The sequence below is a fragment of the Streptomyces sp. NC-S4 genome, assembly GCF_054353315.1.
On the sequence record NZ_CM135937.1, the window covers coordinates 3,333,381 to 3,389,171 of the forward strand.

Annotated in this window: 54 protein-coding genes, 3 tRNA genes and 1 riboswitch (1 of these 58 cut by a window edge); of the genes, 14 read left to right on the forward strand and 43 right to left on the reverse strand. The window is 71.6% G+C overall.

The window, feature by feature from the left end:
* Both ACXNSR_RS14580 and ACXNSR_RS14585 read left to right on the forward strand, forming a co-directional pair.
* A protein-coding gene (locus ACXNSR_RS14580) for a putative bifunctional diguanylate cyclase/phosphodiesterase (RefSeq protein ID WP_458642461.1) crosses the window boundary here: on the forward strand, positions 1–398 show its final stretch. Its footprint begins 1,477 nt before the window's first position; the window shows 398 of its 1,875 coding nt (coding positions 1,478–1,875); its start codon lies beyond the left edge, outside the window; it ends in the stop codon at positions 396–398.
* Positions 399–541: 143 nt separating this feature from the next.
* Entirely contained in the window at positions 542–1,123 is a 582-nt protein-coding gene (locus ACXNSR_RS14585; RefSeq protein WP_458642462.1) for an ALF repeat-containing protein, read from the forward strand.
* Positions 1,124–1,198: 75 nt separating this feature from the next.
* Here ACXNSR_RS14585 and ACXNSR_RS14590 read toward each other — a convergent pair whose 3' ends face one another.
* The 4 genes from ACXNSR_RS14590 to ACXNSR_RS14605 all read right to left on the reverse strand — a co-directional run bounded on the left by ACXNSR_RS14590 (position 1,199) and on the right by ACXNSR_RS14605 (position 5,524).
* A complete protein-coding gene (locus ACXNSR_RS14590; RefSeq protein WP_458642463.1) occupies positions 1,199–1,459 on the reverse strand; it encodes a DUF397 domain-containing protein in 261 nt (86 codons plus the stop codon).
* Positions 1,419–2,267 carry a helix-turn-helix domain-containing protein gene (locus ACXNSR_RS14595; RefSeq protein ID WP_458642464.1) on the reverse strand — a complete coding sequence of 283 codons (849 nt, stop codon included), beginning with the start codon at positions 2,265–2,267 and terminating at the stop codon, positions 1,419–1,421. Before ACXNSR_RS14595 ends, ACXNSR_RS14590 begins: the two co-directional genes overlap by 41 nt.
* Before the next feature lie 155 nt (positions 2,268–2,422).
* Positions 2,423–4,117, reverse strand: coding sequence for a glycosyl hydrolase family 18 protein (locus ACXNSR_RS14600; protein ID WP_458642465.1), 1,695 nt, complete (start codon positions 4,115–4,117; stop codon positions 2,423–2,425).
* A 255-nt stretch (positions 4,118–4,372) separates the two neighbouring features.
* Positions 4,373–5,524 carry an LLM class flavin-dependent oxidoreductase gene (locus tag ACXNSR_RS14605; protein ID WP_458642466.1) on the reverse strand — a complete coding sequence of 384 codons (1,152 nt, stop codon included), beginning with the start codon at positions 5,522–5,524 and terminating at the stop codon, positions 4,373–4,375.
* Between the two features lie 252 nt (positions 5,525–5,776).
* Between ACXNSR_RS14605 and ACXNSR_RS14610 the strand changes: the two genes are divergently transcribed.
* Positions 5,777–6,535: an IclR family transcriptional regulator gene (locus ACXNSR_RS14610; RefSeq protein WP_458642467.1), complete on the forward strand. Its 759-nt coding sequence runs from the start codon at positions 5,777–5,779 to the stop codon at positions 6,533–6,535.
* Positions 6,536–6,640: 105 nt separating this feature from the next.
* Here the strand turns inward: ACXNSR_RS14610 and ACXNSR_RS14615 are convergent.
* From ACXNSR_RS14615 to ACXNSR_RS14650, 8 genes are all read right to left on the reverse strand, one after another.
* Positions 6,641–6,714, reverse strand: a tRNA-Lys gene (locus ACXNSR_RS14615).
* A gap of 48 nt (positions 6,715–6,762) precedes the next feature.
* On the reverse strand, positions 6,763–7,419 hold the full coding sequence (locus ACXNSR_RS14620) for a response regulator (RefSeq protein WP_458642468.1): 657 nt from the start codon (positions 7,417–7,419) through the stop codon (positions 6,763–6,765).
* A complete protein-coding gene (locus ACXNSR_RS14625) occupies positions 7,401–8,687 on the reverse strand; it encodes a sensor histidine kinase (protein WP_458642469.1) in 1,287 nt (428 codons plus the stop codon). Before ACXNSR_RS14625 ends, ACXNSR_RS14620 begins: the two co-directional genes overlap by 19 nt.
* A 101-nt stretch (positions 8,688–8,788) precedes the next feature.
* Positions 8,789–9,355: a DUF4291 domain-containing protein gene (locus ACXNSR_RS14630; protein ID WP_458642470.1), complete on the reverse strand. Its 567-nt coding sequence runs from the start codon at positions 9,353–9,355 to the stop codon at positions 8,789–8,791.
* A gap of 104 nt (positions 9,356–9,459) precedes the next feature.
* Complete coding sequence (locus ACXNSR_RS14635) at positions 9,460–11,139, reverse strand: AMP-binding protein (RefSeq protein WP_458642471.1); 1,680 nt, start codon at positions 11,137–11,139, stop codon at positions 9,460–9,462.
* A 26-nt stretch (positions 11,140–11,165) separates the two neighbouring features.
* A complete protein-coding gene (locus ACXNSR_RS14640; protein ID WP_458643305.1) occupies positions 11,166–11,759 on the reverse strand; it encodes a lytic polysaccharide monooxygenase auxiliary activity family 9 protein in 594 nt (197 codons plus the stop codon).
* A gap of 193 nt (positions 11,760–11,952) precedes the next feature.
* Positions 11,953–14,040, reverse strand: a complete 2,088-nt coding sequence (locus ACXNSR_RS14645; RefSeq protein ID WP_458642472.1) for an SPFH domain-containing protein — start codon at positions 14,038–14,040, stop codon at positions 11,953–11,955.
* Positions 14,041–14,051: 11 nt separating this feature from the next.
* Complete coding sequence (locus tag ACXNSR_RS14650) at positions 14,052–15,428, reverse strand: peptidoglycan-binding protein (RefSeq protein ID WP_458643306.1); 1,377 nt, start codon at positions 15,426–15,428, stop codon at positions 14,052–14,054.
* 239 nt (positions 15,429–15,667) lie between these two features.
* On the opposite strand from ACXNSR_RS14650, the gene ACXNSR_RS14655 reads away from it, so the two are divergent.
* A tRNA-Lys gene (locus ACXNSR_RS14655) sits at positions 15,668–15,741 on the forward strand.
* An 87-nt stretch (positions 15,742–15,828) separates the two neighbouring features.
* Here the strand turns inward: ACXNSR_RS14655 and ACXNSR_RS14660 are convergent.
* The 13 genes from ACXNSR_RS14660 to ACXNSR_RS14720 all read right to left on the reverse strand — a co-directional run bounded on the left by ACXNSR_RS14660 (position 15,829) and on the right by ACXNSR_RS14720 (position 29,325).
* A complete protein-coding gene (locus ACXNSR_RS14660) occupies positions 15,829–16,497 on the reverse strand; it encodes a class F sortase (protein WP_458642473.1) in 669 nt (222 codons plus the stop codon).
* Positions 16,498–16,570: 73 nt separating this feature from the next.
* Entirely contained in the window at positions 16,571–17,170 is a 600-nt protein-coding gene (locus tag ACXNSR_RS14665; RefSeq protein WP_458642474.1) for a hypothetical protein, read from the reverse strand.
* Positions 17,171–17,337: 167 nt separating this feature from the next.
* Positions 17,338–18,117 carry an HAD-IIA family hydrolase gene (locus tag ACXNSR_RS14670; RefSeq protein WP_030016791.1) on the reverse strand — a complete coding sequence of 260 codons (780 nt, stop codon included), beginning with the start codon at positions 18,115–18,117 and terminating at the stop codon, positions 17,338–17,340.
* 137 nt (positions 18,118–18,254) lie between these two features.
* Positions 18,255–19,778 carry an alkaline phosphatase family protein gene (locus tag ACXNSR_RS14675; protein ID WP_458642475.1) on the reverse strand — a complete coding sequence of 508 codons (1,524 nt, stop codon included), beginning with the start codon at positions 19,776–19,778 and terminating at the stop codon, positions 18,255–18,257.
* A gap of 186 nt (positions 19,779–19,964) precedes the next feature.
* Positions 19,965–21,041, reverse strand: coding sequence for a 2-aminoethylphosphonate ABC transporter substrate-binding protein (locus ACXNSR_RS14680; protein WP_458642476.1), 1,077 nt, complete (start codon positions 21,039–21,041; stop codon positions 19,965–19,967).
* Positions 21,042–21,105: 64 nt separating this feature from the next.
* Positions 21,106–21,903 carry an ABC transporter permease gene (locus ACXNSR_RS14685; protein ID WP_458642477.1) on the reverse strand — a complete coding sequence of 266 codons (798 nt, stop codon included), beginning with the start codon at positions 21,901–21,903 and terminating at the stop codon, positions 21,106–21,108.
* Positions 21,890–22,810 (reverse strand): 2-aminoethylphosphonate ABC transporter permease subunit, encoded by a 921-nt coding sequence (locus ACXNSR_RS14690; protein WP_458642478.1) that lies wholly within the window; start codon positions 22,808–22,810, stop codon positions 21,890–21,892. The genes ACXNSR_RS14685 and ACXNSR_RS14690 overlap by 14 nt, the downstream gene beginning before the upstream one ends.
* Entirely contained in the window at positions 22,803–23,870 is a 1,068-nt protein-coding gene (locus tag ACXNSR_RS14695; RefSeq protein WP_458642479.1) for an ABC transporter ATP-binding protein, read from the reverse strand. Before ACXNSR_RS14695 ends, ACXNSR_RS14690 begins: the two co-directional genes overlap by 8 nt.
* Positions 23,867–24,604 (reverse strand): phosphonatase-like hydrolase, encoded by a 738-nt coding sequence (locus ACXNSR_RS14700; protein ID WP_458642480.1) that lies wholly within the window; start codon positions 24,602–24,604, stop codon positions 23,867–23,869. Before ACXNSR_RS14700 ends, ACXNSR_RS14695 begins: the two co-directional genes overlap by 4 nt.
* Before the next feature lie 5 nt (positions 24,605–24,609).
* Positions 24,610–25,806 (reverse strand): TIGR03364 family FAD-dependent oxidoreductase, encoded by a 1,197-nt coding sequence (locus ACXNSR_RS14705; RefSeq protein WP_458642481.1) that lies wholly within the window; start codon positions 25,804–25,806, stop codon positions 24,610–24,612.
* Between the two features lie 147 nt (positions 25,807–25,953).
* The gene (locus ACXNSR_RS14710; protein WP_458642482.1) at positions 25,954–26,718 is read right to left on the reverse strand and encodes a GntR family transcriptional regulator; all 765 of its coding nucleotides are present in this window, start codon (positions 26,716–26,718) and stop codon (positions 25,954–25,956) included.
* A gap of 322 nt (positions 26,719–27,040) precedes the next feature.
* On the reverse strand, positions 27,041–27,784 hold the full coding sequence (locus tag ACXNSR_RS14715; protein ID WP_458642483.1) for a hypothetical protein: 744 nt from the start codon (positions 27,782–27,784) through the stop codon (positions 27,041–27,043).
* Positions 27,785–28,131: 347 nt separating this feature from the next.
* Complete coding sequence (locus ACXNSR_RS14720; protein ID WP_458642484.1) at positions 28,132–29,325, reverse strand: ROK family transcriptional regulator; 1,194 nt, start codon at positions 29,323–29,325, stop codon at positions 28,132–28,134.
* Positions 29,326–29,381: 56 nt separating this feature from the next.
* Between ACXNSR_RS14720 and ACXNSR_RS14725 the strand changes: the two genes are divergently transcribed.
* Positions 29,382–30,500, forward strand: a complete 1,119-nt coding sequence (locus ACXNSR_RS14725) for a Gfo/Idh/MocA family protein (RefSeq protein ID WP_458642485.1) — start codon at positions 29,382–29,384, stop codon at positions 30,498–30,500.
* Positions 30,501–30,641: 141 nt separating this feature from the next.
* Here ACXNSR_RS14725 and ACXNSR_RS14730 read toward each other — a convergent pair whose 3' ends face one another.
* The 4 genes from ACXNSR_RS14730 to ACXNSR_RS14745 all read right to left on the reverse strand — a co-directional run bounded on the left by ACXNSR_RS14730 (position 30,642) and on the right by ACXNSR_RS14745 (position 33,737).
* Positions 30,642–31,499: a fumarylacetoacetate hydrolase family protein gene (locus tag ACXNSR_RS14730; protein WP_458642486.1), complete on the reverse strand. Its 858-nt coding sequence runs from the start codon at positions 31,497–31,499 to the stop codon at positions 30,642–30,644.
* A gap of 123 nt (positions 31,500–31,622) precedes the next feature.
* Positions 31,623–32,357 (reverse strand): YidC/Oxa1 family membrane protein insertase, encoded by a 735-nt coding sequence (locus ACXNSR_RS14735; RefSeq protein ID WP_458642487.1) that lies wholly within the window; start codon positions 32,355–32,357, stop codon positions 31,623–31,625.
* A 114-nt stretch (positions 32,358–32,471) separates the two neighbouring features.
* Complete coding sequence (locus tag ACXNSR_RS14740) at positions 32,472–32,822, reverse strand: DUF6412 domain-containing protein (RefSeq protein ID WP_458642488.1); 351 nt, start codon at positions 32,820–32,822, stop codon at positions 32,472–32,474.
* A gap of 96 nt (positions 32,823–32,918) precedes the next feature.
* Entirely contained in the window at positions 32,919–33,737 is an 819-nt protein-coding gene (locus tag ACXNSR_RS14745; protein WP_458642489.1) for a class E sortase, read from the reverse strand.
* 56 nt (positions 33,738–33,793) lie between these two features.
* Between ACXNSR_RS14745 and ACXNSR_RS14750 the strand changes: the two genes are divergently transcribed.
* Positions 33,794–34,795, forward strand: a complete 1,002-nt coding sequence (locus ACXNSR_RS14750; RefSeq protein ID WP_458642490.1) for an SEC-C metal-binding domain-containing protein — start codon at positions 33,794–33,796, stop codon at positions 34,793–34,795.
* Positions 34,796–34,921: 126 nt separating this feature from the next.
* Positions 34,922–38,065, forward strand: coding sequence for a DUF3427 domain-containing protein (locus ACXNSR_RS14755; RefSeq protein ID WP_458642491.1), 3,144 nt, complete (start codon positions 34,922–34,924; stop codon positions 38,063–38,065).
* A 168-nt stretch (positions 38,066–38,233) separates the two neighbouring features.
* Here the strand turns inward: ACXNSR_RS14755 and ACXNSR_RS14760 are convergent, their stop codons facing one another.
* Positions 38,234–38,530 carry a hypothetical protein gene (locus ACXNSR_RS14760; protein WP_458642492.1) on the reverse strand — a complete coding sequence of 99 codons (297 nt, stop codon included), beginning with the start codon at positions 38,528–38,530 and terminating at the stop codon, positions 38,234–38,236.
* 41 nt (positions 38,531–38,571) lie between these two features.
* Positions 38,572–38,763: a hypothetical protein gene (locus ACXNSR_RS14765; protein WP_458642493.1), complete on the reverse strand. Its 192-nt coding sequence runs from the start codon at positions 38,761–38,763 to the stop codon at positions 38,572–38,574.
* A gap of 186 nt (positions 38,764–38,949) precedes the next feature.
* On the opposite strand from ACXNSR_RS14765, the gene ACXNSR_RS14770 reads away from it, so the two are divergent.
* Together ACXNSR_RS14770 and ACXNSR_RS14775 are read left to right on the forward strand one after the other, a co-directional pair.
* Positions 38,950–39,486 (forward strand): GNAT family N-acetyltransferase, encoded by a 537-nt coding sequence (locus ACXNSR_RS14770; RefSeq protein WP_458642494.1) that lies wholly within the window; start codon positions 38,950–38,952, stop codon positions 39,484–39,486.
* Positions 39,487–39,520: 34 nt separating this feature from the next.
* On the forward strand, positions 39,521–40,558 hold the full coding sequence (locus tag ACXNSR_RS14775; protein WP_458642495.1) for a hypothetical protein: 1,038 nt from the start codon (positions 39,521–39,523) through the stop codon (positions 40,556–40,558).
* On the opposite strand, the gene ACXNSR_RS14780 is transcribed toward ACXNSR_RS14775, so the two are convergent.
* From ACXNSR_RS14780 to ACXNSR_RS14800, 5 genes are all read right to left on the reverse strand, one after another.
* Complete coding sequence (locus ACXNSR_RS14780; RefSeq protein WP_458643307.1) at positions 40,528–42,015, reverse strand: DUF445 domain-containing protein; 1,488 nt, start codon at positions 42,013–42,015, stop codon at positions 40,528–40,530. The genes ACXNSR_RS14775 and ACXNSR_RS14780 overlap by 31 nt on opposite strands.
* A gap of 669 nt (positions 42,016–42,684) precedes the next feature.
* Positions 42,685–43,344: a DUF1707 SHOCT-like domain-containing protein gene (locus tag ACXNSR_RS14785; RefSeq protein ID WP_458642496.1), complete on the reverse strand. Its 660-nt coding sequence runs from the start codon at positions 43,342–43,344 to the stop codon at positions 42,685–42,687.
* A gap of 97 nt (positions 43,345–43,441) precedes the next feature.
* Positions 43,442–44,410, reverse strand: a complete 969-nt coding sequence (locus ACXNSR_RS14790; RefSeq protein WP_327385221.1) for an ABC transporter ATP-binding protein — start codon at positions 44,408–44,410, stop codon at positions 43,442–43,444.
* 4 nt (positions 44,411–44,414) lie between these two features.
* Positions 44,415–45,245 carry an ABC transporter permease gene (locus ACXNSR_RS14795; RefSeq protein ID WP_458642497.1) on the reverse strand — a complete coding sequence of 277 codons (831 nt, stop codon included), beginning with the start codon at positions 45,243–45,245 and terminating at the stop codon, positions 44,415–44,417.
* Positions 45,246–45,384: 139 nt separating this feature from the next.
* On the reverse strand, positions 45,385–46,167 hold the full coding sequence (locus ACXNSR_RS14800) for an ABC transporter permease (RefSeq protein WP_458643308.1): 783 nt from the start codon (positions 46,165–46,167) through the stop codon (positions 45,385–45,387).
* Positions 46,168–46,398: 231 nt separating this feature from the next.
* On the opposite strand from ACXNSR_RS14800, the gene ACXNSR_RS14805 reads away from it, so the two are divergent.
* Complete coding sequence (locus tag ACXNSR_RS14805; RefSeq protein ID WP_458642498.1) at positions 46,399–48,849, forward strand: transglycosylase domain-containing protein; 2,451 nt, start codon at positions 46,399–46,401, stop codon at positions 48,847–48,849.
* A gap of 47 nt (positions 48,850–48,896) precedes the next feature.
* Here the strand turns inward: ACXNSR_RS14805 and ACXNSR_RS14810 are convergent, their stop codons facing one another.
* From ACXNSR_RS14810 to ACXNSR_RS14820, 3 genes are all read right to left on the reverse strand, one after another.
* Complete coding sequence (locus ACXNSR_RS14810; RefSeq protein ID WP_030158619.1) at positions 48,897–49,217, reverse strand: DMT family transporter; 321 nt, start codon at positions 49,215–49,217, stop codon at positions 48,897–48,899.
* A gap of 31 nt (positions 49,218–49,248) precedes the next feature.
* Positions 49,249–49,319, reverse strand: a riboswitch (guanidine-III (ykkC-III) riboswitch).
* 43 nt (positions 49,320–49,362) lie between these two features.
* On the reverse strand, positions 49,363–49,704 hold the full coding sequence (locus ACXNSR_RS14815; RefSeq protein ID WP_030009035.1) for a GroES family chaperonin: 342 nt from the start codon (positions 49,702–49,704) through the stop codon (positions 49,363–49,365).
* A gap of 43 nt (positions 49,705–49,747) precedes the next feature.
* Positions 49,748–50,068: a DUF3618 domain-containing protein gene (locus ACXNSR_RS14820; protein WP_458643309.1), complete on the reverse strand. Its 321-nt coding sequence runs from the start codon at positions 50,066–50,068 to the stop codon at positions 49,748–49,750.
* Positions 50,069–50,172: 104 nt separating this feature from the next.
* Between ACXNSR_RS14820 and bcp the strand changes: the two genes are divergently transcribed.
* The 3 genes from bcp (at position 50,173) to ACXNSR_RS14835 (ending at position 51,935) form a co-directional block, all read left to right on the forward strand.
* On the forward strand, positions 50,173–50,640 hold the full coding sequence (gene bcp / locus ACXNSR_RS14825; protein ID WP_458642499.1) for a thioredoxin-dependent thiol peroxidase: 468 nt from the start codon (positions 50,173–50,175) through the stop codon (positions 50,638–50,640).
* A gap of 152 nt (positions 50,641–50,792) precedes the next feature.
* Positions 50,793–51,803, forward strand: coding sequence for an HNH endonuclease signature motif containing protein (locus tag ACXNSR_RS14830; protein ID WP_458642500.1), 1,011 nt, complete (start codon positions 50,793–50,795; stop codon positions 51,801–51,803).
* A gap of 48 nt (positions 51,804–51,851) precedes the next feature.
* A tRNA-Leu gene (locus tag ACXNSR_RS14835) sits at positions 51,852–51,935 on the forward strand.
* Positions 51,936–52,025: 90 nt separating this feature from the next.
* Here ACXNSR_RS14835 and rdgB read toward each other — a convergent pair.
* From rdgB to ACXNSR_RS14855, 4 genes are all read right to left on the reverse strand, one after another.
* Positions 52,026–52,640: an RdgB/HAM1 family non-canonical purine NTP pyrophosphatase gene (gene rdgB / locus ACXNSR_RS14840; RefSeq protein ID WP_327385215.1), complete on the reverse strand. Its 615-nt coding sequence runs from the start codon at positions 52,638–52,640 to the stop codon at positions 52,026–52,028.
* A 16-nt stretch (positions 52,641–52,656) separates the two neighbouring features.
* Positions 52,657–53,037: a hypothetical protein gene (locus tag ACXNSR_RS14845; protein WP_458642501.1), complete on the reverse strand. Its 381-nt coding sequence runs from the start codon at positions 53,035–53,037 to the stop codon at positions 52,657–52,659.
* Positions 53,038–53,142: 105 nt separating this feature from the next.
* Positions 53,143–53,868, reverse strand: a complete 726-nt coding sequence (rph, locus tag ACXNSR_RS14850; protein WP_030009028.1) for a ribonuclease PH — start codon at positions 53,866–53,868, stop codon at positions 53,143–53,145.
* Between the two features lie 91 nt (positions 53,869–53,959).
* Entirely contained in the window at positions 53,960–54,283 is a 324-nt protein-coding gene (locus ACXNSR_RS14855; protein WP_458642502.1) for a glucose PTS transporter subunit EIIB, read from the reverse strand.
* 137 nt (positions 54,284–54,420) lie between these two features.
* Between ACXNSR_RS14855 and ACXNSR_RS14860 the strand changes: the two genes are divergently transcribed.
* Positions 54,421–55,722, forward strand: coding sequence for a PTS transporter subunit EIIC (locus ACXNSR_RS14860; RefSeq protein WP_458642503.1), 1,302 nt, complete (start codon positions 54,421–54,423; stop codon positions 55,720–55,722).
* The last annotated feature ends 69 nt before the right edge of the window (positions 55,723–55,791 follow it).

Below are 55,791 nucleotides of genomic sequence, written 5' to 3' on the forward strand. Positions count from 1 at the left end.
CGGCCGGACGCCCCCTCCAGGCCCTCCAGGCCCTCAGCGACATGGGCGTACGGATCGCGATCGACGACTTCGGCACCGGCTACTCGAACCTCGCCTACCTCAGCAGACTTCCCGTATCGGTTCTGAAACTCGACGGTTCGTTCGTGCGCGGATTCCGCTACGACGAGGGCGCGCACCCGAACCCGGCCGACGAGACCATCGTCGAGGCCCTGGTCCAGCTCGCCCACCGGCTCGGCCTGACGGTGACCGCGGAGTGCGTGGAGACCGCCGGGCAGGCGGCACGGCTGCGGCGCGTCGGCTGCGACACGGGCCAGGGCTGGCTCTACTCGCGGGCCGTGGGACCGGAGCGGATCGCCGAGATGATCGGCACCAGACCGGGCGCGGACCACCCCCGCTAGCCGTTCCACTTCGCCGTTTTCGGGCCTTCTAGGGCCCCTTTCGGCGTTGGACAGGCCCCGTCCCCCCTTGTAACGATCTTCGGGCAAGCGGTTCTTGACCAAGTTCCGTGATCCGTGATCCGTGATCCGTGGGGGACATCAGCATGAAGCTCACCCGTACCGCACTCGCCCTGACCGTCGGCGCCCTCGCCCCGGCCCTGCTGCTCGCCACCCCGGCCCTCGCCGCCGGCCAGACCGCCGCCGCGCCCGCCAAGGCGACCGCGGCCACCGCCGGGGAGTCGCCGTACGACACCATGTCGGAGCACGACCTGCGCGTCGCCGTCGCCCGCGTCCTGGTCACCAACCCGGGCAAGTCCGTCACGGCCGCGGCCAACAATGCGCTCGACGGCACCGTAGAGGACCTGCGCACCTTCCTGAAGACCGGTTACGCGATCGCCCAGGACTCGGACAACCGGTTCGCCATCGCCAAGATCCTGGCCGGCAAGCCGGGCAAGGGCGTCACCCGCGAAGCCAACAAGGCTCTCGACGGCACCCCGGCCGACCGCGCCGCCTTCCTCAAGACCGGCCTGCGGCTGGCCCAGGCCGAGGACGACCGCGTCGCCGTGGGCCGCATCCTGGCCCGCCCGGGCATCAGCGACGCGCTGCGCGCGGCGGCCGAGAAGGCGATCGACGGCACCCCGGAGGAGCTCCGCCACTTCATCACGGTCGGCCAGTTCCAGGTCTGACCCTGGCCCCCTGAGACCGCGGTCCGCCCCCGGCCACTGCCCGGCCGGGGGCGGACCGCCCACTTCGTCGTACGGTCAGAGGCTCCGGACGAACGCGGTGAACGCCTCCGGGGCGACGGTGAAGGCGGGGCCGTCGGGGTTCTTGGAGTCCCGGACGGCGACCTGGCAGGGCTGAGTGCCCACCTCGACACAGTCGCCGCCGGTGTTCCCGCTGTGCGAAGCCTTGCGCCAGGCGGCGGAGCCGAGCGGGGCGCACTCGACGCACTCGCCGCCGTTGGTGCTGCTGTAGGACGACTTACGCCACGGCACGCCCGCCAGGTTCAGATTGGTGCCCATACCGTTCCTCCATTACGCGCGCGATCAGAAGGGCCGAGGCCGCTGGCGAAAGGGCATCGGCTTGCAGGCGAGCGTATCCGACGGAGCGCTCCTTGATCACTTTCGGATTGGCCGTCATATGCCCTGAGTCATAGCTCTCCGTGTAGAAGAGATCGGGATCGCCCTCAAAGCGGAGGAGGGTGAACGAGCCTGTCATACCGCTGTGTTCACCAGCCGCGAAGGGCATCACCTGAATCTGCACCCATGGCCTGCCGACAAAGCTCAGCAGGTGGGCCAACTGGTTGCGCATGACCTCGCGGCCTCCGACGCTCCGATGGAGCAGCGCCTCATCCAGCACCACCAGAAGCGCTGGCGGCTCCTCGCGCATCAGGATGCGCTGACGCTCCATTCGCGCGGCCGCGATCTCCTCAGCCCGATCGGGAAACTCCACACTCACCAGGGCCTTGGCATACTCCTCCGTCTGCAGGAGTCCGTAGACCACCTGCGCCTGGAACGTGGAGATGAACGTCGCGCGGGCCTCCATCTCAGCGAAGGCCTGGAACCACGTCGGCAAGACGCTCCGTAGCACCAGCCCCACCAGGCGGGAGAAGTGCCCGTCCGTGCCGAGGGCCGCGTCCACCCGTTCCGAGAAGTCGCGGGTCGGGACCCGCTTGCCGTTCTCGATCATGCCGATCAGGGAGCCCGTACAGAAGATGATCGCGCCCAGCTGCGCCTGCTTGAGGCCGGCCTCTTCTCTCAGTCGGCGCAGCTCGTAGCTGTAGTAGTCCAGCGGCGAGGCGCTGGGATCGATGTCGCGGACGACGGCCATGAAGCGGCACCTCCGAGCGGAGAACGGGCTTGTGGCCGAGCGTAGTGACACGGACACGCGCCGATGTCCGGAATCCCGCAACCATGTGACACACCTCCGCCCCACCCCGGTGAGGGGCAGGGCGGAGGCGTCGCTCGGCGCGGGGTGGGGGGAGATCAGCAGGCGCCGAGGTCCTTCCAGACACCCCATTCACCCGTGGTGCCCGGGGTCTCGTTCTGCGTCCACCACTGGGCCTTGTACTTGCGGCCGTTGTGCGCGACCTCGTTGCCGGCCGTGTAGACCGTGCCCGCGACGTACGCCGGGGTCGAGCCGCAGCCCGTCGGCGGGGTGGTCGGGGGCGTGGTCGGCGGGGTCGTGGGCGGAGTGGTCGGAGGCGTCGTCGGCGGGGTGGTCGGCGGGACGGTGGTGCCGCCGAGGGCGTCCGAGATCTGGTTCAGCAGGGTGGTGTTGTTGTCCAGGCCGAGCAGGGAGTACATCATCGCGCCGGCCAGACCGCGCTGCTTGCCGTAGTCGACCCGGGCCTGGATGGACTTCTGGTTGAGGCCGGTGAAGAACTCGCCGTCCTTGTAGAAGTACGAGGCCTTGGCCTGGTCGTCCCAGAAGGTGGTCGCCGGGTTGTCGACGAGGCCGCCGAGCTCCTTGTAGTTGGCGATGCCGGCCTGCTGGCTGGTGGGGCGGGCGCCCGAGGCGCCGGTCGCGGACTGGGCGAGGCCGTTGTTCGTCCCGGCGGGGACGCCCTTCCAGCCGCGGTAGTAGAACTCGTAGCCCAGCGTCAGCTTGTTGGCGGGGAAGCCGCCGGTGATGCCGTAGGCCGGGTTGCCGTCGATCCAGGAGTCGATCGCGTTGTCGATGCTGTACTTCTGGGTGCCCGGCGCGATCGGGTCGGTCGGGTCGTTGGCCCCGGAGTACAGCGGGGACTGGTGGTAGGTCGGGCCGTCGCCGTCCCAGGCGCCGTGCATGTCGTAGGTCATGATGTTCGCGTAGTCGAGGTACGAACCGATCTTGTCCGTCTCGATGTACTTGATCTTGTCCTGGCCGGCCGGGAGGGCGGCGGTCAGCAGGAACTTCTTGCCGCCGTTGGCCTGGCCGTAGGCGTCGAGCTGCTCGCGGAACTCCTTGAGCAGGAGCGTGAAGTTCTGCTTGTCCTCGGGGGCGTAGTGGTTGCCGAGGTGGCCGCCGGACGAGCCCGGGTACTCCCAGTCGATGTCGATGCCGTCGAAGATGCCGGCCGCGACGCCCTGGCCTCCGTAGCCGCCCTCGACCGGGAGGTTGCCCTTGATGTACTGGTCGATGCAGGAGGAGACCAGCTTCTTGCGGGAGGCGTCGGTCTTGGCCGCGTCGCTGAAGTACTTGGAGTAGGTCCAGCCGCCCAGCGAGATGTTGATCTTCAGGTGGGGGTACTTGGCCTTCAGCTGCTTGAACTGGTTGAAGACGCCGACGATCGGCTGGTCCCACTTGTCGGCGACCCCGCTGACGCTGTCGGCCGCGCTGAAGGACTTCTGGTAGTCGGCGTACGAGTCGCCCGCGCCGTCACCGGCGTTGGGGTTGTTGTCGTCACCCGCCGCCTTGTTCGCCTCGAAACAGGTGAGGTTGGTGGGGTGGATGTTGCCGAACGAGTAGTTGATGACGTCCAGCTTGCCCGCTATGCCACGGGTGTCGAGGTGCTTGGGATAGAAGGCGTTGCCGTACACGCTCCACTGGTCGTAGTAGGCGATACGGACGCCGCCCGCCGCGGCTCCGGCCGAGGCGTCGGCGGCCTGGGCGGTGCCGAGTCCCGCGAAGGAGGCCAGCGCCCCGGCGGCCAGCGCGGCCGTGGCGGCGGCCGCGATGAGGGGTTTACGGATGTGCATGAGCTGTCTCCGTGGGGGTGGGAGGGGAGTTCAAGCGGTTCGGGTGAGAGAAGTGATAGCGATCACTCCACCCCCACGTCAATGGTTCGGACCAAAGAAGGACTAGACCACTCACGTGCTATTTCCCCAAGTCAGAGACCTGAGCGCACACCAAGAACCGCTCGCCACCCCGGGTGACGAGCGGTTTAAGGCTGCCTTCAGGCAGCTCCGCGCAAGGTTTCGGCAACAAACCAGCCAAACGCCGTTCGTACGCGGTCAATCGGCGGCGGGCGCCTCCACCGGCATCCCGTACACGTCCGCGATGAGCTCGTACGAGCGCAACCGGGCTGCCCCGCTGTGGGCGTTGGTGGTGAGCATCAGCTCGTCCGCGCCCGTCCGCTTCGCCAGGTCGTCCAGGCCGGTGCGGACCTCGTCGGGGGTGCCGTGGACGACGTTCGCGAGCCAGCTGTCGACGAACTCCCGCTCCAGCGGGGAGAACGGGTACGCCGCCGCCTCCTCGGGCGTCGGGATCAGACCGGGCCGCCCGGTGCGCAGGCGCAGCATGGACAGCGCGCCCGTGAGCACCTGGGCGCGGGCCGCCCCGTCGGTGTCGGCGGCGAGCGCGGAGACCCCGATGACGGCGTAGGGGGCGTCGAGGACGGCCGAGGGGCGGAAGCTCTGGCGGTAGAGGTCGAGCGCGGGCAGGGTGCCGGCGGCGGAGAAGTGGTGGGCGTAGGCGAAGGGCAGGCCGAGCTCGCCGGCGAGGCGGGCGCTGAAGCCGGAGGAGCCGAGCAGCCACAGCGGCGGCCGACCGGCGGGGCCCTGGACCGGACCCGGTACGGCGTGCACCCGGGCGTACGGGTGCCCGTCGGGGAAGTCGTCGTCGAGGAAGCGGGTGAGTTCCACGAGCTGCCGGGGGAACTCGTCGGCGGCCTCGTCGAGGCGCCCGGGTCCGCGCAGCGCGGCGGCGGTGCGGCCGTCGGTGCCGGGGGCGCGGCCGAGTCCGAGGTCGATCCGGCCCGGGGCGAGCGCCTCCAGGGTGCCGAACTGCTCGGCGACGGCGAGCGGGGCGTGGTTGGGCAGCATGACTCCGCCGGAGCCGAGCCGGATGCGGGAGGTGTGCGCGGCGAGGTGGGCCAGGATCACCGCGGGCGAGGAGCTGGCGACGCCGGGCATGGAGTGGTGCTCGGCGACCCAGTGGCGGTGGTAGCCGCGGGACTCGGCGAGGCGGGCGATCTCGACGCTCGTGCGGAGGGAGGCGTGGGCGGTGCTGCCGGCGCCGACGGTGACGAGGTCCAGGACGGACAGCGGTACGGTCGCCCGGCCCTGCGCGGTGGCGCGGATCCCGTCCGCGTTCCGGTTGCCGGCCGCGCTCGCACTCGCGTGGGCCCGTCCGTCGCCCCGTGCGTCGTCCCGTGCGTCACTCATCGTCGCTCCTGTTTCGCTCTCCCGTGCGTGCGGCATCGGTGCGACACCGTACGAAGAACTCGAACCGTGGGCGGCCGCCGGGCATTCCCGGAAGAGGCGGAATGATGGTCATGCCGGTGGCATATGCCAATGGAGTAGGTCCAGGCAGACAGACATAATTTGAGCCAGCAATCTCCCCAACGGGCGCTCCACATGGGCCCCTTGGTGGCTATCGTGGTAGGGCAAGCGGTAACAACCTGCTAGGGGGAAACCGTGGCGCTGAAGCCCGAGCCGACCGCGCCGTTCCACTCGGTGCAGTACGCACTGCGCGTACTCGAAACGATCGCACGTCACACCGGCGGTGTGACCGACGTGCAGATCGCGCGTGAGACCGGCCTGCCCGCAGCCCATCTCTCTCCGATGCTGCTCATGCTGCGCCGGGAGGGATACGTCCTGCAGGTGTCCGACGGCGCTTACGCCATAGGGGATTCCCTCGTCCTGCTCGGCTCCGGCATCGACCGGCAGCAGGCACTCACCGACAAGCTCCAGGAGACCCTGGACCGGCTGCGCGACTCGGTCGGCGCGGCCGTCTACATCAGCCGGTACGTGGACGGCGAGGTCAGGATCACGCAGTTCGCGGACAGTCCCCGCACCCCGAAGGTGCACGAGTGGGTCGACTTCCGCTCCGCCGCGCACGCCAGCGCGGTCGGCAAGTGCCTGCTGACGCAGCTCGACCTGAACGGCCGGCGCGACCACCTGTCCCGCCACAAGATCGCCCGGCTCACGTCGAAGACGATCGTGAACGAGCGGATCCTGTTCTCCAAGCTGGACGCCCAGCCCGCCACCGTACCCATGCTGGACCTACAGGAATACGCCGTGGGCACGGTCTGCGCGGCGGTCCCGATCACGGCCGGGGCCTCGGTGGGCTGCCTGGCCCTGTCGATGCCGGTCGAGCACGCGCACCGGCTGCGGGCCGCGGCGGACACCCTGAACCGCAAGGCCGCACCACTGCTGCTGTCGCTCACGCTCTAGCGGGGGCGCGGCAGGGCCTGGAAGCCCAGTCCTGAAGCCCGGTCCACAGGCCCGGAAAACACTTCGGGCGGTTCCCGGTGAACCGGAAACCGCCCGAAGGACAGGTGCGCCGCCAGGGACTCGAACCCCGGACCCGCTGATTAAGAGTCAGCTGCTCTAACCAACTGAGCTAGCGGCGCCTGCTGACAGAGAAAATACTACCCGGTCCTCAGGGGTGCTCCAAACCATTAGCCGCGGAGGTACGCGAGGACCGCCAGGACCCGGCGGTGGGTGTCCTCGGCGGGTGGCAGGTCGAGCTTTCCCAGGATGTTCCCGATGTGCTTGCCGACGGCCGCCTCGGACACCACCAGCTCCCGGGCCACGGCCCCGTTCGACTTCCCCTCCGCCACCAGGCCCAGTACCTCCCGCTCCCGCGGGGTGAGCGCGGCCAGCGGGTCGCGGCGGCGGCGCAGGAGCTGGCGCACGACCTCCGGGTCCACCACGGTGCCGCCGCCGGCCACCGTGACCACCGCGTCGAGGAACTGCTCCACCTGCCCGACCCGGTCCTTCAGCAGGTAGCCGACGCCGCCGCCGTCCCCGGAGTCCAGCAGGTCGGCGGCGTACGAGCGCTGCACGTACTGGCTGAGCACCAGCACCGGCAGGTCCGGGCGCGCGGCCCGGAGCTCCACGGCGGCCCGCAGTCCGTCGTCGCCGTGGCCCGGGGGCATCCGTACGTCGGTCACGACGATGTCCGGGGCGTGGACGGCCACGGCACGGCGGAGCTCGTCCGCGTCCCCGACGGCGGCCGCCACCCGGTGGCCGAAACGCGTCAGCAGGCCGACGAGCCCTTCGCGCAGCAGGACCCCGTCCTCGGCGAGGACGATCTTCAAGGGCTCACCGGACAAGGGATCTCCAGGCTCAGGACGGTCGGGCCGCCGGGCGGGCTGGTGATCGTCAGTGTGCCATCGAGGACCGCGATCCGGTCGGCCAGTCCGGTCAGCCCGGACCCGGCGGCCGGGTCCGCGCCGCCGCGGCCGTCGTCGGTGACGGCTATGAGCAGCGCGGCGCCGGTGTGCCGGGCGGTGAGGGCGGCCCGGGCCGCACCGCTGTGCTTGCCGATGTTGGCGAGGGCCTCGCAGACCCCGAAGTAGGCGGCGGCCTCGACGGACTCCGGGAGGCGCGGCAGGGCGGTGCCCAGATCGGCGTCCACGGGGACGGCGGAGCGCTCGGCGACGTCGGCGAGGGCACCGGTGAGGCCGTAGTCGGTGAGCACCTGCGGGTGGATGCCGTGGATCAGCTCGCGCAGTTCCGCGAGGACCTTGCCGGCCTCGTCGTGGGCGGCCCGGAGCCGGTCGGCGAGCGGGCCCGGGGGTGCGTCGAGGCGGGCGAGGCCGAGGGTCACGGTGAGGGCGACGAGCCGCTGCTGGGCGCCGTCGTGGAGGTCGCGCTCGATCCGGCGGCGCTCGGCCTCGAAGGCGTCGACGAGCCGGGCCCGGGAGCGGGTGACCTCGGCGAGCAGCCCCTGGAGCTCGCGCTCGCGGGGAGCGAGCAGGGCGCGGGTGAGGGCGGCGCGGGCCCCGGCGAGGGCGCCGAGCGGATGGAGGAGGGCGGGGAGCAGCACGGCCCCGGCGGCGGCGATGGCGAAGGCGGTCGGGTAGGAGGTGACCAGCCAGAGCTTGACCACCTTGACCTCCCCGTCGGCGGCGAGGGCGAGCTGGAGCGGGGTGGTGAGCAGGAGCAGCGGCAGGCCGAGCAGGGTCGCGACGGCGGCGAGGTCGACCCACCACAGCAGGAGGCCGTGCAGGACGGCGTAGGCGAGCTCGCGCCAGGTGGCCTGCTCGCGGTAGCGCAGCCGGGCCCAGGCGAGGAGGCCGGGTTCGGCGGGGGTGCGGTGGGGGGTGCCGGTGGGGGCGCGGTCGACGAGGCGCAGGCGGCGGCGCTCGACGGCGGCGACCGGTACGCCGACCAGGCCGAGGAGCGCCAACAGGGGGAGGCCGACGAGGACGAGGCTGAGCGTGGCGCCGGCCGCGGCGAGGAGGACGAGGGCGAGGAGGACGGGGATCCCGGTGAGGGCGCTCCCGGCGAGATAGCCGGCGGTGCGCCAGGGCCAGGCGGAACGCAGGTACCGGCCGTGGGCCAGGGCGTGCCAGGGGGTGCGGGGGCGATCGTCCATGCGGGCACGCTAGCCGCGGGCCGCCGGCCCGGACCATGGCCCCAGCGGGCCTCCCCGGGGTATGCCCAGCCCCACCTCCTGAGCCCCTCACGAGTTCCCTGTCACCTGCCCGGGGAAAGGACGGCTTGCAGCGTCTGGGGTATCGGGTAGGCGCGCTCCGTGGGAAAGAGCCGTTGTGCTTTGGCGGTGTGGCCGGTCTGCATCAGTGCCGAGGCCTTGCGGACCTGGGGGGTGAGGTCGGTGAGACCGACGATCCAGTCGTCGGTGAACGTGCGGATCAAGTGACGGCCGATGCCGACCTGGATGCTGTAGTGGTTCAGTGCCGCTCCGCGCGGCGAGCGCTCCGGGTCCCACTGGACGTGTACGGCTGCCCGGGCGACGGCCGCCGGGTCGGCGGTCGTCAGCACCGACCGGGACAGGGCCTCCTCCCAGCCCTCCCGGGTGATCCGCACGGCTAGCACACGTTCCTGACCCGGTTTGCGGGCCCAGTTGCTGCGGTGCATCAGCCACATGAACGACGGCTTGATCCACGTCATCCGGTGGAAGGAGAACGGCGCGACGAAGCGGCCCGCCCGCAGTGCCGCGTCGGCGATGGCAGGCGAGTACGCCTGGTAGACCACGATCGTGTGGGCGTCGTAGTCGGCACGGATCTGGTGCTGGGGCGTCATGCGCCGCACCCTGCCACCTGGTCCGCCGGCGCGGCGAGCCGTTTTCTCCTCCCCCTGGAGGAGGCTCCTGTGGGCGGTTCCTGCGGGCGGTTCCTGCGGGTTGATCAGCCGTCCGTGGGCGCCAGGAGGTCGGACCGGCCCTGGGACTCGTACGCCGCCAGGAGGGTGGTCAGGGCCGGGGCGTCCAGGCGGTGGTAGGCGCCCGCCGGGGACCGGTGCCAGACGGGGTCCTCGCAGCGGAAGCCCTCGCGGCGGAGGGATACGCGGTGGATCTTGTTCGTCGCCGTGGTCGGCATGGTCTCGACGACGCGGACGTAGCGCGGGGCCATCTTCGTGCCCAGGTCGGGCTGGCCGGAGAGGAAGGCCTCGAAGGCGGACGGGTCGAAGGCCGCGCCCTCCCGGAGGGCGAGGGCCGCCATGACCTGGTCCCCCGCCACCTCGTCCGGGACGGCGTAGACGGCGACCGCCGCCGCGTCCGGCCAGCGGGCCAGGATGTTCTCGATCATCGCCGCGGCGAGGTTCTCGCTGTCGACGCGGAGCCGGTCGTCGGTGCGGCCCGCGAAGTAGAGGAAACCCGCCGCGTCGCGGAAGAAGAGGTCGCCCGTCCAGTACCAGCCGTCGCGGGTGCGGTCGGCCTCCGCGTCCGGGTTGCGCCAGTAGCCCTCGAACAGGCTGCGGCCGCGGTTGACCAGTTCGCCGATCGCCGCCGAGCCGTTGAGGAGGCGGCCGTCCGGGGAGAGGACCGCGGGCGGGCATTCGGTGCCGCCGACCGGGTCGATGACCGCCAGGTCGTCGCCCGCGCCCGCCCGGCCCAGGGCTCCCGGCGGGGTGTTCGGGGTGCGCTGGACGGACGCGCCGCCCTCGGTGGCTCCGTAGCCCTCCACCAGCCGGACCCCGAACCGCTCGGCGAAGCGGGCCGCGTCCACCGCCCCGGCCTCGGTGCCGAAGCCGAGGCGCAGGGTGTGGGTGCGGTCGTCGGGGCGCGGTTCGGTGGCCAGGAGGTACTGGATCGCCCGGCCGACGTAGGTGAAGTACGTGGCCCCGTGGGCCCGTACGTCGTCCAGGAACGCGGAGGCCGAGAAGCGGCGGCGGAGCGCCACCGGGGCTCCGCCGACGAGGGCCGGCAGCCAGTCGGCGATGACGGCGTTGCCGTGGAAGAGCGGCATGCAGATGTAGTGGACGTCGTCCGGGGTGACGGAGAACTGGCGGGCCAGGGCCGCTCCGGCGGCCGCGAGCCGGCCCTGGCTGCAGATGGCGGCCTTGGGGGCGCCGGTGGAGCCGGAGGTGAAGTAGAGGAGCAGGCGGGAGTCGGGGCCGGGGGCGCGCAGGGTCGCTTCGCCTGGCTCGGCGGCGGCATAGGGCGCGAGGAGGGCCTCGTACTCCTCGGTGCCGGTGACCAGGACGCGTACGCCGGGCAGGTCGAGGCCGCGCAGCAGCGGCAGGTGGGCGCGCTCGGTGATCAGGATCCGGCAGTCGGTGTGCAGGATGTCGCGGGCCAGCTCGGGGCCGCGCCGGGTGGGGTTGATCCCGGCGACGGCGGCCCCGGCGAGGGCCGCCGCGCCGAGCCAGAACGGGAACTCGGGGGTGTTGTCGAGCAGGACCCCGAGGTGCGGCTCGGCCCCCGCAGGCATGAGGTCGACGAGGAGCGCGGCGCGCGCGGCGGCCTCCTGGGCGGTCCGGTGGTGGGTGAGGACACCGTTCTCGTGTTTCAGCCCGGGCCGGTGGTCGCCCCATTGGCGCGCTATGAGCTCCGCGACGGTTTCGGGTGCAGTCGTCGTCCGCATGCCGCCGGAGGGTAGCTGACGTGACGTCAGAATTGAACGTCGGAGCAGGCGTAGAAGGCCATCGGGGTGTCGTTGACGGTCCAGACGGCCAGGATCAGGTGCCGGCCCGTCTTGCCGCTCGGCATGGCGCCCTGGTGGACGGTGGTCATGGCGGGGCGGGCGCCGTTGTAGGCGACCGTGAGGAAGGGCTGGGGTTCGAGATCGGCACGGGTGAGGGCCTTGGTGCCGGTCCAGCCGTTCTTGGTGACGTAGTACTTGAAGTCGGTGGTGGAGTGGTTGGCGGTGAACTGCCACCGGAAGGCGTAGCTCTGCCCGCTGGTCACCTTGGTGGTGGGCCAGGCGCCGCCGCGCGGGTTGTCGAGCTCGGAGAACTGGGAGAGTCCGCCGGAACATATCTTGCCGTCGGCGGGGCCGGCGGCCGGGAAGCCCTTGAAGCCCTCGACGCTCTGCGGCTCCCACTGGATCGCACCGCAGTCGGAGACGGTGCGGTTGGCGCAGAGCTTCTGGCGGCTGATCGGGGTGTCGGTGTAGCCGTGACTGCTGGCGGCGGGGGCGCTGACGAGGGTGATGCCGGCGACGAGGCCGAGGCCGAGCGCGGCGACGCCGGCCCGCCTGGGCATTCTGGGCATGCGGATGGGACGCATGATGCTCCTTGAACGTGGGGGGAGTTCTGTGAGAGCGCGCGCGTGTGGGGATTAGGTCTAGACCAAGTCCCAGATTATTGACGAGAGTTGGCCATGTCCAGACCAATGGGAAAACGGGTGGTCCGGTCACTTCCGGCCACCCGTTCCCGTACCGCCGTACGCCCGCCCCCTACTCGGAGCGGCCCGTGTAGAAGGCGACCGTGAGGTCCTTCACCAGCGCCTTGCGCTCGTAGTCGTCGAGCTCGACCAGCCCGCGCGAGGTCAGCCGGTGGACGGTGTCGTCGACGGCGTCCACGACCGAGGTCAGCACCGTGTCCCGGTGCTTGGCGTCGATCGCCGCGACCCGGCGGCGGCGCATGGCCTCGGCCACCTCGGCCGCGTACTCGATCCGGGTCGGCTGGGCCGAGAACACCTCGATCCCGACCGCCTCGGTCTCGGCCGCCAGCATCCGGGTCAGCGCGTCACCGACGGCCTCGGCGTCGCGCAGGGTCGGGGCGTCCTCGTGAAAGGCGTCGGCGGGCAGCTGCGACAGGACCCGGGCCATCGCCGATTCGACCTGCTCGGCCAGGTACTCCGTGTGGTCCTCGACGGCGAGCGTGGCGCGCGCGGTGTCCTTGACCTGCCACACGACCTGGACGACGACCTGAAGGGCGAGGCCGCCCGCGTCCACGGCGGGCATCGGGTCGCTGCGCCAGTGGCGAAGCCGTACGTCGACCCGGCGGCGCAGGAGCAGGGGGCTCACCCAGGTCAGGCCGGTACGCCGGACCGTGCCGCGGTAGCGGCCGAAGAGGGTGAGCACCCAGGCGTGGCCGGCGCGGGCCCGGCCGAGTCCGCCGAGCGACACGAGGGCGACGATCCCGAGGAAGGCGAGCGGCGGCCAGTGGGTGGCCCGCAGACCGTGGTAGGCGCGGGGAGTCGCGCCGAAGGCGGCCACGAAGGCGGCGGGGACGACCCCGGCCCGCCAGAGCACGGCCGCGCACCCGGCCAGGGCGAGCCCGCCGACGCCCACGCCGACCCAGCCGGGCAGCACCGGGCCGCGGTGCTCCCGGAGCCGGTCGTCGCCGCGGGGGACCCTGCGGCCGGGGGCGGGGCGCGGGGCGCGGGCAACGGGTGCGGTGGCCTGCGGCGCGGGTACGTGTACTGCGGGCAGCTGCTGCGTGCTCTGGAACGGGAGGTGCACCGGAACCTCGGTGACCGAGGTACCCCGGTGGGATCCGGAGCGCGGGAGCTCCGGGGCCGCCCCGGCCTCGTCCAGGCCGCGGGCCACCGCCTGGGCGACGATCTCGACCGGTCCGGGCCCGGGGATACCGGAGTGCGGCGGCGCCGCGTCCCCGGATTCGGGCTCGAAGCCGAACTCCGGCCCGGCCTTCGGCCCGGGCTCCGGCACGAACGCGAACTCCGGCCCGGCTTCCGGACCGATCTCCGGCTCCGGCTCCGGCTCGAACTCGGCCACTGGCTCGGGCGCGGCTCCGGGCACGGCTTCGGCTCCGGGCACGGCCAGGGACCCGGGGCCGGATACCCACTCGGCTACCGCTTCGAGCTCGGTCCCCGGCACGGGCAGAGGCGCGGCTACCGGTTCGGGCGCGGCCTCGGCCGTGGGCCCGGCCTCAGGCACGGGCGCGGGCAGGGGCCCGGGTACCCACTCGGCTACCGCTTCGAGCTCGGCCCCGGGCACGGGCAGAGGCGCGGGCACGGGCGCGGCCTCGGCCGTGGGCTCGGCCCCGGGCCCGGGCAGAGGCACGGGCGCGGGTGCCCACTCGGCTACCGCTTCGGGCTCGGTCCCCGGCACAGGCAGAGGCACGGGCGCGGCCCCGGCTTCCGGCTCGGCCGGCCGCAGGCTCAGGGTGGCCGGCCCGGCGGGGGCCTCCGCGTCCTGCGGGTGCGGGATGTCCAGGGCCAAGGCGCCCCGGTCCCCCTCGTCGTACGGGTGGGACCGGGCCGCCGGCACCTCCCACCCGTGCACCGGCTCGGGCGCCGGGCGGGAGGCCCGCGCCGCGGCCCAGCCGAAGGAGGTCTCGGCGGCGACGTCGTGCTCCGGCCCGGTGGCCTCGCGCGGCGCCGCGACGGCGACGGCCGCGTGCACCGGCTCCGGCACGGGCGTCGGCTCCGCCGCCCACTGCGGGTGGGCCGCCGCCAGGACTGCGGGCGCGGGGGCAGGGGCGGGTGCGGGAACCGGATCCGCGGCCCGGACCGTCACCGGGGTGGCCGGCGGCACGCGGAGGGTGCCCGTCGTCGAGGTGGTGCGCGTGGGGAACATCGTTACCTCCGTCATGCGAACAGCCGGCGCCAGGTTTCCGGGCCCGGGTAGCCGTCGGCCGAGGCACCGGTCCAGCCCTGCGCACGCTGGAAGGCCTCGACGTTGCGGCGGTCGGCCTCGCTCCAGCGCATGTCCGGAGCGGATGTGTAGTACTTGCCGAAGCCCTTCTTCACCAGCTGACGGCCGAGGGCCCTGATGGCCTCGTTCGACTGGCCCGGGCGGAAGACCAGGGCGCCCGGGTATGCCCGTACGCCGCCCGGTCCCGGCGCGGCCCCCACGATCGGCGGGATGTTCTTGCCCTGCTTCTCGACCAGCAGCTTCCAGGTGTGCGTGCCCGGAATGCCGTCGGCGTCCGCGCCCGTCCAGCCCTGCGCGCGCTGGAAGGCGGCGGTGGCGAGCTTGTCGTGGTCGCTCCACGTCCGGTCGGCCACCCCCTTGGGGTAGAACCGGTACGCGCCGCGCTCGATCAGCATCCGGCCGAGCTGGGCCACGTAGTCGTTCGTGGTGCCGGGGCCGAACTTGTCCGCGCCCGGGAAGACCGTCGCGTCCCCCGGCTTGGAGCCCGCCGGCGGCGGCTGGGCGCCCGGGGCCGCCGGGGCCTCCGGAACCGCCGGGACCTCCGGCAGGATGCCGGCGGGCACCCCGTTGAAGCGGTACGGGACGTACTTCGTCGGGTTGCTCCAGTACCCGTAGGGCGTGGCCAGCTTCCGCGTGTTGGGGCGCGTCTGCTCGTAGGCGACGTAGTGCGTGCGCGTCGAGTCGACCCAGCCGCCGAAGATGACCACGTGCGAGCCGTTGTTGGGGTCCGCCGGGTTGTGGAAGAGGAGCATGTCCCCCGGCAGCAGCTCATCCTTGGTGATCTTGGTGGCGAATTTGTCGAGGCTGCCGGTCCATTCGTTCGACCCGAGGTTCCAGACCATGGAGACGTAGCCCGAGCAGTCCTGCCGGTACCCGTCCGTCCAGTACTCGGACATGCTGTACGGGACCTCCGCGTCCAGCCACAGCTTCGCCCGGTTGATGATCGTCGCCCGGTCGATCCGCCGGACCGCGCCGGGCCTGGCCGGGGCGCCGGGCTTGCCCACCGGCCCGCCCTTGGGGCCGTGCAGCGGGGTCCGGGCGCCCTGCGGGGAGCTCGGGTCGTCCAGGGGGGCCGCCACGGCCTCCGGGTCCGGGGTGGCCACGGCCACGGCGGCCGTACCGCCGCCGCCCAGGACCACTCCCGCGGCGGTGGCCAGCACCAGCGCCCGGCGGGCGCCGCGTGCGGCCGGGTGCCCCCCGTCCCGGAGCGGTATGGCCCGCGCGCGGGCGAGGGCGCGGCGGCGCTGGGCGCAGCCCCGGCACGCACAGTCGCCCGCGGGCTCGTACTCCTCGAAACCGGGCATCGGCATCTGCACATGCGTCGGAGGCTGCATCGTCATGCGGATCCGTCCACTCCCCTGCTCATCCACTCGCCCACTCGTCCACTCGTCCACCGGTCGGCCGGAGCCACACCTGATGAAGCATCAGGTGTGGCACGCGCAGACATATGGTGCACGATAAACCCCTCAAACATGGGTTAATCGGACAAGGCGGGCGTGGCTGGTCACGGGCACCCCTGGAGGTGGGGTAGAGTTTTCCCTGTCAGCAAGCGCCGCTAGCTCAGTTGGTTAGAGCAGCTGACTCTTAATCAGCGGGTCCGGGGTTCGAGTCCCTGGCGGCGCACAGACGGGAGAAACCCCCGCAGCGAAAGCTGCGGGGGTTTCTTCGTTTCCCGGTTCCCCGGCGGAAGCACCGGCGGAAGCACGGCCGCTAGGCCGCGGTTCCCGGTGCGCCCGGTCGGGCTCCCACGCCCGTCAGATAGGCGGAGACCACCACGTTCGCCGTGTACTCCTTGGCCACCTTGTCGTACGAGCCCCCGCAGGTCACCAGCCTCAGCTCGGCACGGCCCCGGACCCGCGGGCCGTAGGCCTTGTGCGCGTCGAAGGCCGAGCGCTCGTAGACCCGTACGTCCTCGATGGTGAACTCGGCGACCGAACCGTCCGTCCGCACCACCCGCACCTTGTCGCCCGGCTGCGCGGAGCTCAGCCCGTAGAACACCGCAGGCTTGGACCGGGTATCCACGTGCCCCACCATCAGCGCCGTCCCCGCCGTGCCCGGCTGGGTGCCCCGGCCCCACCAGCCCACCGTGCCCGGCTGGTCGTACGGGGGCGGCTCGATCGCCCCGTCCTTGTCCAGGTCCCGGGGGATCACCGGGGCCTGGATGCCTATGGAGGGCACGTCGACGCGCTGGGGCGGGGCCGCGGCGAGCGGGGCGTGCGCGGCCGGCAGCCCCGGACCGACCGTCCCGCCGGCCTGGCCGACGGGCGGGGCCGGAGCCACGGTGAGCTGGCGTCCCCACAGCCACAGGCCGAGCACCAGTACCGCCCAGGCGGCGAAGGTCAGCAGCCGGCCGCCGGCGGAAGCCCTGTCCTCGTTCACGGGCGCTCACCGGCGCCCGCCGGCACCCACCTCCACCGGCACCCACCGGTGCCGGCGTTCACCGACACCGGCCTCACTCGCCGCTGCGGCGGCGGCGCAGGGCCAGCGCCCGGCCCGCGACGGCCAGGGTGGCGACCGCGGCGAGGACCGCGCCGATCACCGTGTGCGGGAGCCCCGGTCCGTCGGCGCCGTGGGCCTTCTTGGCCGACTCCGCCGCCGCGAGCTCGGCGGACATGCCGCCACCGCCCGCGTGCACCGGCCAGACGGGGCTGGCGTGGTGGGACGGGCGGTACTCGGAGACCTGGACGGAGCCGCTGAACTTCTCGTGGCCGTCGCACATCACCCGGACGGAGTGCCAGCCGGGCGAGATGTGCGAGCGGATCATCGCGTCGCCGTACAGCGGGCTGCGGCCGCCGTCCCGGCCGTAGAGGTCGACGTCCGACACGAAGGCGGCGGACTTGGCCGCTCCCCGAGTGCCGTCACACCCGTGGACGCGCAGCTTGACCTGCGCTCCGGGGTGAGCCGGATTCGGGTCGACCGTGACGCTGCCGCGGTCACCGCGGTCACCGCGGTCCTCCTCGCCCGCGAGGGCGACCGGCGCGGTCACCACCGAGAACGCCGCCAGGACGACGGCCATCGCGGTGGCGCGGACAGCGATCGGAACACTGCGCATGGTGAACCTCCTCGACAAGGAGATTCACGCGCGGCGCGCCGCCGCGCATCCGGAGCGGCGCCGTACGTGTCGGCCGCACGCCCCAAACGCGGTACGCCCGTTCGGCCGTACGCCGTAGGCGGGTACCGCGGTGCGCGGGTGCCCGCGACGCGGGCACCCGGTACGCGTCAGACCAGGTCGACGAGGTCCGCGATCGAGGCGACCGTCTTGGTCGGCCGGAACGGGAACTTCTCGGTGTCCTGCTCCGTGGTCAGACCGGTGAGGACGAGGAAGGTCTGCATGCCCGCCTCCAGACCGGCCAGCACGTCGGTGTCCATCCGGTCGCCGATCATGGCGCTGGTCTCCGAGTGGGCGCCGATGGCGTTCAGGCCGGTGCGCATCATCAGCGGGTTCGGCTTGCCGGCGAAGTACGGCTTCTTGCCGGTCGCCTTGGTGATCAGCGCGGCGACGGCACCGGTGGCCGGGAGCGGGCCCTCGGTGGAGGGGCCGGTCTCGTCGGGGTTGGTGCAGATGAAGCGCGCGCCCGCGTTGATCAGGCGGACCGCCTTGGTCATCGCCTCGAAGCTGTACGTCCGGGTCTCGCCCAGGACCACGTAGTCGGGCTCGTGGTCGGTCAGGATGTAGCCGATGTCGTGGAGGGCCGTGGTCAGTCCGGCTTCGCCGATGACGTACGCCGTGCCGCCCGGACGCTGGTCGTCGAGGAACTTCGCCGTGGCCAGCGCCGAGGTCCAGATGTTCTCGACGGGGACCTGCAGCCCCATGCGGCTCAGTCGGGCCTGGAGGTCGCGGGGGGTGTAGATCGAATTGTTGGTCAGTACCAGGAAGGGCTTGCCGGACTCGCGCAGCCGCTTGATGAAGGCATCGGCGCCGGGGATCGGGGTGCCCTCGTGGATGAGGACCCCGTCCATGTCGGTGAGCCAGGATTCGATCGGCTTGCGCTCTGCCACTGGACTGTTCTCCGCTCTCGGTGACCTGCGACCTCTGGTCTCTACCACCCTATCCGGGCCGGGCCGTGGACGTCCCTGCCGTCCACAGCCCGGACCGGGGGGCCCGGGACCGGGTCCGGACCGGGCCCGGGGAGCGGTCAGCCCAGGCGGACGTTGTCGACGGTCCAGAACCAGTTGTTGTTGCCGCTGTAGCGGAAGCGGACCTGCACGTCGGTGGCGCCGGCCGGGACCTGGAGGGCGAGGGACTCGGACCGGGCGACGGCGTCGGCGGTATAGGTCTTCACCACGGTCGGGGCCGCGCCGTCGTAGGAGACCAGGACCTGGGCGGTCTGGCCGGCCTCGTGGCGGTAGTGCGTCTGGAAGGTCAGATTCCGCGTGCTGCCGCCGCTGACCGCCCACTTGGGGGTGACGAGGGTGGAGTCGAAGGTGCCGGTGTGGCTCTTGTCGTCCCACTCGTCGGAGTCGGCGACGGCGAAGACGTCGCGGGAGCGGACGTTCAGCTCTCGCCACTGGTCGCGCTGCGACTGGCTCCAGAACTCGTCGGTCGCGAAGGCCCAGCCGGCCCACTCGGTGACACCGCCCGTACCCATCTTCGAGTTGTCGACGGACCAGCCGGCGGGCGGGGTGTGCGTGAAGCCCTTCACCCCGGCCGGGATGCCCGTCTCGTCCGCCCGGGCCTGGAGGTTCGGGCGCAGGGTGTCGAAGGGGTCGTCGTCCGGGGCGTTCAGCGGGACGCCGTCGAGGCCGGTACCGCTGACGCCGACCTGGGCGAGCGCGGTGGCGGCCACGTCGGCCAGGCGCACGTCGGAGCGGACGGAGCCGGCCGGGATGCCCGCGCCCTTGGCGATGACGAAGGTGCCGCGCTCCTGGATGGTCGAGCCGCCGTGGCCGCCGGAGTCGGTGTGGCCGTGGTCGGTGGTGACCAGGATCTTCCAGTTCTCCTGGGCGTACGTCGGACGGTTCTTGACGGCGGTGAGGAGCTGGCCGACCAGGGTGTCGACGCGGGCGATGGTGTCGAGGTACTGCTGGCTGGCCGCGCCGTAGGAGTGGCCGGCCGCGTCGATCTCGCCGAGGTAGACGAAGGCGGCGTCCGGGTTCTGGCCCTGCAGTTCGGCGGCGGCGGCCGCGGCGACCTTCGGGTCCTCGCTGCGGTAGCCGTCGCGGTCGCCCTTGAGGGAGAGGCGCTTGTCGACCTTCGCGGAGAAGATCGGTCCGTTCTGGTCGGTGGAGGTGATGGGCTCCCAGTCGGCGGCCGCGTAGGTGTTGAGCGCCGGCCTGGCGTTCTCGATGCGGGTCAGGAAGTCCGGGTGGGCGGCGTAGTTCTTGCCGGTGAAGGAGTTGTCCTTCACGCCGTGCTTGTCGGGCCAGACGCCGGTGGCGATGGTGGACCAGCCCGGGCCCGAGGAGGTCGCGGCCATCGGGCTCGCGTAGAGGGTGCTGCGGGCGGTCAGGCCCTGGGCCATCAGGCCGTTCAGGTGGGGTGCGTTGGCGGCCTTGACGCGGTCCAGGACCGCGCCGTCGATGCCGATGACGAGGACCTTGTCGGTGTTGGCCGCCGCCGCGGCGGGGGTGACCGCGACGGTGACGGCGATCAGGGCGGAGGTGACGGCGATCGCGGCGGTCGCGGCGAATGCGCGACGTCCGGGCAGGACAGGGGACACGTACTCCTCCTGGGAGCAAGTGAGAGCGGCGAAAGGAGCGGGGGAGTTTCGACGTACCGGTGGGCCGGTGGGCCGGTGGGCCGGTGTGCGCGGGTCCGGACCGAAGGTGCGGTCTCCGGTCCAGACCCGTTATGCGACGGTTGCGATGGTCACTCTGCCGGTCGCGGGTGGCCGGGAAGCAACCGGTCAGCTTCCGGTTGCCGACTTCCACGCGTCGACGTAGCCGGTGAGGTTCTTGTCGATGTCGGCCCAGTTCGGCTCGAAGATCTCCACGCCCGTCATGAGCTTGGTGAGCTCGACGGCGTTGGCGTCGGTCGGCTTGACGTCGGTGCGCGCCGGGAAGCCGCCGCCGACCCCGCTGACCAGCTGCTGGGCTTCCTCGCTGAGCAGGAAGTCGAGGAGCTTCCTGCCGTTCTCCGTGTGCGGGGCCCCCTCGACGAGGCCGGCCGCGTACGGCAGGGCGAAGCTGGTGGGCTTGCCACCCTCCTTCGCCGGGAACCAGATGCCCAGGTTCGGCATGGACTTGGACTGCGCGAAGTTCATCTGGACGTCGCCGTTGGCCACGAGCAGCTCGCCCTTGTCGGTCTTGGGCGCCAGCTTGCTGGTGGAGGAGGACGGGCCGACGTTGTTGGCCTGGAGCTTCTTCAGGTACTCCATCGCCGGCTCCTTGCCGCCGAAGTCGTGCATCGACTTGATGAGCACGGCGGTGCCGTCGCCCGCGACACCCGGGGTGGAGTACTGCAGCTTGCCCTTGTACTTGGCGTCCAGCAGCTCCTCCCAGGTCCTGGGGGCCTCGGCGAGCTCCTTCTTGTTGTAGACGAAGCCGAAGTAGTTGTTGACGACCGAGGTCCACTTGCCGTCGGCGGCCTTGTCCGCGCCGTTGACCTTTTCCGAGCCCTGCGGCTTGTAGGGCTGGAGCAGGCCCTTGCCGTCCGCCTGCTGGATGAACGGCGGCAGGGTGATCAGTACGTCGGCCTGGGTGTTGGTCTTCTCGCGGACGGCGCGCTGCACCATCTCGCCGGAGCCGCCCTCGACGTACTTCACCTCGATGCCGGTCTTCTTGGTGAAGTCGGCGAAGACCTTGTCGTACCAGCCGTCGCCCTTCTCGCTCTTGAGGCCGTCGGCGCTGTAGACGGTGACGACCTTCTCGCCGCCCGCGCCGTCCGCGGCCGGGGAGCCGCCGCCGCAGGCGGTGAGGGAGGAGGCGAGGGCGAGGCTGCCGGTGACGACGGTGACGGTGCGGAGGAGTCTCTTGCCGGTCATGGAACTTCCTTACGGGGAGCGGGAGTCGGCGGGGTCGGCGGTACGGGGTTCAGCGGTACGGGGTTCAGCGGTAGGAGGCCCTGGTGCGGACGCGGGAGACGGCCAGGAGGACCAGCAGGGTGGTGGCCATCAGGACCACGGCGACGGCGGAGCCGCTGAAGAGCGAACCGCGGTCGGTGGCGGTGAAGATGCGGACCGGGAGGGGCATCCAGTCCGGCGGGTAGAGCATCATCGTGGCGCTCAGCTCGCCCATGGACAGGGCAAAGCAGAGACCGGCCGCGGCCGTGAGGGACGGCAGCAGGAGGGGGAGTTTGACCCGCCACAGGACGTAGGCGGGACGGGCGCCCAGGGAGGCGGCCGCCTGCTCGTACGCGGGGTCGAGCCGTACGATCGCCGCCGAGACCGACTGGTGGGCGAACGCCGTGACGAGGATCGTGTGCGCCAGGACGACGATCGAGCTGGTGCCGTTGAGCAGGAGCGGGGGCCGGCTGAAGGCGACGAGCACGGCGAGGCCGACGACCACGGACGGCACGGCGACGGGCAGCATGAACAGCGCGTCCAGGAGCCGCTTTCCGCGCTTCTTCAGCGTGGCCGCGGCCAGCGCCGCCCAGGTGCCGACGGCGAGCGCGAGGAGGCTGGCGGCGAGGGCGGTGACCAGGCTGGTGGTCAGGGCCTGGAGGGATTCGCCGCGCACGGCGGCAGCGTAGTTCCCGGTGGTCGGACCGGAGGGGAAGGCCCCGGACCAGTGGGTGGCGAAGGAGGCCGCGACCACGACGAGCAGGGGCAGGGCGAACAGCGGCAGGAAGAGGAGGCCGAAGAGGCCCCAGGCGGCCCAGCGGCCGCTCTTGCTATGCACCAGCACGCTTGCCCACCACCCGGTAGAGGCCGAACAGGCCGACGGATATCGCGATGTTGACGACGGCGACCACGCAGGCGGCCGCGTAGTCGGATTCGAGGATGGCCTTGCCGTAGATGAGCATCGGGAGGGTCGTGACGTCCTTGGCGCCGGTGAACAGGACGATCCCGAACTCGTTCAGGCACATGACCAGGACGAGACTGCCGCCCGCGGCGAGTGCCGGGAGGGCCTCGGGCAGGATCACCTGCCGGACGATCCGGGCGGGCCGGGCGCCGAGGCCGGCGGCGACCTCGAGCTGGGCGGTGTCCAGCTGGGAGAAGGCGGCGAGCAGCGGGCGCATCACGAAGGGCGTGAAGTACGTGATTTCCGCGAGCAGGACGCCCCAGGGGGTGGTGAGGAAGTGGAAGGGCCCCTCGGCGGCGCCGGTGAGGTCGGTGACGAGGCCGTTGGCCATGCCGACCGTGCCGTAGACGAAGAGGAGGGCGAGGGTGATGAGGAAGGAGGGGAAGGAGAGGAAGACGTCGATGAACTTGGCGACGGCGCGGGCCCCGGGGAAGGGCACGAAGGCGATGATCAGCGCGAGCACGAAGCCGAGTACGAGGCAGCCGGCGGTCGCCCCGACGGCCAGCCAGACGGTGGTCCCGAGGGCCTCGCGGAAGCTCTGCGAGGCGAAGACGGAGGCGTACGCGTCGAAGGCGCCGCCACCGTTCTCCGGGCTGAGCGACTGCTGGACGACCAGCGCGAGCGGGTACAGGAACACGAGCGCGAGCACGACCACGGGCGGCACGGCCCACACGCCGCGCGGCACCCCGGCACCCCCCTGCCGCGCCGGCGTTCGGGGCGCGGGGCCGGGGGCGGAGCCCCGCGGGGGTTCGGCCGGGACAGGAGCCGCGCGCCGCGTGGCCTCAGCCATCCGACACCCCCGCCCCCAACAGCACCGCGTCCCGCGGCTCGAAGTACAGCGTGACCCGGTCCCCCAGCGCAGGCGTCTCCCGCAGCTCGGGAAGGTCCGCCTTCACGCGGTGGCCGCCGACGTCCACGTACAGCCGGTGCGTCGAGCCGCGCCACTGCACCTCGGCGACGGTGCCGCTCAGCGCGTTGGTGCCGGTGCCGCGGTCGCGGTCGCGGCCGAGGCCGAGCAGGTGCGGCCGTACGCACAGGGTGGCCGTCGAGCCCGGCGCCGCGCGCCCCCGGTCCAGGGCCAGGGGCTGCCCGGCGAACAGCACGCCACCCTCGGCCACCGTCACCGGCAGCAGGTTCGCGTTGCCGACGAACGAGGCGGTGAACTCGGTGCGCGGGGCGCGGTACAGCTCCTGCGGGGTCCCGCAGTCCTGCAGCCGGGCCCGGTCCATGACGGCGATCCGGTCGGCCAGGGTGAGCGCCTCCACCTGGTCGTGGGTGACGTACAGAATCGATACGTCGGGCAGTTCGCGGTGCAGGCGGGCCAGCTCGGTGAGCATCCCGGAGCGCAGCTGCGCGTCGAGGGCGGACAGCGGCTCGTCGAGCAGGAGCACCCCGGGGCGGATGGCGAGGGCGCGGGCGATGGCCACGCGCTGCTGCTGGCCGCCGGAGAGCTCGCGGGGGTGGCGCCGCGCGTAGGCGGCCATGCCGGTGAGTTCGAGGGCGTCGGCGACCCGGCCGGGGATCTCGGCCCGGGGGGCCTTCTGGGCCTTGAGTCCGAAGGCGACGTTGTCCTCGACGCGCATGTGCGGGAAGAGCGCGTACTGCTGGACGACCATGCCGATGCCGCGCTTGTGCGGCGGGAGCGCGGTGACGTCCCGGCCGCCGATCAGCACCCGCCCCGCCGCGGGTCGTACGAAACCGGCGACGGCGCGCAGGGCCGTGGTCTTGCCGGAACCGGAGGGGCCGAGCAGGGCCATCACCTCGCCCGGTTCGACGGTCAGGTCGAGCGAGTCCAGGACGGTGTTGCCGCCGTAGGCGACGCTGACCCCGTCGAAGCGGATGCCGCTCACGGCGACTCCAGGAGCAGCGGGGGGAGTTCGGCGACGGAGGCCAGGACGTGGGTCGCGCCGTGTTCCGTCAGCGCCGCGCGGTCGTGGGCGCCGGTGAGGACGCCCGCCACGGTTCCGGCTCCGGCGCGGCGGCCGCTGAGCATGTCGTACGCGGTGTCCCCCACGACCACGGCGTCGCGTACGTCGGCCACGGCGCCGGTGCGCAGGAACGCGGTCAGCACCATGTCCGGGTACGGGCGGCCCCGGCCGCCCGCGTCGGCGGGGCAGAGGGTGAGGTCGGCGAGGTCCTGCCAACCGAGGGCGTCGAGGATGGCGTCCTGGGTGACGCGGGCGAAGCCGGTGGTCAGGACGACGGTGCGGCCTTCGCCGCGGAGCTGTTCGATCGCGGCGCGGGCGCCGGGGAGCGGGGTGACGAGACCGCCGTCGACGAGGGCGCCGTAGGCCTCCTCGAAGGCGGAGTTGGCGCGGTGGGCGAGCTCCTCGGTACCGAAGAGGTGGCGGAAGACCGAGATCTTGGACTCGCCCATGGTGTCGAGGACGTACCGGAGCTTCTCGGCGTGGTCGGGGGTGCCCGGCTCGACGCCGAGACGCTCGGCGGCCTGCGCGAAGGCGCGCTCGACGAGGCCGCCGTCGGCGACGGTGGTACCGGCCATGTCGAGGACGACCAGCTTGCGCCGGGTGGCGTCGGTTGCGTTCGTGGTGGCGTGGGTGATGCGGGTGTCGTTGTCGCTCATCTGACTTACCAGCCCAGTTCGTTCGCGGTGGTCTCGGCTATGGCGGGCGAGCAGGTCATGCCGCGCCCGCCGGGTCCGGTCACCAGCCAGACGCCGTCGGCCACCTGCTGGCGGTGGACGACGCGGGTGGTGTCGGTGCACTGCGCGTACACGCCCGCCCAGCGGTGGCGGATCTTCGGCAGCGGGCGGCCGAGGAAGGACTCGGCCACGGCGGCGACGTGCTCGTACGGGTCTTCGAGGGTGTCGAAGGCGAAGGGGTGCTCGTACTCGTGGGTGTCGCCGATGGTCAGTCCGCCGTCGCGGCGCTGGACCATCAGCAGTTGCATCTTGTGCTCGGCGGCGATGGGCGCCTGCTCCTGCTCGGCGTTGAGGGTGTCGAGCGCGGGGGACTTGTAGGCGGGGTAGTAGCGGAAGCTGTCGGCGTCCGCGACCGAGGTGGTCAGCGGCTCGCCGAGCGGGTCGGTCTGCATCATCTGGAGGCGGACGCGGCGCACGGGCAGATCGGGGACCAGTTCGCGGACCAGGCCGGACAGCCAGGCACCGGTCGCCAGGACCACCGCGTCGGCGCGGTGGACGTCGCCGTGGTCGTCGCGGACGGCTGCGCGGCCGGCTCCGCGGGCTCCGGCTCCGCGGGCTCCGGCTCCGCGGGCTCCGGCGCCGGCCACCTCTCCGACCTCTCCGACCTCGCGGACCTCGCGACCGGCGAGGAAGGTGTAGCGGCCGGCGGCGCGGGTGCGCAGGGCCTCCCGGAGGTGGAGCTGCGCGGTGCGCGGTTCGACGGCAGCGTCCCGCTCGCACCACAGGGCCGCCTCGAACGCGCCGCGCAGGGCCGGGTTGATCTCCCGGGCCTCGGCCGCGGTGAGCAGCTTGTAGCCGCGGGCGGCGGCGTCCGGGCGGGCCAGGGCCGCCTCGGCGACGGCGAGTTCACGGGGGGTGCGGACGGGAGTGAGGGAGCCGTTGGCGCGGAAGCCCAGGCCGGGCACCTCCGCGCCGATGCGCTCCCAGAGCTCGCGGGCCCGCAGGGCGGTGTCCAGCTCCTCTCCCCCGGCCCGTCCGCTGACCCAGATCTGGCCGAAATTGCGCAGGGACGCGCCGCGGGCCTCCGCTTCTCGCTCGATCTGGACGACCTCATGGCCGCGTTCGACTGCTTGCCAGGCGTGCATGGTGCCGACCACGCCGCCTCCGACGACTATGACTCTCACGCCGCCAACGGTGGGTCGGGGCCGTGACCCGGGAGGATCCGTCCGGCGACGACCCGGTGAACAGGCCTCGACGTTTGGACTAGACCCGTTATCTTCCTGTGACATTGATGCGCCCCTTTCCACCCGGTATGGGCTGGTCGCTCCTGGCTATTCGGCGCGCAGGCGGGTCGTGAAGCTGAACCGGTCACCACGGTAGAGCGAACGCACCCGTTCCAGCGGCCGGCCGTCCTGGTCCCGCGAGAAGCGGTGGATGAGCAGCATGGGGAGCGCGGGCGGGGTGCCGATCAGCAGGGCTTCGCGCGGGGTGGCCAGGACCGTCTCCAGCTTCTCGTCGGCCTCGCCGAAGGAGATGCCCAGGCTGTCGCGCAGGTACCCGTAGAAGGAGGAGTCCGGCCGGAAGTCGCCGTCCAGGCGGGGGGCCCGGGCCACCCGGATGTACGTGCTCTCCAGGCCCACGCGCTCGTCGTCGGCGAGCAGGACCCGCTCCAGGTGCCAGACGGGCTCCCCGGGCTCGGCCCCGATGCCCGCAGCGAGGTCGGGCGGGCAGGGGAACTGCTCCAGGCCGATGAGATGACGGCCGGGACGACGGCCCTGGCGGCGCACGCCCTCGGTGTAGCTGGCGAGGGCGAGCGGCTGCTCCAGCTTGGGGCCGGCGACGACGGTCCCGCGGCCGGAACGGCGCAGCCGGCCCTCCAGCAGCAGCTCGCGCAGGGCTTGGCGGACGGTCTCGCGGGACACCTCGTACCGCTCGGCGAGATCGCGCTCGGTGGGCAGCGTGCCGCCCTCACCGAGCTCGTCGAGGAGCTCGGCGATCCGGGCCTTGACGGCGTAGTACTTGGGGATGCGGCCGTGTTCGGGAATGCCGGAACGCACGGGGGAGCCGGGGCGGTGCCACTGGTTCTGTTCGTCCACGGTGGGACTCTATGCGGGGCGGCCTGCCGGTACGCGGGCGGCCGGTACGCGGGCGGCGGGTACGCGGGCGGCGCGCGGCCGGTCGGCGGACGGCGTGCGGCCGGTACGCGGGCGGTCGGTACGCGGGCGGTCGGTACGCGGGCGGTCGGTACGCGGGCGGTCGGCGTACGGCGCGCGGACCACCGCCGGACAGCGCGCGGCCAAGCGTCGGACGGCTGGCCGACCTCCGTCGGTCGGCGGGACGTCGACGCACGGAAGGCCGGCGGATGGCTGGCGAACCCACGCGGACGACGGGTCGACGGACGGCCAGTCGACGGACGGTTCAGTGTGCGGAGCGGCGCAGGCGGCGGGCGCCGAGCAGCAGGCCGCCACCGGTGGCGAGCGCGGCCACGGCGCCGGCGCCGTACGCCCACTCGCGCGGGCCGGTGTGGGCGAGTGAGCCCGCCTCGACGGGATCCTCCGGCCCCTCGACCGAGAACCGGTAGCCGCCCGCCTCGCCGATCCAGTCGCCGTCGTCACCCTTGCGCTGGACGAGGGCGGCATCGGCGACGACCTCTCCGACGGGCGCGTCGGGGGCGAAGGAGAGGCCCACCTTGACGGTCCGGGAACCGCCGGGGCCGACAGCGAAGCCGGGAAAGGCGTCGCCGCCGTCGAAAACGGCGATGATCTCGTCGCGGTCGCTGCTCTCCAGGCTGACGGGGAAGGTGCCGCCCGGGGCGTCGAACTCCATGCGCAGGTGCGCGGGACGCAGGACGTGGGCCTTGTCCGTGAAGACGACGATCGGGTGGATGGCCGTGCACTCGGAGTTGGTGGTGTTGGTCAGGTCCAGGTACCAGGTCTGCGGTTCGGCACCGGTGCGGTACACGGCCGGACCGCCGCGGATCCGTGCCCCGATGGGGAAGGCGCTGCTCTTCCCGTCGCCGCAGGTGGCCTGCGCCCGCGAGGGCAGCGCGGGTGCGGGGCGTCCGCCGCCCGCGCCGACGTCGGCTCCGGCGGTGGACGCGGTGGTGGCGACCAGGGCGGCGGAGAGGGCTGCGGTGAGGGCAAGGGCTTTGCGCAGTCGCATGGAAGACCTTCGCTGCTCGCCGGACGGGACGATGATCGGACGAGGTGACAATCACCCCGACCCTGCCCGCACCCTGCCACCCCCGCGCGTCCCTTGATCGGGAGCCACGCCTGAGTCGTTCTCGTTTATGCCCGAATGGTGGATGGGGTCAAATCCGCCTTACTCCTTCGAGTGCACAGGCCCGGGGCGGAGCCCCGCAGACGCTGGAGGCGCGGAGGCCGGCCCCCGGCCACGCCGTGGCGCGCACGCACCCCGCACCCCGGCCCGCCTCGCCCGTCACCCCGGACCGCACAGGCCTCGCGAAGCAGGCCCGGCCACGCGGGCCTCGCGGCCCAGGCCCTCGCCCCTCACCCCGCGCGTCCGAACAACGGCGCGAGCGCCAGCTCCGCCGCCCCCTCGGCCACACCGGCTCCCGCCAGGGCGACCACCGGCCGGGCCGGATCCAGCGCGCGGGCCGCGAATACGGCCCCTACCCCGGCCACGAAGACCTCCGGCGCCGCCGCGACCACGCGCCCGCCGAGCAGCACGCGGTCCACGTCCAGCAGCGCGACCAGGTTCGCCGCGCCCTCTCCCAGGATCCGCGCCGCCTTGGCGAGATCGCCTCGGGCGACCGCCTCCAGGCACAGCACCTCCATGCAGCCGCGCGCCCCGCACCGGCACGGCGGGCCGTCCAGCAGGAGCACCTGGTGGCCGAACTCCCCCGCCGCCGAGCGGGCACCCCGGTAGACACCGCCGCCCAGCCACAGCCCCGCGCCGAGCCCGGTCCCGACGTGCAGGTACACGCAGGTACGAGACCCGCCGCCGACGTACGCGTCCACGTCCGGCCCGGCATCCGCGACACGCCCGGTGCCAGTGACCGTGTCGGCGTCCGCGTCCTCGTCCGCGTCCTCGTCCGGCCAGGCGGCCCGGAGCCAGGCCCCGGCGGCCGCGGCCGCGCCGGCGTTGGTGTCCTTGTCCAGCAGCACCGGCAGGCCCAGCCGCCCCTCCAGCACCGCCCGCAGCGGGAAGCCCTTCCAGCTCGGGAACCCCGTCACCCGTCCCATCGCCCCGGCCCGGTGGTCGAGCGGCCCCGGTGCGGCCACCCCGACGCCCAGCAGCGGCAGCCCGGCTGGGGCTCCGACCCTCGCGACCGCCCGTACGACCGCCTCCACCGCCGCCTCCGGGCCGGCCCCGAAGTCCAGCGGGCCGCCGCTCTCGGCGACGACGCGGCCCGCCAGGTCCACCCGTACCGCTCGGAGCTCGTCGCGGTCCAGGTGCACCCCGACGGCGTGGCGCGCGTCCGGCACCAGCCGGAGCAGGGTGCGCGGCTTGCCGCCGGTGGATGCCGCGCGGCCGGCCTCCGCGATCAGCCCGTCCGCGCCGAGCCGTGCCGTGATCTTGCTGACGGCCTGCGGGGTGAGCCCCGTACGGGCCGCGAGTTCGGCGCGGCCGAGGCCCGCCGGACCGGCGCCGCGCAGCAGATCCAGCAGCAGCGCCTCGTTGTACCCGCGCAGCGCCGGCAGGTTCACCCCGCCGCGACTCTCCCCGCTACCCCTGTTCACCCGCCCATTGTCCACCCTCCTTGCACTTTGACAACACTGTCGCCAAAGTGGTCCCCATGAGCACCTCCGCCCCCACCGCCCCCCTCCGTGTCAGCCTCATCGGCTACGGACTCGCCGGCTCCGTCTTCCACGCTCCCCTCGTGGCCGCCACGGACGGGCTCGCCCTGGACACCGTCGTCACCTCCGACCCGGCCCGGCAGGCCCAGGCCCGCGCGGAGTTCCCCGACGTGCGCATCGCCGCCACCGCCGCCGAGTTGTGGGACCGGGACCTGGACCTGGTCGTGATCGCCTCCCCCAACCGGACGCACGTTCCGCTCGCCACCACCGCCCTCGAAGCCGGCGTCCCGGTGGTCGTGGACAAGCCGCTCGCCGCCACCGCCGCCGAGGCCCGTGCGCTCGCCGCCCTCGCGGACCGCAGCGGAACCTTCCTTTCCGTCTTCCAGAACCGCCGCTGGGACAACGACTTCCTCACCCTGCGCCGCCTCATCGCCGACGGCGAGCTCGGCGAGGTCCAGCGCTTCGAGTCGCGCTTCGAACGCTGGCGCCCGCAGCTGAAGGGCGGCTGGCGCGAGTCGGGCGCCCCGGAGGAGATCGGCGGGCTGCTGTACGACCTCGGCAGTCACGTCGTGGACCAGGCACTGGTGCTGTTCGGCCCGGCCGTACGGGTCTACGCGGAGGCCGACCTGCGCCGCCCGGGCGCCGAGACCGACGACGACACCTTCATCGCGGTCACGCATGCGAACGGGGTCCGCTCCCACCTCTACGTCAGCGCGACCACCGCCCAGCTCGGACCGCGCTTCCGCGTCCTTGGTTCGCGGGCCGGCTACGTCAAGTACGGCCTCGACCCGCAGGAGGGCGCCCTGCGGGACGGGCTGCGGCCGAACGGCGATCTGCCCTGGGGCGAGGAGCCCCCGCACCTGTGGGGGCGGCTGGGCTCCGGCGAGTCCCCGCTGACCGGCGGCGGGATCCCGGTCCCGACCGAGCAGGGCGACTACCCGGCGTACTACGCGGCCGTGGCGGCCGCGCTGCGCACGGGCGGGCCCGCGCCCGTGACGGCGACCGAGGCCGCGCAGTGCCTCGACGTACTGGAGGCGGCCCGCCGGTCGTCCGAGCAGGGCGTGGCCGTGGAGATCCCCGGGACCGAGCCCGAAGGAGCAGGCACCGGCCGAGCCTGAGGCCCGAAACCTGAAACCCGAAACCCGAAGTCCTGAGGCCTGAGGCCTGAGGCCTCATGCCTCAGGCCGAAAGCCGAACGGGCAGGGCCGGAGGGGTGGGAAGGCCGATGGCGGACCGACCCACCCCTCACCCGTGCCCGGTCACGCGCCCTTGAACTCCTGGCGCTGACGGCCGAGACCCGTGATCTCCACCTCCACCACGTCACCGGCCCGCAGGTAGGGCTTCGGCTCCGGCTGCCCCATGGCCACGCCGCCCGGCGTACCGGTGACGATGACGTCGCCCGGGTACAGGGTCATGAAGTGACTCAGGTACCGGACGACCTCACCGACCGGGAAGATCTGGTCCGAGGTGTTGCCGTCCTGCTTCAGCTCACCGTTGACCCACAGCTTCACGTCCAGGACCTGCGGGTTCGGGACCTCGTCGGCGGTGAGCAGCCAGGGGCCGAGCGGGGTGAAGGTCTCGCAGTTCTTGCCCTTGTCCCACGTGCCGCCGCGCTCGATCTGGAACTCGCGCTCCGAGACGTCGTTGACCAGCACGTACCCGCCGACGTGTGCGAGCCCCTGCACGGCGGAGTCCAGGTAGCGGGCGGTGCTGCCGATGACGACGCCGAGCTCGGCCTCCCAGTCGGTCTTCACGCTGCCGCGCGGGATCAGCACGGTGTCGTCGGGACCGACCACGGTGTCCGGGGCCTTCAGGAACAGGATCGGCTCGGCCGGGGGCTCCGCGCCGATCTCGGCGGCGTGCCCGAAGTAGTTCAGGCCGATGCCCACGACCTTGCCGATGCGGCCCACCGGGGCGCCGATGCGCAGGCCTTCGCCGCTCAGGACCGGAAGCCCACCGGACTCGGCCGCGTCCCGTACCCGGCTCAGCGCGGAATGGTCGGCGAGCAGGCCACCGTCCACATCCGTGATCAGGCCGGACAGGTCGCGCAGGGTCCCGTCCCGGTCGAGCAGCGCGGGGCGCTCCGACCCTGCGGGTCCGACACGCAGCAGCTTCATGGGCATTCTCCCGTGGTCGTGGGTGGTCGGCCCGTGGGCGTGCCCAGGGCCGGCCGATGGGTTGCGGCCATCGGAGGATTTGGTCGATCCTCCAAGATGGCCAACCAATCCGCAAGACCCTGTTCACAGACTGGAACGCCCACCTCCACCCGCCGACTGGTCCGCCCGCTCCTTGCGGTACTGGAGCCAGGCCCGCTCCGCCACCGACCACGCGGTGGTGGTCAGCAGGTAGAGCCCGGCGGCCAGCGGGACCACGGCGGCCGTGATCAGCGTCCCGAACGACAGCAGGGGCAGTACGCCGCCCAGCTTGCGCATGACCTCCTGCTGCTCGGCACTCACCTCGGCCATGACCCCGACCCCGGCCCCCGCCTTCGCCCCGGCCTTCGGGGCGACCCGAGCGGCCGGCTTCTTCGGGGCGGCGGCAGCGGCGGCCGCCACCGAGGCGGCGGTCCGGCGCCCGCGCACCGCACTCCAGGCGGCCACCACCGCGATCGCCCCGAACAGCCCGAGGAACACCAGCCCCTGCGCCCCGAACGGGCCGCCCTCGCCCAGCGCCTCGGTCCACCGGGCCCCCAGCGGCGCGGCGAAGAGCCGGTGCCCGAGCAGTTCGTTCGCCTTCCCGCCCACCTCGGCCGAGGAAAACGCCTGGTACATCACGAAGAACACCGGCAGCTGCAGCAGAACCGGCAGGCACCCCGCCACAGGAGTAGCCCCCCGGAAGGCGGCCCTGCTCAGCGGGTGCAGCGCGAGCCGTACGAGCACGGTGAACAGCACGATCGCGGCAGCGGTCGCGGACTGCGCCAGCACCGGCTCAAGAAGCCGGCCCAGCTCAGCAACAAGGTGGGTGAAAACGGACACGCGGGCCCTCCGAAGGGTCTCGTCGAACGTCGAAAGAGATGCATTTCGGCGTGACGACCCGCGAGGGGCGACAACAGTGTTCAGTCAGCGGAAGGCGAGAAGTACTGCGCGCCCCTACGCGGCCGTCGGGACGAGACGGCCGGGCGCCCTGGGCCTCGACCTGCCCGAGGCATCGGGATCACGCTGCGGCAGGAAGGCCGTGCGCTGCTCGCGATCACGGATCGCGGTGCGTATTCGGTGCGGCGGCACGGGCCGCACGAGCCGCGCGGCGGCGGCGAGAGCCGCGGTGCCCACGGCGACGGTGGCCGCGAGGGCGACCACCACGGCGCCCAGCCCGCCCTCCCCCGCGAACAGCCCGAGGAGTCCCCCGAGCAGCACGAGCGGGAGCAGCAGTGCGAGGACCCGCGAGGTCCGCGCGAACAGGGCGTAGGACAGTTGGCGGCCGTCGTGTCGTTGCCGAGCCATACGGACCTCCCCCTCTCCACTCCCGCGCGCGAACTCTCGTACGAAACCGATACTAACGGGCCCCACCGTCAGATCCATCGGCCGGAAGTATCGAGCTCAGGAAGACCTGAGTAGGGTCCCCCAGACCACCAGCCGGTACTTCGAGCTGTACTCGGGCGTACAGGTGGTGAGCGTGATGTACGCCCCGGGCTCGCTGTACCCCTGGTCCGGTTTCACCACGCTGCGCGGCACGGGCGCGATCACCCCGGTGTCCCGCTCGGTGGTCTCGGTCAGGATCTTCCCGACCACGTACGTGAACCGGCGCCCGCGCAGGTCGACGATCAGCTCGTCGCCCGCCCGCAGCCGGTTGATGTACCGGAACGGCTCGCCGTGCGTGTTCCGGTGCCCGGCCAGCGCGAAGTTCCCCCGCTCCCCGGGCGCGGCGGTCCCCGGGTACTGCCCGGCGTAGCCCTTGTCCAGGACGGCGCGCTTGTCCACGCCCTGCGCGACGGGCACGACGAGCCCGAGGCGCGGAATGCGCAGCACGGCGTACGCCCGGTCCCTCTCGGCTGAGGGCCCGGCGCCGGGCGAGGCGGCCCGAGCGGCCCGGCTCACCGAGGGCGTCGGCCCACTCGACTCCGCCTCCGAACCGCCGCCACCGGCGACGGCCCCGTCACCGGAAGCACTACCGGAACCATCACTCCCACCCTCCCCGCCCTCCCCACCACCCCAGGCCCGCTCCAGCGCCTGGACCTGCTCCTGCGCGGCGGCCGCGGCCTGCCGATTGGTCCACCACGCCTGGTGCACCACCAGCAACAGGACCACCACGCCCACGGTGACGATCAGCTCGGCGCCCACCCACAACACCCCGGCGAGACCGGCCCGGCGCCCCCGCCGGCCGCTCCCCTGCACCACCACGGGTACGCGATCTCGCACGGGCGGCACCCTAAGTCCTCCCCCGCCAACTGACCAGCGGCAGTACGGTGTGAACCATGCGCCCCGACACGCCTGCCGAGCACATCGCCGAAGCCGAGCGCCTCATCCGCACGGCGACCCGCTACCCCGAGGACCAGGAGCCCTTGCTCCTCCAGGCCGCCGCCCACCTCGAACTGGCCGACGCACGCGACCGGGCGAGTGCCCTGTACGACCAACTCCTCTCCTCCTCACCCGCCGACCCCCACCTGATCAAGGCCCTGCAGGCGGCGAACCTCTGGGAGTACGGCCACGAGGCCGAGGCCCGCGCCCTCATCACGGGCATCCGCGCCGCCTCGCCCAAGGACCCGGCGCCGTGGGAGGTCATCGCGGAAGCCCTGGAGGCCCACGACGAGTTGGAGGCCTCGCACGACTGCTTCACCGAGGCGGCCACCCTCCTCATCGCGGAGGACGACCCGCTGACCCCGGCCACCACGGCCCTCCTCACGGGCCGCCACCGCGTACGCCGCCTCCTCGGGCTCCCGCACGACGACTGGGACATGGTCGCGGACACCCGCCACATCGGCCCCATCCCCCTCGACGAGCTCCACGACCCGAAGCGCATCTGGGCCCTGGGCTCCGACGATCCCGCCGAACTGCGCGCCGAGATCGCCCGCCTGCGCGCCGAGCTGGGCGACCGCCGCGCGGCCCTCTCCCGCCCCTTCCCGGTGGCGATCCTGCACTGGCCGCAGCGCGAACTGTCGGAGCTCCTGACCAGCTACCCGACCCTCGCCTCCGAATACCCCTCGCACGAGGCCCACCTGAGGGAGATCGAGACCTCCCTCCGCGCCCTGGCCGCCTCGGGCACCACGAACCTCGGCATCGTCACGGCGAGCGTCCCCTCCTACGAGGCCTTCGCGGCATCGGAGAAGACCTCCCCGGCCTCCCCGTCCCTCCTGGCCGAATACGCCACGACCCTGGCAGCCCGCGGCAAGGCCACCCCCTGGCCCCCGACCCCCACGTCCTCCTGCTGGTGCACATCGGGCAAGCCGTACTCGGAGTGCCACGGGGACAGCAACTAGCGGCATCGACGCTTGCATGGCTGATAAGCGCTCCCCCTTGGGCACATCCAGACCACAGGAAGACAGGTTCTGTCAGCAACGCTTGATAGAACGGGGGAGCACTGATCAACCTGATGAGGAGACTCCGTGACGCCTGGCCCCCGCCCGAACAGCTCGAAGCCAGTCGCCGGAATTCACGAGACCCTCATCACGAGCGCTCTAGAAGAACAGCTCGCGGAGCTCATCGCCGCGGGCACGGTCGTCATAGCCGGCGCGGTCAGCGAGGAGTCCTCGCAGCATGTGCTGACCCGCCACGTGGCTCATGCCGTGGGGCAGGTCTTGAAGAAGCTCCCCCCTAGCGACCAAGTCCAAGCCGCGAATGAAATTCTGCATTCCCTGAACGCCTTCGAAGGGACTCAAGAGTGGGTGAGGCCCATCGCCGAGGGCCCCCGTCAGCTGCTTGCAGTAGCTGGCCCGACGGCTGCGGATGCGTTTGCCATTCGGCCCTCGACCCCACTCTCCGAGACAGCGCTCATCACCAACTCCCCGGATGACCCGAGCCTCGGAGCCGAGCTGCGGGCCGAGTTGGCTACGGCCGATCGCATCGACCTGCTGTGCGCCTTCGTGAAGTGGCACGGCCTTCGCGTACTGGAACAGCCCCTGAAGGCGGCCGCCGCGCGCGGCGTCCCGATTCGTGTCATCACCACGACATACATCGGGGCAACGGAACGGCGTGCCCTGGATCGCCTCGTGCGCGAGTTCAACGCCGACGTCAAGGTGAACTATGAACTCCGCTCCACGCGTCTACACGCCAAGGCTTGGCTCTTCCGCCGGGAATCACGGTTCGACACTGCCTATGTAGGCAGCTCAAACCTCTCCAAGGCAGCTCTCCTCGATGGGCTGGAGTGGAATGTTCGACTGTCCAGCGTCGCGACCCCCGATGTGCTGCGCAAGTTCGAGGCGACCTTCGACTCGTACTGGAGTGAGCAGAGCTTCGAGTCCTACGACCCCGACAGAGACAGCCAGCGGTTGGACGAAGCCCTGAAGATCGCCGGTAGCTCCAGCGCTGAGCGAGCTGCCCGGGTAATCAGCTTGTCCGGCTTGGAGGTCAGGCCCTACCCGCACCAACGCGACATGCTGGAGCGCCTTGAAGTCGAACGTACGGTGCACAACCGGCACCGGAACCTGCTGGTCGCTGCCACGGGAACCGGGAAGACCGTCATGGCCGCCCTCGATTTCAAGCAGCTCCAACAGAAACTGGGCCGCAAACTCCGCCTGCTGTTCGTCGCCCACCGCAAGGAGATCCTCGAGCAGTCGCTGCGCACCTATCAAGATGTCCTCGTCGACGCAAACTTCGGAGAGCTGCTCTACAGCGGTGAGATCCCAACCAGTTGGAACCAGGTCTTCGCCAGCGTCCAGTCGTTGAACCCCCGCACCTTGGACCAACTGCCGTCAGACCACTTTGACGTCATTGTCATCGATGAGTTTCACCACGGTACCTCACCCACCTACCGTCGAATCATCGATCACTTCGCCCCCACGGAGCTCCTGGCTCTCACTGCCACCCCCGAGCGCATGGACGGCCTCACCGTTCAGGACGAGTTCTTCGAGGGGCGTATCGCAGCCGAGCTACGCCTATGGGAGGCGTTGGAGAACGATCTCCTCTGCCCCTTCCACTATTTCGGCATCACCGACAACACGGACATGAGCTCCGTCGCATGGAAACGCGGATCTTACGACTCCACGGCACTCAGCAACGTGCTCACTGGAAATGAGGCACGGGCTCGCCTCGTCATTCGGGCGCTCCAGGAGAAGCACAGCTGCCCAGGAGAGATGCGCGCGCTCGGCTTCTGCGTGTCCGTGGCTCACGCCCACTTCATGGCCGAGTTCTTTAACCGCGCCGGCCTTCGCGCCGTTGCCCTCTCCGGCGAAACCCCTCGACCCGACCGCAAAGCAGCGCTTGACGCGCTCAAGGCGGGCGAAATAAACGTCATCTTCTCTGTCGACCTGTTCAACGAGGGTCTTGACGTACCTGACGTCGACACGCTCCTCCTCTTGCGCCCCACATCGAGTGCCACCGTGTTCCTCCAGCAGCTGGGGCGCGGTCTACGCAGGAGCGAGAACAAACCGGTCCTGACGGTCCTTGATTTTATCGGGCAGCATCGCAAGGAATTCCGATTCGAGGAACAGTTCCGCGCTCTGACCAATTTGACCCGCAAGCGACTGCTCACCAGCATCGAGCACGACTTCCCTCAACTGCCGTCCGGTTGCCAGATCATCCTTGAGACCAAGGCCAAGGAATTGATCATCGAGAACATCCGGAATCAGATCAACGTCAATGTCACGCAACTCGCTCGGGAAGTGGCGGCCTACGCAGAGCCGAAGCTCTCGATATATCTCAAAGAGAGTGGCCGCGAGATAAAGGAGCTGTACCGGGGCAACGGGAACTCCTGGACGGGGCTGCTGCGCCGGGCAAAGTTGCTCACCTCCCCGGCTCCTGAAGGCGAGGAAGCGCTCCTGAAGCGCGCTTCTGCCTTCCTGCACGTGGATGACCCGGCGCGGGTTCACGCATACACCGCCCTACTAGAAGATGAGGCGCCGACGTACGAGTCGCTCGACTCGGCCGGTAAGGCGTACGCGCGCATGCTGTTCTTCTCGCTTTGGCCTCAGGGGGGTGGGTTCACCCGTTACCAGGAAGGCCTGGATTCTCTGCGCCCGCATCGGGCGTTTCGCCATGAACTTCGGCAGGTCCTCGCCCATGACCTGGAGCGGGCAGATCACGTCCCCATCCCGCTGGCCGGCGACCATGCTGCCCTGCCCCTGACAGTGCACGCCTCGTACAGTCGGGAGGAAATACTGCCCGCCTTGGGGGAGTCCAGCCTTGGCGGATTCCTTCCCGCACACTTCCGCGAGGGCGTGAAATGGTGCGAAGGAATTCAGACTGACGCGCTCCTAATCACCCTGGAGAAGGATGAGAAGGATTTCTCCCCCCAGACCCGATACAAAGACTATGCGATGAGCAGCTTCCAATTCCATTGGGAGTCTCAGAATCAAACTTCGGAGACCTCTCCCACCGGAGTCCGATACCAGAAGCACATGGAGCACGGCTCACACGTCCTCCTATTTGTTCGCCGCTTCAAGAAGACGGATATCGGCGGCCCGCAACCCTGGATGCTGCTCGGCCCAGCCGATTACGTCCGCCACAAGGGAAGCAACCCGATGGGGATCGAATGGCGACTGCATCACGAGATCCCGGCGGATGTATGGTCATACTCCACCGCCACCGGCTAAGGGCTATTCAGTAGCTACCATCGACGGTTCCGGCACGGTGTGTTCGACTGAACACACCGCGCCAGCTGACCGTATTTCATTCCGGTGCCGCAGAGCCGCCCTTCCTGGCTTCGAACTACGCCGAGGGCTGGACCCAGAGCTTCAACAAGCTCAACGACCCACTCCGGCCTAGCGGTCCGCCGCCGCGTAGGTCGTGGCGGCTACCGCGGCGGCTGCCGTGAAGACTGCCGGCCAGGCGCCGATCTTCTTTGCCAGGGGGTGCGATCCCGCGAAGGCGGCTACGTAGGCCGCGCCGAGGAGGGCCGTGGTCGTCGGGGTCGTGCGGCGGTGCCATTCGCGGGCCGCGAGGGTGCCCGCGGCCGCGAGGACCACACCGCCGAGCGGGCGTACGCCGGTCCAGCGGGCCGTGGCGTAGCCGCCGACCAGGCCGGCCGCCGCTACTGCCGAGGTGGGGATCTGCGCCATCGTGGGGCCTCCGGTCGTTCGAACGTGACGTCGGTACGAGGCTAACGCGCACGCCGCGTGAAGCGGCGCGCGGCCGTCACTCCCAGCACCACGACGGCCCCGCCCAGGACGCCGGGCGGGACGGTGTCCTGGACGGCTCGCGGCAGGACGGCGATGACGCCGAGGGTGATGAAGAACGCCACCGCGCACGCGGCGAGGCCGACCACGGCCTTGCGCAGGAGAGAGCTGGACACACGCGTTCAACGCCGGGCCGGGGCACGGCGATACGGGTGGGCCGGAACACGGTACGGAAGTCGGATTTGTCGCACACCCTCCGGATCCGCGCAGGTGCCCTCCGTGGAACCTCCCGGGCGTAGATTCACTCTCCTACACGGGCGATACCGCCGAAGTCGCCCAAGCCGGCCCAAGGAGCTGCAAACGTGATCTGCTACGGACCGGCCGTGCTGGACCTGTCGGACGAACTGGCCGACGCCTACGGCGAGGTGTTCTCCGCGCCGCCGTGGAACGAGGATGAAGAAACCATTCGCCAGTTCTCCCTCCGGCTCCAGACCGACAGCCGCCGCGCCGGTTTCCGTACCGCCTTCGCGCAGTCGCCCGCGGGCATCGACGGCTTCGCCACCGGCTGGCTGACCCCCAAGGCCTTCCCCCGCGACCGCGGCTACGGGCAGGTCTCCGCGCAGCTCGGCCGGCAGCGCGTACGGGAACTCCTCATCGGCGCCCTGGAGATCGACGAGCTCGCCGTACGCCCGCACGCGCGCGGGACCGGCACCGGGCGCGCCCTCCTCGCCGAGATCACCGCCGACGCGCCCGACGGCCGCGCCTGGCTGCTGACCGCCCGGATGGCCACCGACACCGTCGCCACCTACCGGCGCCTCGGCTGGCACGAGGTCACCCCCCTGCCCGGCACGCACAACGGCGTCGTCGTCTTCCTCGCCCCGAACCACCCCTCGGCCTGAGCATCGGGCACGCCCCACCGGGCATACCCGGGGCATGATCACCCACAGCACCCCCCTCGCCCGCATCACCCAGCGGCAGCTGAACATGGCCACCTACCACCAGCTCACGCAGGCCGGGATCCCGGCCGGCACCATCAGCGGCCGCAGCCGCCGCGGAGGGCCCTGGCAGCGGATCCTGCCACGGGTGTACCTCCTGCAGACCGGCCCGCCCGACACCCGGCAGCAGGCCCTGTCCGCCGTCCTGTACGCCGCCCACCCCGCGGCCGATCCGCTCTCCGGGTCCACCGCCGCGCTCACCGGCGGCGCCGCCCTCGCGCTCCTCAGCATCCGCGACGCCCCGCCCGAGCCGCTGGACGTCCTCGTCCGCGCCCCGCGCTCGCCGGCCGCCACCGGCCGGGTCCGGCCCTGCCCGACCTCGCGCTGGCCCGCCACCATCCACATCCGCGGCATCCCCAGCGCCCGCCCGATCCGGGCCGCCGCCGACTTCGCGACCCGTACCGACGACGCCGACGCCGATCTGGTGCGCTCCGTACTGGCCAACGTCGTCCAGGGCGGCTGGTGCCACCCGCACGACCTGCACGCCGAACTGCGCGCGGCCCGCGTCCGCGGCCGCCCCGCCGTACGGGCCGCGGCCGCCGAACTGGTCGCCGGGGTCCGCTCGATCGCCGAGGGCCGAGCGCGCGACACCCTGGCCACGACCGACCTCCCCGCACCGCTCTGGAACGCCCGCCTCCACGGCCCGGACGGGGCCTTCCTCGCCAGCCCGGACGCGTACTGGCCCGACGAGGGCGTGGCGCTGGAGATCGACTCCGCGGAGTACCACTACACGCGCGACGCCTGGCAGGCCACCCTGCACCGGCGGCTGCGCCTGGAGTCCCGGGGCGTCCTGGTGGCCAGTGCGACACCCGGGATCCTGCGCGACAGACCGGCGGACGTGATCGCCGCCCTGCGCACGCTCCTGGCACTGGGCGCCGCCCGCCCCGCGCCCCCGCAGGTCACCACCCGCGGGCACGCCCAGCTGGAACTCCCGCTTCCGCCGGCCTACGCCCCGAAGGCGCGGGACACCGTATAGATCAGCAGGCCCGCCAGGGCGCCGACCACCGTGCCGTTGATACGGATGAACTGCAGGTCACGGCCGATGTGGGCCTCGATCTTGCGTGAGGTGTGCTCGGCGTCCCAGCCCGCCACCGTGTCCGTGATCAGCGAGGTGATCTCGGTCCGGTAGGTGGTGACGACGTACACGACCGCGCCCTCGATCCAGCCCTCCACCTTCGCCTGCAGACGGCCGTCGGTGGCCAGGCGCGTACCGAAGGAGATCAGCGAGGCGCGCACCCGCAGGCGCAGCTCGCTCTGCTCGTCCTCCGCCGCCGAAATGATCATCGACCGGATCGCCGACCAGGCGGAGGCGATGACGTCCTGGACCTCGTCGCGAGCCAGGATCTCGGACTTGAGCCGCTCGACCTTCGCGCGGGTCTCCGTGTCCGACTGCAGATCGGCCGCGAAGTCCGCAAGGAAGCGGTCCACCGCCCCGCGCGCCGGATGCTCGGGCATGTCCCGCATCTCCGTGACGAAGCGCAGCAGCTCCTTGTAGACGCGCTCGCCCACCTTGCGGTCGACGAACCGCGGGGTCCAGCCCGGCGCGCCGCCCTGCACCGCGTCCGTGATCGAGGTGCCGTGCGTGACGAGCCAGTCGTGGGCCTTGGCGCAGATGAGGTCGACGGCACGGCGGTGGCCGCCGTCCTCCACGACCCGCTCCAGGGTCTTTCCGATGCCCGGCGCGATCTCGGCGGCCTCGGCACGCCGGGTGATGGCCTCGCCGACGACCGCCTGCACGTCGGAGTCGCGCAGCACGGTGAGCGCGCCGCGCAGGGCGGCGGCGAGCTCGGCCGTGACCCGGTCGGCGTGTTCGGGCTCGGCGAGCCAGGAGCCGAGCCGGCCGCCGATGCCGAGGGCGTGGAGCCGGGCCCGGACCACGTCGGAGGAGAGGAAGTTCTCCCCGACGAACTCGCCCAGGGAGACGCCCAGCTGGTCCTTCTTGGTCGGGATGATCGCGGTGTGCGGGATCGGCAGGCCGAGCGGACGCCGGAAGAGGGCGGTCACGGCGAACCAGTCCGCGAGCGCGCCGACCATGCCGGCCTCGGCCGCGGCGGCGACGTACGCGGCCCAGCCGCCGGCGCCCCAGGCGTGCTGGGCGTACTTGGCGAGTACGTAGACCAGCGCGACCAGGATCAGCAGGCCGGTCGCGGTGGCCTTCATCCGGCGGACCCCGCGGCGGCGCTCCTCGTCGGCGGCGCTGAACACGAACGCGCCGCGGGTGGGTGGCGGTGCGGTTCCGGTACCTCCGGTGGTGCTGCGGTTCTCCACGTGCTCCTGCCTTCCCCCGGTGGCGCCGGTTTTGTCTGCATAGCATCCGACTCCTGGGCGGGACGAGGAGTTCCCGCCACGCCAGTCCGCTCCCGCGGGGGTGGCGGTGGGGCCCGGGGTACCCCCGGCCCCCCTCGTGCCTCCGGCCGGGTCGCTCCCGAGCAGTACCCACCGGGCTGCGCCCGGACCCGCAGGCCCACGGGGCCGCGGTCCGGGCGCGGTGCCGGCCGCTCCCGCGGGGCGGGTCCGAGTCGGCCCGCGGACCGGGGTCCGGGCGCGGTGCGGGCTGGTCCGCGGGGCCGGGGAGGGGTGTCTCCTCGGCTCGGCGCGTGCGGGCACGTCCCGGCAGTACCCGGTGGTTGCGCGCTCGTCCTGCGGGGACACCCCTCCCCGTCCCCGCTCCCCACGCGCCGGGGCGGCTCCGGGGCACTGCCGGAGCACGGGTCCGGGTCGCGTCGTCCTGCGGGGGCCGGTGCGCGGGGCCGGGGAGGGGTGTCTCCTCGGCTCGGCGCGTGCGGGCGTGTCCCGGCTGTGTGCGGTGGTTGCGCGCTCGTCCTGCGGGGACACCCCTCCCCGTCCCCGCTCCCCACGCGTCGGGGCGGCTCCGGGGTGCTGTCGGAGCACTGCCGTGGGGCGGGGACACGGCGGAGTGTCCCCGCAGGACGAGCGCGCACCACCGGGCACCACCGCGACATGCCGAACCGCGCGAGCCGAGGAGACACTCCGGCGGGGCACCGCCCCACACCACCCAGCCCCGCCGGCGCTTGAGGCGCGGGGCCCGGGGCAGAGCCCCGGAACCACCGGCCCGCCGGAGCCGAACCGCAGGGCCGAGCGCTACAGCTCCTTGCGCAGGGACGGCCCGTCCACGGGACGCTTGCGCTTCTTGACCTTGATCTCCACGCCGCCCCAGAAGGCGAAGCCCGTCACGACCACCCGCGGCGCACCCGGTTCGACCGGGCCCGGGTTGTCGCGCTGGTCGAAGGCACCCATGAAGCCGAAGCCCCGGACGTCCAGTTCCACCCCCGGCGGCACCGTGATCTCGATGCCGCCCATGACCGCGACACAGTTGATCACCACCTCGCGCTGCGCGAAGTCCGCCTCGCGCAGGTCCAGCTGCCCGCCGCCCCAGAACGCCACCGCGTCGAACCGCGCCGGCACCGTCCACCGTCCCTTGCGCTGGAAGCCCGACATGACCGCCACGGCCGTCGCCGAACTGCCCCCGCCGCCGATCCGCCCCGTCCACGGCTCGCCCGCCGCCGACGACGACGGCCGAGCCACCGGCCCGCCCGCCGCCGGCGCCGGCAGGTCCCGCGTCAGCGGTTCCAGTTCCGCGTACGTCCGCGACTTGTACGCCGCTTCGAGCCGCTCCTCGAACTCGTCCATGTCGAGCCGGCCCTCGGCGACGGCGTCCCGCAGACGCTCCACCACCCGGTCCCGGTCGGCGTCCGACGCCCTCAGCTCCGGCAACGGCTTCTCCGGCCGCTCGTCACTCATGTGGACCAGACTATGCATGGTTGTCCGGGAGTTGTACGGCTCGGCCCCTGAGATCGCCCCCGGATCGTCCCCGGCTTTCCCCTGATGCGCGAGGACGTCAACCACGGCCCGCGTACATCCGCGCGATCACGTCCTCGATGTCCGGCTCCCGCACCGACAGGTCCACCAGCGGATAGTCCGCCGCCACCGCCGCCACCAGCGGCGCCGCCGACGCCCCCGCCGGGAACGCCAGCCACTGCCGCGGCCCCTCCACCTTCACCACCCGCGCCCCCGCCACACTGATCGGCGCGAGCTCCCGCTCCAGGTCCACCACCAGCGTCCGCTCGCTCTCCCCCGCCGCCCCCGCCGCGTGCAGCCCGCCCAGCGGCCCGTCGTACATCAGCCGCCCGTGGTCGATCACCATCACCCGCTCGCACAGCTGCTCGATGTCCTGGAGGTCGTGCGTGGTGAGCAGCACGGTCGTCCCGAGTTCCTCGTTCAGCTGCCGCAGGAAGCCCCGTACCTTCGCCTTGCTCACCACGTCGAGCCCGATCGTCGGCTCGTCCAGGTACAGCACCTCCGGATCGTGCAGCAGCGCCGCCGCGATGTCCCCGCGCATCCGCTGCCCGAGCGACAGCTGCCGCACCGGTACGTCCAGCAGCTCGGCCAGGTCGAGCCGCTCCACGCAGCGCTCCAGGTTCTCCTCGAACCGCGCCCGCGGCACCCGGTACAGCCGCCGCATCAGCCCGTACGAGTCCTTCAGCGGCAGGTCCCACCACAGCGTCGTGCGCTGCCCGAACACCACCCCGATCCGGTGCGCGAGCCGCATCCGCTCCCGCGCCGGGTCGATGCCCGCGACCCGCAGCCGGCCGCCGCTCGGGGTCAGGATGCCGGTCAGCATCTTGATCGTGGTCGACTTCCCGGCGCCGTTGGGCCCGATGTAGCCGACCACCTCGCCCCGGGCGACCTCGAAGCTGATCCCGTCCACCGCCCTGACCTGGCGTTTCTCCCGGCGCATCAGGCTCACCCGGCGCCGTACGTCAAAGACCTTCTCGACCCCGTCCAACGAGATCAGCGCATCGGCCACAGCTCTAGCTCCCCGTGCTTCGGTACGAACGGACACCCGCGCGCCACGCCAGCGACGCGGGCAGGAACACCACGAAGGCCACCAGCGGGCTCAGGTACGCGACCCACCCGGGCAGTCCCAGCGGATCGGGCCGCCCCAGCACGTGCAGTGCCGGCAGCCAGTTGACGAAGGCCAGCGGGACGACGAAGGTCACCCCGCGCAGCAGGTCCTTCGCGAAGACCGTCGGCGGGTACTGCAGCATCTGGCAGCCGCCGTAGGTGAAGGAGTTCTGCACCTCGGCCGCGTCCCCGGTCACGAACTGGAAGGCCGCCCCGGTCACCATCACGGCCGCGAAGATCGCCGCCCCGGCGAGCACCATCCCGGGCACCAGCAGCACCTTCCCGGCCGTCCAGTCCACGTCCAGGGTCCACAGCGCCCAGGCCATCACCCCGGCCCCCTGCCCGATCCGGCCCAGCCTGCGCAGCGCGAACCGGTCCGCCGCGACCTGCGCGAGCACCGGGACCGGCCGCACCAGCATCGTGTCGAGCGAGCCGTCGCGGATCCGGGCGCCGATCTTGTCGGTGTTCCCGAGCAGCAGGTCCGCCAGGCCCAGGGAGGCCGAGCAGGACCCGTACAGCAGGGCGATCTCGGGCAGTGTGAAGCCGCCGAGGGCGTCCACGTGGGAGAACATGATGTAGATCGCGACGAAGTCCAGGAGCGTGATCGCCGCCTGCCCGAGGGTCGTCATGACGAAGGACATCCGGTAGGTCATCGTGGAGCGGATCCACATGCCCACGATCAGCCGGTAGCCGCGCAGCCCCTCCAGGACCGGGCCGCGCCGCGGCGCCCCGGCCACGACGGCATCCGGTGCCGCCTCCGACCCCCGAGAACGCCCCCGGTCCTGCCCCCGGTCCCGCGCCCCGCCCCGGTCCCGCGCCCCGTTCCACGTCCGGAGCGGCGGACGCGCCGGTACCGCCTCCGGCCCGGCCTCCGCCTCAGCCACCCTGGACCACCACCTTCCGCGTCGCGGCCGACTGCAACAGCCGCCCCGTTCCCAGCAGTACGAGCGCCCATCCGGCCTGGAACCCCAGCGCCCGGGCCGCACTCCCGGCCCCCGCGTGCTCGCCCAGCAGCACGTCCATCGGCACCTGCAGCATCGCCGCCCACGGCAGCGTCCGCACGAACTCGCCGAACCCGCCCGGGAAGACGGTCAGCGGCAGCAGCATCCCGGAGAAGAAGATCGAGGCGACGGTCGCCATGACGTTGACCCCCGCCCCGTCCATCAGCCAGAAGGCCACCAGCCCCACCATGTAGCGCAGCGCGAAGCTCACCACCAGCGCCAGCAGGACGGACACCAGGAACAGCAGCCAGCGCAGCGGATCGACGGGCAGTGCCAGCGGGAACGCCAGCGCCCCCGCCACCAGCGGCACCACCCCACGCCCCGCCAACTGGAAGCCCGCCCGGCCCAGATCGGCCGCGAGCCACCACATCTGGAGGTCCGCGGGCCGGTACAGGTCCACCGCGATGTCGCCCGTCCGGATCCGCTCCTGGAGCTCCTCCTGGAAGCCGCCGCCGATCAGCGCGGCGGCCGCCAGCAGCGATTGGCTCACCCAGACGAAGGTCAGCGCCTGCGCCCGGTCGTAGCCGCCGAGTCCGGGCCGCTCGTCCCACAGCGCGATGTACGTGTACGCGACGATGAACCCGAACACGGTGTTGGTGAACACCCCGGCCGCGGTCGCCGTCCCGTAGGTGGCGTAGCGCCTGAATCCGCCCGCCATGACCGCCAGGTAGAGACCCGCCGACCGACGTGCTCCGTTCCGCACTCTCCGGCGCACCGTATCCCTCCGTTTCCCACGTCGTTCCTACGTCGGCCAAAGCGCGCGAGCTTAGTGCGGAGGGGCGAGCCACGCGACCGATTTATGCCCGTCCGGGGCGGAATCAGCGGCCATCGGGTAGACACCATGAGGTACAGAAGTGGATATTTTGAACGGCGTCGAGGAGTCCTGGCGATGAGCGACCAGTCACCACCCCCGGGCTGGACCCCTCGCGACCCCGACACCCCGCCGGACGTACCGCAGCCACGGTCGGAACCGCCGACGCCCCAGCAGGCGCAGCAGGCACAGCAGGCACAGCAGGCGCAGCAGGGCGACCCCGGCAAGAAGGCCCGGCGCGGGCGGACCGGCGCGCGCCGCTTCCTGCCCACCTGGCGCATGGTCCTCGGCGCCGTCCTGCTCGTCGCCCTGCTGATCGGCGGCGCCCTCGTGGCCGGCTACCTGCTGGTCGACATCCCGCCGGCCAACTCCGCCGCCACCGCGCAGTCCAACGTCTACCTCTACTCCGACGGCTCGCAGATCGCCCGCGACGGCGAGGTCAACCGCGTCAACGTGCCGCTGTCGCAGATCCCCCGGACCGTGCAGGAAGCCGTACTGGCCGCCGAGGACCGGGACTTCTACTCCGAACGGGCGGTCGACCCCAAGGCGATGCTCCGCGCCGCCTGGAACACCGCGACCGGCAAGGGCACCCAGTCCGGTTCGACCATCACCCAGCAGTACGTCAAGAACTACTACTTGGGCCAGGAACAGACGATCAAACGCAAGGTCAAGGAGTTCTTCATCGCGATCAAACTCGGTCGCGAGAAGTCGAAGGACTACATCCTCGAGGGCTACCTGAACACCAGCTACTTCGGCCGCAACGCCTACGGCATCCAGGCCGCCGCCCAGGCCTACTACGGCAAGGACGTAGGAAAACTCACCACCGCCGAGGGCGCCTACCTCGCCACCCTGCTCAACTCCCCCAGCGCGTTCGACGTGGTCTCCCACCCCCAGAGCCGCCCCCGCGCCCTCGCCCGCTGGAACTACGTACTCGACGGCATGGTCAAGAAGGGCTGGCTCTCCGCCGCCGAACGCGCGAAGACTCAGTTCCCCGAACCGGGCAAGGTCCGCGCGGCCGCCGGCCTCTCCGGCCAGCGCGGCTACCTCGTCGAAGCGATCAAGGACTACATCGTCGACAACAAGATCCTCGACGACAAGACCCTCGCCGAAGGCGGCTACCGCATCACCACCACCCTCGACAAACGCCGCCAGAGCGCCCTCGTCGACGCCGTCGACAGCCAGATGGTCAGCAAGCTCGACCCCCAGAAGCGGGCGGCCGACCGGCTGGTCCGGGCCGGCGGGGTCTCCGTCGACCCGGCCACCGGCAAGGTCCTCGCCATGTACGGCGGCATCGACTACACCAAGCAGTACGTGAACAACGCGACCCGCCACGACTACCAGGTCGCCTCCACCTTCAAGCCGTTCGTCTTCGCCGCCGCCGCCGAGAACGACTCCCGCACCCAGGACGGCCGCCGGATCACCCCGAACACGATCTACAACGGCGACAACAAACGCCCGGTCGTCGGCGGCCGCATCCGCTTCGCCCCCGAGAACGAGGGCCAGGTCTCCTACGGGAACATCAGCGTCAACACCGCCACCGACCTCTCCGTCAACGCCGTGTACGCGCAGATGGCCGTCGACGTCGGCACCGGCAAGGTCAAGAAGACCGCCATCGACCTCGGCATCCCCGAGAACACCCCCAACTTCGTACCCGGCCCGGCCATGGCCCTCGGCACCCTGCAGGCCAGCGTCCTGGACATGACCCAGGCCTACGCCACCCTCGCCGACCACGGCCGGCGCACCCCCTACACCTTCGTGGAGAAGATCACCAAGGGCGGCGAAACCATCCCTCTCCCCCCGCGCACCCCCACCCAGGCCATCAGCCGCGAAGCCGCCGACACCACCACCTCCATGCTGGTCAGCGTCGTGGACAACGGCACCGGCACGGCCGCCCTCGCCGCCGGCCACCCGGCCGCGGGCAAGACCGGCACCGGCGAACTCGACCGCTCTGCCTGGTTCGCGGCCTACACCCCGGACCTGGTCACCGTGATCTCGATGATGGGCCAGGACCCCGACACCGGAACCCTGGAATCCCTCTACGGCGCCCTCGGCGAGCCCCGCATCGGCGGCGGCGGCTACCCCGCCCGGATCTGGGCCGCGTACACCAAGACCGCCCTGGAAGGCACCGACCCCGTCGACTTCGACCTGGAACTCCAGCCCGGCGCCGCACCGCCCCCGCCGCCGCCCAGCCCGGAATCCGACACACCGCAGGAGACCCCCGGCGAACCCTCGCCCAGCACCCCCGCCCGCCCGGCCCGGCCCTCCCCGTCGAACCCGACGGGCGGCCGCAACCAGGGCGGACAGAACAACGGCGGCCAGAACCAGGGCGGCCAGGACAACGGCGGCCCGGCGAACGGAGGCCAGGACAACGGCGGCCAGGACAACGGCGGCACCACCCAGGGCGGCGACCAGGGCGGCACCACCCAAGGCACCCAGGGCTCCGCGCAGGGCAGCACCCAGGGCAGCACGCAGGGCAGCGACGGAGGCCCGGCCGAAGGCCTGCGCCCGCCGTCAGCGTTCCTGGAGTAGTGGAGCAGCGGGGCGGCCGGGGCGGGTGGGGGGCCGGGGCGGGCCGGTCAGTGGCCGGAGGTCGCCTTCAGCCCCACCACGGCGACCAGCAGCAGGCAGATGAAGAAGATCCGGGCGGCGGTGACGGGCTCACCCAGCACCGCCATACCGAGCACGGCCGCACCGGCGGCGCCGATGCCCACCCACACCCCGTACGCCGTACCGATGGGCAGGGTCTTCGCCGCGTACGACAGCAGCACCATGCTCGCGACGATCCCGGCACCCGTGAACACACTGGGCCACAGCCGGGTGAAACCTTCGGTGAACTTCATGCCGATCGACCAGCCGACCTCGAGCAGACCGGCGACGAGAAGAAGAACCCATGCCATGACGGCACCTCCGAGACAACGAGCGGTACGGGGTGCGTCGTCTTGTCGTACCCGGTACGGCGCGTCTCGTCGGGGTTCTCCCCCACCGTAGCAAAAGGCCGCGAAAAGGGCCGGTGACCTGTGCCACCAGCCCTTTTCCGACAACTCAGAGGTACAGCCCGGTGGAGTCCTCCGACCCCTCCAGCCGCTCCGCGGCCACGGCGTGCAGGTCCCGCTCGCGCATCAGCACGTACGTCGCACCGCGCACCTCGACCTCGGCACGGTCCTCGGGGTCGTACAGCACCCGGTCACCGGGCTCGACCGTACGGACGTTCTGCCCGACCGCGACCACCTCGGCCCAGGCCAGCCGCTTGCCCACCGCGGCCGTCGCGGGAATCAGGATGCCGCCGCCCGAGCGCCGCTCGCCCTCCGGCAGATCGGACTTCACGAGCACGCGGTCGTGCAGCATGCGAATGGGCAGCTTGTCGTGGGTGGTGTTCTCGCTCACGCCCCGAACCTACCTGCCCGCGCCCGTCCCGTACCGCTCAGGGTCATGCGCTCTTGCGGCGCGCCGACACCACGAGCAGCCCGACCAGGCTGACCGCGACCAGCGCGACGGGCACGATCCGGTCCACGCGCGGAGCCCCGTCGTCGTGGCGCAGCCCGTCCCGCACGTCGGTCACGAACCGGTTCACCGCGGCAAAGGCCCGCCCGGCGGTCTGGTCGACGGACGAGGCGACCCGTGCCTTCGCGTCCCCGATGATCGTCTTCGGGTGCATGCGCACGCCGATCTCGTCGAGCGTCTCGGCGAGCTGCTCACGGCGGCGGACGATGTCCGCCTCGATCTGTGCGGGGGTCCTGGCTTCCGGCACCGCGCTGCCTCCGTCGTCGTGGTCGTGTGGGGCGTAGTCCGCCATGAACAGTCTGTCAGCTTAGTCTCATGGCATACCGATCCCCTCCCGAGGAGAGTGTCACGATGAGCGAGCGACTCCAGCCGGGCGACACCGCCCCCGCCTTCACCCTGCCCGATGCGGACGGCAACGAGGTCTCGCTCGCCGACCACGAGGGCCGCAAGGTGATCGTCTACTTCTACCCTTCCGCGCTGACCCCGGGCTGCACGAAGCAGGCCTGCGACTTCACGGACAACCTGTCCTTCCTGGCGGGACACGGCTACGACGTCATCGGCGTGTCGCCGGACAAGCCGGAGAAGCTGGCGAAGTTCCGCGAGAAGGAGGACCTGAAGGTCACCCTGGTCAGCGACCCGGAGAAGGAGACGCTGACGGCGTACGGCGCGTACGGGGAGAAGAAGCTGTACGGCAAGACGGTGACCGGGGTCATCCGCTCCACGGTGGTCGTCGACGAGGCGGGCAAGGTCGAGCACGCCTTCTACAACGTCAAGGCCACGGGCCACGTAGCCAAGATCATCAAGGACCTGGGCCTCTGACCCCCGCCGCCGCCCCACCGAACCGGCCCGCACCATCCGGTGCGGGCCGCTCCGCTTATCGGACGAAACGGCCCGTAACCGTCCGTCTTCCGGTGTCGTTATTCCGTACGAGGGCCGCATGTACGGCCTAACGCACGGCGGGGGGGGAGCGAATGAACGACTCGCACAAGCGGAAGGCACTGGCTTCAGCGGTTGCCGAATCGAAGAGCTGGGCCGATCTGATGAGGCGGCTCGGACTGAGGGCCAGCGGCGGACAGCGCCGGGCGCTCCAGGCCAAGGCGAAGCTCTACGGAGTCGACGTCAGCCACTTCGCAAGCCGGAGCTTCCGACACACCTACACCGACGAGGCCATCGCCTCGGCCGCGGCCTCTTCCGCGACCGTCCGCGAGGTCGCACTGAAACTCGGCGCCCGACCGGCGCCCGGCACCTTGTCGCACATCGTTCGCCGCATGGGCGCAGCAGGCATCGACGTCAGCCACTTCAAGGGCATGCAGCGTGAGCGCACCGAATTGCCCTTCACCACGGAGGAGCTCAGGGAAGCCGCTGCCGCCTCCGACAGCATCAGGGGTACGGCGCGCACGCTGGGCATGACCGACGACGGCCGGTCGCGTGCCGCACTCGCGAGGGCGCTGAAGGAGCAGGACATCAGCACGGCTCACTTCCGGAACTCGCGCCTGCTCATCCCCGAAGCCGAACTGCGTGCGGCCGTTCCGGGCGCTACGAGCTATGCGGACCTCATGCGGGCACTCGGCATCGAGGTCAACGACGTGAACCACCGCCGACTACGACGCAAGGTGGCACAACTCGAACTGGACGTCCGCCATTTCACGCGTCGCCCATGGAGCAGGCGTACGGCGGCGACAGCCGAGCCCATCGCGCCGGCCGCACTCACCCTGCACCCGGAGGGGTCCTCGCGACCCAAACGCTCCCGGCTGCATCAGGCCCTCCAGGAGGTCGGGGTCCCCTACTCCTGCGCCGGGTGCGGGAACCCCGGCGAGTGGCAGGGGCGACCGCTCACCCTCCAGATCGACCACATCAACGGCGACTGGCTCGACAGCCGACGCGAGAACCTCCGGTACCTCTGCCCCAACTGCCACGCCTTGACGGACACGTGGTGCCGGAAGCGCCCTCCCAGGGCTGACTCCAGCTCCAGTCGCCCGTAGACTGAGAGCGACCCAACAGGGCGCAATGTCCAAATTGGGCGACATGTCGCGGTTGTGGTGGAATTGGCAGTCACGCTTGGTTTAGGTCCAAGTGGGGTAAAACCCGTGGGGGTTCGAGTCCCCCCAACCGCACGTCCACGTCGAAGGCCCCGTACGCAGTTCTCGCGTACGGGGCCTTCGACGTGTCCGCATCCCGGCGGCGGCCCGCCGGATCGACCCGCGTCAGCCCAGGAGGGCGCGGACGAAGGGGACCAGGGCGCGGAAGGCCTGGCCGCGGTGGGAGATGGCGTTCTTCTCCGCCGGGGTCAGTTCCGCGCACGTGCGGGTGTCGCCCTGCGGCTGGAGGATCGGGTCGTAGCCGAAGCCGCCCGTGCCGGACGGGGCGTGGCGCAGGGTGCCGAGGAGGCGGCCCTCGACGACGCGTTCGGTGCCGTCCGGGAGGGCCAGGGCCGCCGCGCACGCGAAGTGGGCCCCGCGGTTCTCGTCCGCGATGTCGCCGAGCTGGGCGAGCAGCAGGTCGAGGTTGGCCTTGTCGTCGCCGTGGGTGCCGGCCCAGCGGGCCGAGAAGATGCCGGGGGCGCCGTGCAGGACGTCCACGCAGAGGCCCGAGTCGTCGGCGACGGCCGGCAGGCCGGTGGCGCGAGCCAGGGCGTGGGCCTTGAGGAGGGCGTTCTCGGCGAAGGTGACGCCGGTTTCCTTGACGTCCGGGATCTCGGGGTACGCGTCCGCGCCGACCAGCTCGTGCGGCAGGCCGGCGTCGGACAGGATCGCGCGGAGTTCGGAGACTTTGCCCGCGTTGCGGGTGGCCAGGATGAGGCGGCTGGGCGTCGAGGTCATGCCGCCATTATCCGGGTCAGCCCGGGGTGCAGACCTTGGAGAGTTCGCTCGCCGCGTCCGCGACCGGCTTGATGTCCGGGGCGGTGTTGCCGCTCTCGATCGAGGCGCGGACGTTCTTGACGGCCGTGTTCATCGAGTCGATGGCCTTGCCCAGGTCGGCGTTGTCCGTCTGGTCGCCGATCTTCTTCAGGTTCGTCTCGATCTGGTTGAGCGCGTTCTGGGCGTCCTGGGGGCTGTTGCCCGCCTGGGAGACGGCCTGCTGGAGGTCGTTCGCGCCGTCCGTGATGGCCACGGCGGTGTTCGCGCAGTCCATGGCCGTGGAGATCGCGTCACAGGCGGTCAGGGCCGGGACGGTGAGTACGGCGGCCACGGCTACGGCCGCTATGCGGAGCTTCATGCGGTTCTCCCCCTGAGGGCTTGGACGCTACGAGGACGGGCGCACGGCTTCGACACCGTGCGCCCGTATCTTCCTTGACGCCGGGCCGGGCCCGGCGGTTGCCGTCTACAGTTCGAGCGCGCCCCGCTGGATGGCTTCCAGGTCCGCGCAGCCGCCGGCGGCGAGGTCGAGGAGGGCGTTCAGTTCCTTGCGGTCGAAGGGCTCGCCCTCGGCGGTGCCCTGGACCTCGACGAAGCGGCCGTCGCCGGTGCAGACCACGTTCATGTCGGTCTCGGCTCGCACGTCCTCCTCGTAGCAGAGGTCGAGGAGGGGGACGCCGTCGACGATGCCGACGCTGACGGCGGCGACGGTGCCGGTGAGCGGCTTGCGGCCGGCCTTGATGAACTTCTTCTTCTGGCCCCAGGCGACGGCGTCGGCGAGGGCGACGTAGGCGCCGGTGATGGCGGCGGTGCGGGTGCCGCCGTCGGCCTGGAGGACGTCGCAGTCCAGGACGATGGTGTTCTCGCCGAGGGCCTTGTAGTCGATGACGGCGCGCAGGGAGCGGCCGATCAGGCGGGAGATCTCGTGGGTGCGGCCGCCGATCTTGCCGCGGACGGATTCGCGGTCGCCGCGGGTGTTGGTGGAGCGGGGCAGCATCGAGTACTCGGAGGTGACCCAGCCTTCGCCGCTGCCCTTGCGCCAGCGCGGGACGCCTTCGGTGAAGGAGGCGGTGCAGAAGACCTTGGTGTCTCCGAAGGAGACGAGGACGGAGCCCTCGGCGTGCTTGCTCCATCCGCGTTCGATGGTGACCGGGCGGAGCTGTTCGGGCGTACGGCCGTCGATGCGAGACATGGTTCCGAGCCTAGTCCCTGCCGGGGGACGCGAAGACCCCGTCACGGGCTTCCGTGACGGGGTCCGGCGGTACCCGGCTAGCGGGTCCGGATCACATCATGTCTTCGATGTCGGCGGCGATCGGGTCGGCGTCGGTGCCGATGACGACCTGGATCGCGGTGCCCATCTTGACGACGCCGTGGGCGCCGGCGGCCTTGAGTGCGGCCTCGTCGACGAGGTCCGGGTTGATGACCTCGGTGCGCAGGCGGGTGATGCAGCCCTCGACCTCTTCGATGTTCTCGATGCCGCCGAGCCCGGCGACGATCTTCTCAGCCTTGGTGGCCATGTGTTTCTCCCTGAGTGTTTCGAAGAACGAGTCTCGGCGGCCAGTATGTGGGGACCCGCCCGCATGGTCCGCTTCGTCACGGTAACGCACGGTTGGCCCATCTATGCAGGCACATGACCGGTCTCTGCCGAATGATGACGATCAGCAGCAACCTGCCCACAACTGGTCTACACCAGTGTGCCGCAAGTGTTGCGGCAGCCAAAACGGGCCGGTCAGGGAGGACGCCGATGAGCGCGAGCAGCTCCGCAGCAGCGCCACAGCCGAGTTGGCGGAACACCGCGTTCCAAGGGCTGCAGAAGATGGGGCGCAGCCTGCAGCTCCCCATCGCCGTACTGCCCGCGGCGGGCATCCTGTTGCGCCTGGGGCAGCCGGACGTCTTCGGCGCGGACGGTCTGCAGTGGACGGACGTCGCGAAGGTGATGGCGGGCGCGGGCGGGGCGCTGCTCGACCCCGACCTCGGCCTGCCGCTCCTCTTCTGCATCGGTGTCGCCATCGGCATGGCGAAGAAGGCGGACGGTTCGACCGCCCTCGCGGCGACGGCGGGCTTCCTCGTGTACCGGGGGGTGCTGCACGCGTTCCAGAAGGCCTGCCCTGCGGGGACCAAGGACATCGGGGGTGGCTGCCTGGGGCCGAACGACACGTTCGTGGCGTACACGTACCAGAATCCCGGGGTCTTCGGCGGCATCATCATGGGCCTGCTGGCGGCCTATTTCTGGCAGCGGTACCACCGGGTGAAGCTGGTGGACTGGCTGGGCTTCTTCAACGGCCGCCGCCTCGTCCCGATCGTCATGTCCTTCGTCGCGATCGCCTTCGCGGCGCTCTGCCTGTGGGTCTGGCCGCCGGTCGGGGACGCGCTGGAGAGCTTCTCCGACTGGCTGCGCGGGCTGGGGGCCTGGGGTGGCGGCATCTTCGGTGTCGCGAACCGCGCGCTGCTGGTGATCGGTCTGCACCAGTTCCTGAACGTGCCGATCTGGTTCCAGTTCGGGTCGTACACGGCGGCGGACGGGAAGACGTACCACGGTGACATCAACATGTTCCTGCACGGCGATCCGACCGCGGGCCTGTTCCTGACCGGCTTCTTCCCGATCATGATGTTCGCGCTGCCGGCGGCGGCGCTGGCGATCACGCACTGCGCGAAGCCGCAGCGGCGCAAGGAGGTCGGCGGCCTGATGCTGTCGGTGGCCCTGACCTCGTTCGTCACGGGGATCACCGAGCCGCTGGAGTACTCCTTCCTGTTCGTCGCGCCCGCGCTGTACGCGGTGCACGCGCTGCTGACGGGTGTGTCCATGGCGGTGTCGTGGGGGCTTGGCGTGAAGGACGGCTTCAGCTTCTCGGCGGGGCTGATCGACTACGTCATCAACTGGAGTCTGGCGACGAAGCCCTGGCTGATCATTCCGATCGGCCTGTGCTTCGCGGTCGTCTATTACGTGGTGTTCCGTTTCGCGATCACGAAGTTCGACCTGGCGACGCCCGGGCGGGAGTCGGACGAGGAGATCGCGGCGATGCAGTCGGACACGACCAAGGCCTGAACGGGGCCCCTGCAGGGTTACCGCACGGTCCGTCAAGGGCCTCCGGATCACGATCCGGAGGCCCTTCGG

What these genes read in the sequence shown, in the direction of transcription:
- ACXNSR_RS14730 (WP_458642486.1), bottom strand. Translation starts at nt 31,499, where the DNA reads ATGAAGCTGCTGCGTGTCGGACCCGCAGGGTCGGAGCGCCCCGCGCTG.
- ACXNSR_RS14845 (WP_458642501.1), bottom strand. Translation starts at nt 53,037, where the DNA reads ATGAAGCTCCGCATAGCGGCCGTAGCCGTGGCCGCCGTACTCACCGTC.
- ACXNSR_RS14810 (WP_030158619.1), bottom strand. Translation starts at nt 49,217, where the DNA reads ATGGCATGGGTTCTTCTTCTCGTCGCCGGTCTGCTCGAGGTCGGCTGG.
- rdgB (WP_327385215.1), bottom strand. Translation starts at nt 52,640, where the DNA reads ATGACCTCGACGCCCAGCCGCCTCATCCTGGCCACCCGCAACGCGGGC.
- bcp (WP_458642499.1), top strand. Translation starts at nt 50,173, where the DNA reads ATGAGCGAGCGACTCCAGCCGGGCGACACCGCCCCCGCCTTCACCCTG.
- ACXNSR_RS14585 (WP_458642462.1), top strand. Translation starts at nt 542, where the DNA reads ATGAAGCTCACCCGTACCGCACTCGCCCTGACCGTCGGCGCCCTCGCC.
- ACXNSR_RS14775 (WP_458642495.1), top strand. Translation starts at nt 39,521, where the DNA reads ATGATCACCCACAGCACCCCCCTCGCCCGCATCACCCAGCGGCAGCTG.
- ACXNSR_RS14645 (WP_458642472.1), bottom strand. Translation starts at nt 14,040, where the DNA reads ATGTTCCCCACGCGCACCACCTCGACGACGGGCACCCTCCGCGTGCCG.
- ACXNSR_RS14625 (WP_458642469.1), bottom strand. Translation starts at nt 8,687, where the DNA reads ATGGACGATCGCCCCCGCACCCCCTGGCACGCCCTGGCCCACGGCCGG.
- ACXNSR_RS14630 (WP_458642470.1), bottom strand. Translation starts at nt 9,355, where the DNA reads ATGACGCCCCAGCACCAGATCCGTGCCGACTACGACGCCCACACGATC.
- ACXNSR_RS14600 (WP_458642465.1), bottom strand. Translation starts at nt 4,117, where the DNA reads ATGCACATCCGTAAACCCCTCATCGCGGCCGCCGCCACGGCCGCGCTG.
- ACXNSR_RS14690 (WP_458642478.1), bottom strand. Translation starts at nt 22,810, where the DNA reads ATGGCTGAGGCCACGCGGCGCGCGGCTCCTGTCCCGGCCGAACCCCCG.
- ACXNSR_RS14725 (WP_458642485.1), top strand. Translation starts at nt 29,382, where the DNA reads ATGAGCACCTCCGCCCCCACCGCCCCCCTCCGTGTCAGCCTCATCGGC.
- ACXNSR_RS14760 (WP_458642492.1), bottom strand. Translation starts at nt 38,530, where the DNA reads ATGGCGCAGATCCCCACCTCGGCAGTAGCGGCGGCCGGCCTGGTCGGC.
- ACXNSR_RS14635 (WP_458642471.1), bottom strand. Translation starts at nt 11,139, where the DNA reads ATGCGGACGACGACTGCACCCGAAACCGTCGCGGAGCTCATAGCGCGC.
- ACXNSR_RS14640 (WP_458643305.1), bottom strand. Translation starts at nt 11,759, where the DNA reads ATGCCCAGGCGGGCCGGCGTCGCCGCGCTCGGCCTCGGCCTCGTCGCC.
- ACXNSR_RS14605 (WP_458642466.1), bottom strand. Translation starts at nt 5,524, where the DNA reads ATGAGTGACGCACGGGACGACGCACGGGGCGACGGACGGGCCCACGCG.
- ACXNSR_RS14805 (WP_458642498.1), top strand. Translation starts at nt 46,399, where the DNA reads ATGAGCGACCAGTCACCACCCCCGGGCTGGACCCCTCGCGACCCCGAC.
- ACXNSR_RS14590 (WP_458642463.1), bottom strand. Translation starts at nt 1,459, where the DNA reads ATGGGCACCAATCTGAACCTGGCGGGCGTGCCGTGGCGTAAGTCGTCC.
- ACXNSR_RS14680 (WP_458642476.1), bottom strand. Translation starts at nt 21,041, where the DNA reads ATGACCGGCAAGAGACTCCTCCGCACCGTCACCGTCGTCACCGGCAGC.
- ACXNSR_RS14650 (WP_458643306.1), bottom strand. Translation starts at nt 15,428, where the DNA reads ATGCCGATGCCCGGTTTCGAGGAGTACGAGCCCGCGGGCGACTGTGCG.
- ACXNSR_RS14860 (WP_458642503.1), top strand. Translation starts at nt 54,421, where the DNA reads ATGAGCGCGAGCAGCTCCGCAGCAGCGCCACAGCCGAGTTGGCGGAAC.
- ACXNSR_RS14785 (WP_458642496.1), bottom strand. Translation starts at nt 43,344, where the DNA reads ATGAGTGACGAGCGGCCGGAGAAGCCGTTGCCGGAGCTGAGGGCGTCG.
- ACXNSR_RS14740 (WP_458642488.1), bottom strand. Translation starts at nt 32,822, where the DNA reads ATGGCTCGGCAACGACACGACGGCCGCCAACTGTCCTACGCCCTGTTC.
- ACXNSR_RS14800 (WP_458643308.1), bottom strand. Translation starts at nt 46,167, where the DNA reads ATGGCGGGCGGATTCAGGCGCTACGCCACCTACGGGACGGCGACCGCG.
- ACXNSR_RS14750 (WP_458642490.1), top strand. Translation starts at nt 33,794, where the DNA reads ATGCGCCCCGACACGCCTGCCGAGCACATCGCCGAAGCCGAGCGCCTC.
- ACXNSR_RS14830 (WP_458642500.1), top strand. Translation starts at nt 50,793, where the DNA reads ATGAACGACTCGCACAAGCGGAAGGCACTGGCTTCAGCGGTTGCCGAA.
- ACXNSR_RS14665 (WP_458642474.1), bottom strand. Translation starts at nt 17,170, where the DNA reads ATGCGCAGTGTTCCGATCGCTGTCCGCGCCACCGCGATGGCCGTCGTC.
- ACXNSR_RS14595 (WP_458642464.1), bottom strand. Translation starts at nt 2,267, where the DNA reads ATGGCCGTCGTCCGCGACATCGATCCCAGCGCCTCGCCGCTGGACTAC.
- ACXNSR_RS14715 (WP_458642483.1), bottom strand. Translation starts at nt 27,784, where the DNA reads ATGCGACTGCGCAAAGCCCTTGCCCTCACCGCAGCCCTCTCCGCCGCC.
- ACXNSR_RS14700 (WP_458642480.1), bottom strand. Translation starts at nt 24,604, where the DNA reads ATGAGCGACAACGACACCCGCATCACCCACGCCACCACGAACGCAACC.
- rph (WP_030009028.1), bottom strand. Translation starts at nt 53,868, where the DNA reads ATGTCTCGCATCGACGGCCGTACGCCCGAACAGCTCCGCCCGGTCACC.